The sequence below is a fragment of the Delftia sp. RIT313 genome (genome assembly GCF_000632165.1).
Classification (GTDB): Bacteria; Pseudomonadota; Gammaproteobacteria; order Burkholderiales; family Burkholderiaceae_C; genus Comamonas; species Comamonas acidovorans.
This window is the reverse complement of sequence record NZ_JFYT01000031.1, coordinates 56,571-110,732: the sequence shown is the minus strand read 5'-3', so window position 1 is coordinate 110,732 and position 54,162 is coordinate 56,571. Positions and strand designations below refer to the sequence as shown.

The 54,162-nt window shown below is 65.8% G+C and carries 48 protein-coding genes and 4 tRNA genes (1 of these 52 cut by a window edge); 29 read left to right on the top strand and 23 right to left on the bottom strand.

The window, feature by feature from the left end; translation table 11 throughout:
* The 3 genes from BW39_RS06090 to BW39_RS06080 form a co-directional block, all read right to left on the bottom strand.
* Positions 1-1,395: diguanylate cyclase domain-containing protein (locus BW39_RS06090; RefSeq protein WP_043820526.1), on the bottom strand; the 1,395-nt coding region annotated here is incomplete at its 3' end.
* 332 nt (positions 1,396-1,727) lie between these two features.
* On the bottom strand, positions 1,728-2,726 hold the full coding sequence (locus BW39_RS06085) for a CoA transferase (protein WP_043820524.1): 999 nt from the start codon (positions 2,724-2,726) through the stop codon (positions 1,728-1,730).
* A 193-nt stretch (positions 2,727-2,919) separates the two neighbouring features.
* Complete coding sequence (locus tag BW39_RS06080; RefSeq protein WP_012205827.1) at positions 2,920-4,116, bottom strand: amino acid aminotransferase; 1,197 nt, start codon at positions 4,114-4,116, stop codon at positions 2,920-2,922.
* Positions 4,117-4,244: 128 nt separating this feature from the next.
* On the opposite strand from BW39_RS06080, the gene uvrB reads away from it, so the two are divergent.
* From uvrB to BW39_RS05995, 17 genes are all read left to right on the top strand, one after another.
* Complete coding sequence (gene uvrB, locus BW39_RS06075; RefSeq protein WP_043782068.1) at positions 4,245-6,332, top strand: excinuclease ABC subunit UvrB; 2,088 nt, start codon at positions 4,245-4,247, stop codon at positions 6,330-6,332.
* Positions 6,333-6,557: 225 nt separating this feature from the next.
* Positions 6,558-7,094: a Fe-S cluster assembly transcriptional regulator IscR gene (gene iscR / locus BW39_RS06070; protein WP_012205825.1), complete on the top strand. Its 537-nt coding sequence runs from the start codon at positions 6,558-6,560 to the stop codon at positions 7,092-7,094.
* Between the two features lie 135 nt (positions 7,095-7,229).
* Positions 7,230-8,450, top strand: coding sequence for an IscS subfamily cysteine desulfurase (locus BW39_RS06065; protein WP_012205824.1), 1,221 nt, complete (start codon positions 7,230-7,232; stop codon positions 8,448-8,450).
* Positions 8,451-8,493: 43 nt separating this feature from the next.
* Positions 8,494-8,892 (top strand): Fe-S cluster assembly scaffold IscU, encoded by a 399-nt coding sequence (iscU, locus tag BW39_RS06060; protein WP_012205823.1) that lies wholly within the window; start codon positions 8,494-8,496, stop codon positions 8,890-8,892.
* Between the two features lies 1 nt (position 8,893).
* Positions 8,894-9,217 (top strand): iron-sulfur cluster assembly protein IscA, encoded by a 324-nt coding sequence (iscA, locus tag BW39_RS06055; protein WP_012205822.1) that lies wholly within the window; start codon positions 8,894-8,896, stop codon positions 9,215-9,217.
* Between the two features lie 117 nt (positions 9,218-9,334).
* The gene (gene hscB / locus BW39_RS06050) at positions 9,335-9,853 is read left to right on the top strand and encodes a Fe-S protein assembly co-chaperone HscB (RefSeq protein WP_012205821.1); all 519 of its coding nucleotides are present in this window, start codon (positions 9,335-9,337) and stop codon (positions 9,851-9,853) included.
* Between the two features lie 84 nt (positions 9,854-9,937).
* Positions 9,938-11,806, top strand: a complete 1,869-nt coding sequence (hscA, locus tag BW39_RS06045) for a Fe-S protein assembly chaperone HscA (protein ID WP_043820523.1) — start codon at positions 9,938-9,940, stop codon at positions 11,804-11,806.
* A gap of 25 nt (positions 11,807-11,831) precedes the next feature.
* Positions 11,832-12,170, top strand: a complete 339-nt coding sequence (gene fdx / locus BW39_RS06040) for an ISC system 2Fe-2S type ferredoxin (protein ID WP_013802212.1) — start codon at positions 11,832-11,834, stop codon at positions 12,168-12,170.
* Between the two features lie 10 nt (positions 12,171-12,180).
* Positions 12,181-12,897, top strand: coding sequence for a DNA polymerase III subunit epsilon (dnaQ, locus tag BW39_RS06035; RefSeq protein ID WP_034394212.1), 717 nt, complete (start codon positions 12,181-12,183; stop codon positions 12,895-12,897).
* 42 nt (positions 12,898-12,939) lie between these two features.
* Positions 12,940-13,014: transfer RNA gene (locus BW39_RS06030), tRNA-Val, on the top strand.
* Between the two features lie 37 nt (positions 13,015-13,051).
* Positions 13,052-13,126: transfer RNA gene (locus BW39_RS06025), tRNA-Val, on the top strand.
* Between the two features lie 37 nt (positions 13,127-13,163).
* Positions 13,164-13,238, top strand: a tRNA-Val gene (locus BW39_RS06020).
* Between the two features lie 37 nt (positions 13,239-13,275).
* Positions 13,276-13,350 (top strand) — tRNA-Val (locus tag BW39_RS06015).
* 159 nt (positions 13,351-13,509) lie between these two features.
* The gene (locus BW39_RS06010; protein ID WP_043820521.1) at positions 13,510-14,610 is read left to right on the top strand and encodes an NAD(P)/FAD-dependent oxidoreductase; all 1,101 of its coding nucleotides are present in this window, start codon (positions 13,510-13,512) and stop codon (positions 14,608-14,610) included.
* Between the two features lie 202 nt (positions 14,611-14,812).
* Positions 14,813-15,124 carry a DUF883 domain-containing protein gene (locus BW39_RS06005; protein WP_012205816.1) on the top strand — a complete coding sequence of 104 codons (312 nt, stop codon included), beginning with the start codon at positions 14,813-14,815 and terminating at the stop codon, positions 15,122-15,124.
* An 8-nt stretch (positions 15,125-15,132) separates the two neighbouring features.
* Positions 15,133-15,552, top strand: coding sequence for a phage holin family protein (locus tag BW39_RS06000; protein ID WP_012205815.1), 420 nt, complete (start codon positions 15,133-15,135; stop codon positions 15,550-15,552).
* 2 nt (positions 15,553-15,554) lie between these two features.
* Entirely contained in the window at positions 15,555-15,926 is a 372-nt protein-coding gene (locus tag BW39_RS05995; RefSeq protein ID WP_043820518.1) for a hypothetical protein, read from the top strand.
* A 153-nt stretch (positions 15,927-16,079) separates the two neighbouring features.
* On the opposite strand, the gene BW39_RS05990 is transcribed toward BW39_RS05995, so the two are convergent.
* A complete protein-coding gene (locus tag BW39_RS05990; protein ID WP_043820515.1) occupies positions 16,080-17,126 on the bottom strand; it encodes a quinone-dependent dihydroorotate dehydrogenase in 1,047 nt (348 codons plus the stop codon).
* A 34-nt stretch (positions 17,127-17,160) separates the two neighbouring features.
* Between BW39_RS05990 and rpiA the strand changes: the two genes are divergently transcribed.
* Positions 17,161-17,853: a ribose-5-phosphate isomerase RpiA gene (gene rpiA, locus BW39_RS05985; RefSeq protein ID WP_013802217.1), complete on the top strand. Its 693-nt coding sequence runs from the start codon at positions 17,161-17,163 to the stop codon at positions 17,851-17,853.
* 21 nt (positions 17,854-17,874) lie between these two features.
* Here rpiA and BW39_RS05980 read toward each other — a convergent pair whose 3' ends face one another.
* From BW39_RS05980 to BW39_RS05955, 6 genes are all read right to left on the bottom strand, one after another.
* The gene (locus BW39_RS05980; protein WP_235264157.1) at positions 17,875-18,249 is read right to left on the bottom strand and encodes a hypothetical protein; all 375 of its coding nucleotides are present in this window, start codon (positions 18,247-18,249) and stop codon (positions 17,875-17,877) included.
* A gap of 40 nt (positions 18,250-18,289) precedes the next feature.
* Positions 18,290-18,994, bottom strand: a complete 705-nt coding sequence (locus BW39_RS05975) for a glutaredoxin family protein (RefSeq protein ID WP_043820512.1) — start codon at positions 18,992-18,994, stop codon at positions 18,290-18,292.
* Positions 18,995-19,201: 207 nt separating this feature from the next.
* On the bottom strand, positions 19,202-21,250 hold the full coding sequence (locus BW39_RS05970) for a M3 family metallopeptidase (RefSeq protein ID WP_043820510.1): 2,049 nt from the start codon (positions 21,248-21,250) through the stop codon (positions 19,202-19,204).
* 75 nt (positions 21,251-21,325) lie between these two features.
* The gene (gene folD, locus BW39_RS05965) at positions 21,326-22,180 is read right to left on the bottom strand and encodes a bifunctional methylenetetrahydrofolate dehydrogenase/methenyltetrahydrofolate cyclohydrolase FolD (protein ID WP_043820508.1); all 855 of its coding nucleotides are present in this window, start codon (positions 22,178-22,180) and stop codon (positions 21,326-21,328) included.
* Positions 22,181-22,264: 84 nt separating this feature from the next.
* Entirely contained in the window at positions 22,265-22,915 is a 651-nt protein-coding gene (locus BW39_RS05960) for a response regulator transcription factor (RefSeq protein WP_012205807.1), read from the bottom strand.
* Positions 22,912-25,485 (bottom strand): PAS domain-containing sensor histidine kinase, encoded by a 2,574-nt coding sequence (locus BW39_RS05955; RefSeq protein ID WP_012205806.1) that lies wholly within the window; start codon positions 25,483-25,485, stop codon positions 22,912-22,914. The genes BW39_RS05960 and BW39_RS05955 overlap by 4 nt, the downstream gene beginning before the upstream one ends.
* Before the next feature lie 320 nt (positions 25,486-25,805).
* Here BW39_RS05955 and aceE point away from each other — a divergent pair, with 320 nt between their 5' ends.
* Genes aceE through lpdA form a run of 3 tightly spaced genes read left to right on the top strand, consistent with a single transcriptional unit; the run spans position 25,806 to position 32,085 of the window.
* Positions 25,806-28,523 (top strand): pyruvate dehydrogenase (acetyl-transferring), homodimeric type, encoded by a 2,718-nt coding sequence (gene aceE / locus BW39_RS05950; protein ID WP_043820506.1) that lies wholly within the window; start codon positions 25,806-25,808, stop codon positions 28,521-28,523.
* A 19-nt stretch (positions 28,524-28,542) separates the two neighbouring features.
* Positions 28,543-30,225: a dihydrolipoyllysine-residue acetyltransferase gene (gene aceF, locus BW39_RS05945; RefSeq protein WP_043820505.1), complete on the top strand. Its 1,683-nt coding sequence runs from the start codon at positions 28,543-28,545 to the stop codon at positions 30,223-30,225.
* 15 nt (positions 30,226-30,240) lie between these two features.
* Positions 30,241-32,085 carry a dihydrolipoyl dehydrogenase gene (gene lpdA / locus BW39_RS05940; protein ID WP_043820503.1) on the top strand — a complete coding sequence of 615 codons (1,845 nt, stop codon included), beginning with the start codon at positions 30,241-30,243 and terminating at the stop codon, positions 32,083-32,085.
* Positions 32,086-32,226: 141 nt separating this feature from the next.
* On the opposite strand, the gene BW39_RS05935 is transcribed toward lpdA, so the two are convergent.
* A complete protein-coding gene (locus BW39_RS05935) occupies positions 32,227-33,156 on the bottom strand; it encodes a LysR family transcriptional regulator (RefSeq protein ID WP_043820500.1) in 930 nt (309 codons plus the stop codon).
* A gap of 65 nt (positions 33,157-33,221) precedes the next feature.
* Between BW39_RS05935 and BW39_RS05930 the strand changes: the two genes are divergently transcribed.
* Positions 33,222-33,839 (top strand): LysE family translocator, encoded by a 618-nt coding sequence (locus BW39_RS05930; protein WP_013802226.1) that lies wholly within the window; start codon positions 33,222-33,224, stop codon positions 33,837-33,839.
* A 188-nt stretch (positions 33,840-34,027) separates the two neighbouring features.
* Here BW39_RS05930 and BW39_RS05925 read toward each other — a convergent pair whose 3' ends face one another.
* Entirely contained in the window at positions 34,028-34,738 is a 711-nt protein-coding gene (locus BW39_RS05925) for a hypothetical protein (protein WP_043820499.1), read from the bottom strand.
* Positions 34,739-34,871: 133 nt separating this feature from the next.
* Between BW39_RS05925 and BW39_RS05920 the strand changes: the two genes are divergently transcribed.
* A complete protein-coding gene (locus BW39_RS05920; RefSeq protein WP_200871501.1) occupies positions 34,872-36,137 on the top strand; it encodes an MFS transporter in 1,266 nt (421 codons plus the stop codon).
* Here the strand turns inward: BW39_RS05920 and BW39_RS05915 are convergent, their stop codons facing one another.
* The gene (locus tag BW39_RS05915) at positions 36,138-37,163 is read right to left on the bottom strand and encodes an FUSC family protein (protein ID WP_013802229.1); all 1,026 of its coding nucleotides are present in this window, start codon (positions 37,161-37,163) and stop codon (positions 36,138-36,140) included.
* 193 nt (positions 37,164-37,356) lie between these two features.
* Complete coding sequence (locus BW39_RS05910) at positions 37,357-37,845, bottom strand: EVE domain-containing protein (protein ID WP_043820496.1); 489 nt, start codon at positions 37,843-37,845, stop codon at positions 37,357-37,359.
* A 129-nt stretch (positions 37,846-37,974) separates the two neighbouring features.
* Here BW39_RS05910 and yghU point away from each other — a divergent pair, with 129 nt between their 5' ends.
* Positions 37,975-38,814, top strand: coding sequence for a glutathione-dependent disulfide-bond oxidoreductase (gene yghU / locus BW39_RS05905; RefSeq protein ID WP_013802231.1), 840 nt, complete (start codon positions 37,975-37,977; stop codon positions 38,812-38,814).
* A gap of 7 nt (positions 38,815-38,821) precedes the next feature.
* On the opposite strand, the gene BW39_RS05900 is transcribed toward yghU, so the two are convergent.
* The 3 genes from BW39_RS05900 to BW39_RS05890 form a co-directional block, all read right to left on the bottom strand.
* Positions 38,822-39,454 (bottom strand): hypothetical protein, encoded by a 633-nt coding sequence (locus BW39_RS05900; protein ID WP_235264156.1) that lies wholly within the window; start codon positions 39,452-39,454, stop codon positions 38,822-38,824.
* Between the two features lie 130 nt (positions 39,455-39,584).
* A complete protein-coding gene (locus BW39_RS05895; RefSeq protein WP_012205794.1) occupies positions 39,585-39,842 on the bottom strand; it encodes a GlsB/YeaQ/YmgE family stress response membrane protein in 258 nt (85 codons plus the stop codon).
* Positions 39,843-40,004: 162 nt separating this feature from the next.
* Entirely contained in the window at positions 40,005-40,640 is a 636-nt protein-coding gene (locus BW39_RS05890; protein ID WP_012205793.1) for a C40 family peptidase, read from the bottom strand.
* A gap of 195 nt (positions 40,641-40,835) precedes the next feature.
* On the opposite strand from BW39_RS05890, the gene BW39_RS05885 reads away from it, so the two are divergent.
* From BW39_RS05885 to BW39_RS05865, 5 genes are all read left to right on the top strand, one after another.
* Positions 40,836-41,438: an isochorismatase family protein gene (locus BW39_RS05885; RefSeq protein ID WP_012205792.1), complete on the top strand. Its 603-nt coding sequence runs from the start codon at positions 40,836-40,838 to the stop codon at positions 41,436-41,438.
* Between the two features lie 189 nt (positions 41,439-41,627).
* Positions 41,628-42,299, top strand: a complete 672-nt coding sequence (locus tag BW39_RS05880) for an outer membrane protein (RefSeq protein ID WP_043820491.1) — start codon at positions 41,628-41,630, stop codon at positions 42,297-42,299.
* A 115-nt stretch (positions 42,300-42,414) separates the two neighbouring features.
* Positions 42,415-44,301 carry a propionate--CoA ligase gene (locus tag BW39_RS05875; RefSeq protein WP_043820489.1) on the top strand — a complete coding sequence of 629 codons (1,887 nt, stop codon included), beginning with the start codon at positions 42,415-42,417 and terminating at the stop codon, positions 44,299-44,301.
* A gap of 168 nt (positions 44,302-44,469) precedes the next feature.
* Positions 44,470-45,858: a phosphomannomutase/phosphoglucomutase gene (locus BW39_RS05870; protein WP_043820487.1), complete on the top strand. Its 1,389-nt coding sequence runs from the start codon at positions 44,470-44,472 to the stop codon at positions 45,856-45,858.
* A 15-nt stretch (positions 45,859-45,873) separates the two neighbouring features.
* Complete coding sequence (locus BW39_RS05865) at positions 45,874-47,199, top strand: 3-deoxy-D-manno-octulosonic acid transferase (protein ID WP_043820484.1); 1,326 nt, start codon at positions 45,874-45,876, stop codon at positions 47,197-47,199.
* Positions 47,200-47,236: 37 nt separating this feature from the next.
* Here BW39_RS05865 and BW39_RS05860 read toward each other — a convergent pair whose 3' ends face one another.
* From BW39_RS05860 to BW39_RS05835, 6 genes are all read right to left on the bottom strand, one after another.
* The gene (locus BW39_RS05860) at positions 47,237-48,661 is read right to left on the bottom strand and encodes a sensor histidine kinase (RefSeq protein ID WP_043820482.1); all 1,425 of its coding nucleotides are present in this window, start codon (positions 48,659-48,661) and stop codon (positions 47,237-47,239) included.
* 2 nt (positions 48,662-48,663) lie between these two features.
* A complete protein-coding gene (locus BW39_RS05855; protein WP_013802240.1) occupies positions 48,664-49,341 on the bottom strand; it encodes a response regulator in 678 nt (225 codons plus the stop codon).
* 370 nt (positions 49,342-49,711) lie between these two features.
* A complete protein-coding gene (locus BW39_RS05850) occupies positions 49,712-51,187 on the bottom strand; it encodes a TolC family outer membrane protein (RefSeq protein WP_043820479.1) in 1,476 nt (491 codons plus the stop codon).
* 90 nt (positions 51,188-51,277) lie between these two features.
* Positions 51,278-51,625 carry a rhodanese-like domain-containing protein gene (locus tag BW39_RS05845; protein WP_012205782.1) on the bottom strand — a complete coding sequence of 116 codons (348 nt, stop codon included), beginning with the start codon at positions 51,623-51,625 and terminating at the stop codon, positions 51,278-51,280.
* Positions 51,626-51,702: 77 nt separating this feature from the next.
* The gene (locus tag BW39_RS05840; protein ID WP_012205781.1) at positions 51,703-52,413 is read right to left on the bottom strand and encodes a protein-L-isoaspartate O-methyltransferase family protein; all 711 of its coding nucleotides are present in this window, start codon (positions 52,411-52,413) and stop codon (positions 51,703-51,705) included.
* A gap of 43 nt (positions 52,414-52,456) precedes the next feature.
* Positions 52,457-54,162 carry the 3' portion of an efflux RND transporter permease subunit gene (locus tag BW39_RS05835; protein ID WP_043820477.1) on the bottom strand. Its footprint extends 1,522 nt past the window's final position, so 1,706 of the gene's 3,228 nt are visible here — the last part of the coding sequence; its start codon lies off the right edge, out of view; its stop codon occupies positions 52,457-52,459.

Genomic DNA, 54,162 nt, shown 5'->3' with positions numbered 1-54,162 from the left:
GTTCTCCAGAAGAACGCCGAATTCATCTCCGCCCAGCCGCGCGAGGGTGTCGGTCTCGCGCAGGTTGTGCAGCAGCAGGCGGCTGACCTCGCACAGCATCTCGTCGCCCGCCGGGTGGCCACAGGTCTCGTTGATGAGCTTGAACTGGTCCAGGTCCATGTACAGCACGGCCGAGGGCCGCAGCCTGTGCTGGCCCTGGTTGAGCAGGCGCTGCAGCCGGCGCTCGAACTCGACGCGGTTCTCCAGCCCGGTCAGCCCGTCGTGGCTGGCATGCCATGACAGTTGGTCCAGATACTGCTGCTCGCGCGAGACATCCCTGAGCACGATCACCGCACCGGCCGGGCGCTCCCCGCCGCCGCTGATGGCCGACCCCATGAGCTTGACCGGCACGATGCTGCGGTCATGGCGCCGCAGCCAGCGCGTGTGCTCCTCGCGCAGTTGCTGGCCCGACAGCAAATGGGCCAGCAGGCTTTCCGCGGTCTGGGTAGTGTCAATGCTGTTGAAATGCAGGCCCTTGGCCAGGTGCTGGCCCTTGAGCTGTTGTTCGCTGCTGCCCAGCAGGCCCAGCGCGGCGGGGTTGGCATAGTCCACCACGCCCTGGGCGTCCGTGGTGATCACGGCGTCGCCCAGCGAGGCCAGCGTGGTCTGGGCCCTTTCCTTTTCCGTCAGCAGGTCGTTTTGCACCTGCTGGCGCTGCTGCAGCATGCGCCGCGTATGCCAGAGCGCCACCAGGATCAGCGCCACACCCAGCACCAGATGGATGCCCTGCAGCCACATCACCATCTGCCGTGAACTGCGGCCCAGCGAGGCGCTGAACTGCTGGGTGGCCGGTGTGACGCCGGCGTTGATCTGCTCGATCTCGCGCTTCCAGGTGATGGCGTCCTCGGCGCTGACGCTGCCCACGGCGTGGCGCTGCTCTATCTCCTGGGCCAGCCTGTCGAGTTGCTGCAGGTACTGATCGCCTTGTTTCCAGTAGCGATAAGGCTCTTCCAGAAGCTCGACATGGCGGAAGGTCTGCATGAGCCAGATCAGCGCCTCGGCATCGTCAGGGTGGTTGCCTCCCAGAAGAATGCCGGCACGCGCATCCTTGACCCTGGCTGGTACATCGTCCAGCGCCATGCGCGCCTGCCAGTCGCCCGCGGGAATGGCCATGGCCTGCTCGAAGCGCGCCATGTCGCGCGCCGAGCCGCTGTCCACATAGCGGCTCAGGGCGTAGATGGCGTCCTTCTGTGCCTTGGACCACAGGCTTTCTCCGGCCACGAAGGCGCGCACGGCAGACACAAGGTAGAGGCTGCCGCTGGCCATGACCACCAGCACCACGACCACCAGCACCAGGGGCCAGATGCGCTGCACCAGCTGCAGTACCGGCACATGGGCTGGGGGCTGGCTTTGCATGGGTGGAGCAGGGGAGGGTTGGCCGTGTGGGCGGCTCAGGCGCTGGCGCCAATGCGCCGCAGAACTGGCGCCGTATGGCTGGGTGGCTGACGCGTCCCGGATATCCGGGCGGTTGATGGATGTTCTCGAACCATGGGGCTGCCTCCAGATAAGCCGATTATGGGTGTTTCCAGATGTGTTCGGGTTGTCCGGTTGTATGCGCAACTCCGATTTAAGAGGAGCGGGCTATTACGGTAAAGAGGGTCATTGGCCGCAGCATGCCCGCATGCGGCGGCCAGCCATGACCTGCGCGGCTTGTAGGCTGCGGGCAGGTGGTGCTTTTAGGTGTCCGCCTACAAGCGAGGTGGTGCCTGGGGTGGGCCGGGAAGAGGGTGCAGGGGCAGATCGTGCTGCGCGGCCAGGTCTGCCAGCTCGGCGCAGGACAAGGGGGCCAGGAAGGCTTGGAGGGCTGCATGCATGGCGGGGCTGCGCATGCTGGCGATGCTGCCATCGCCATTCACCGACGCCACGGCGCACAGGCGGGCCGCGAAATGCGGCTCCAGGGCCGCCACGGCCACCGATCCATCGGCGCAGGCATAGACGCGATAGCCTGCGTGCGCGCCGCCCACATCGCCATCGGGCCGGGTCAGGCCCCAATGCCAGGGCAAAGCCAGCCACTGCGCGGCCTGGGCCAGGCCTGTTTCCTGGAGACTGCCGTGGCCGCTGCGCTGGCGCAGCAGCCAGGCCTTGAGCACGGCTTCGCTGGCCATCAGCGCACCGGCCATGTCGGCAAACAGGCTGGGTGGCATGGCGCCGCCCTGTACCAGCCCCGCCTCGGCCTGGTAGGTCAGGTCATGGCCCGGCACATCGGCCAGGGCTCCCGCGCTGCCGACGATGCGCACCAGCGACAGCTGCGGATGGCGCTGCTGCAGCGACGGCCAGTCCAGCCCCAGCTTGGCCAGTGCGGCGGGGCGGAACGAGGTGAGCAGGATGTCGGCCGCATCCAGCGCATCGTGCAGCGCCGCCTGTCCTTCCTCGCTCTTGAGCTGTGCCTGCCAGACCGCAACGCCCTGGTGCATGTCGGCATAGGCTTGCGGGCTGTAGTGCGCCATCGGGTCTGCACCGGCCACACCGGCTGTACCGGCCGCACCGGTCGCAGCTGGCTGTGCAGACGGAGGCTCCAGCTTGCTGCACTGCGCGCCCATGGCGGCACAGCGCATCAGGGCGGCGGGGCCGGGCAGATTCAGGGCCAGACTCAGGATGCGCACGCCCGACAAAGGCAGCCCGTTGGTGGGGGAAGATGAGAGGGGCGCGTGTAGCGCAATGGGTTCAGGAGGCGCGTGATCGGGCATGGGAATGGAGCGTCTCGTTGTGCATTCGGTGTTTCAACTGCACGCATGATCGCACCCATGCCTCCCAGGGCCTGGCGCATACCGGACGGTGAGGATGCAAAAGCCGCCCGGAAAAAGAAAATGCCGCCAGGGCAATGCACCGTTGGCGGCATGTCTGCAAACCCGGCGCATGGCCGGGCAGCCGGGGTGGGGGTCAGACCACCTTGGCGATCGACTGGCAGACGTAGTCGATGTTCTTGCTGTTCAGCGCGGCCACGCACATGCGGCCCGTATCCGTGCCGTAGACGCCGAACTCGGTGCGCAGGCGCACCATCTGGTCCTTGCTCAGGCCGGAGTAGCTGAACATGCCGATCTGGGTGGTGATGAAGCCCATGTCCTGCTGGACACCGGCAGCCTTCAGGCCATCAACCAGCTTCTGGCGCATGGCCTTGATGCGCACGCGCATCTCGCCCAGTTCCTTTTCCCACAGGGCGCGCAGCTCGGGGTTGTTCAGCACGGCGGCCACCACGGCGCCACCATGGGTGGGCGGGTTGGAGTAGTTGGTGCGGATGACGATCTTGAGCTGGCTCAGCACGCGGGCCGCTTCTTCCTTGTCGTTGGCCACCACCGACAGCGCGCCCACGCGCTCGCCGTACAGGCTGAAGCTCTTGGAGAACGAGGTCGAGACGAAGATGTTCAGGCCGGCGGCCACGAACTTGCCGATCACGGCGCCGTCTTCGGCAATGCCGTGGCCAAAGCCCTGGTAGGCCATGTCGAGGAAGGCCACCAGACCCTTGGCCTTGACGGCGGCGATCACCTGGTCCCACTGCTCGGCCGTGATGTCATAGCCGGTCGGGTTGTGGCAGCAGGCGTGCAGCACCACGATGGTGCCGGCGGCGGCCGCGTTCAGGTCGGCCAGCATGCCTTCGAAGTTCACCTTGCGGTTGACTGCGTCGTAGTAGGCATAGGTGCCCACTTCGAAGCCTGCATTGGTGAAGATGGCCTTGTGGTTTTCCCAGCTCGGGTCGGAGATCAGCACCTTGGCGGCGGGGCTGATCTTCTTGAGGAAGTCGGCGCCGATCTTCAGGCCGCCGGTGCCGCCGATGGCCTGCACCGTGGACACGCGGCCGGACTTGACGACGTCGGACTCGGCGCCGAACACCAGGCCCTTGACTGCGGCATCATAGGCAGCGATGCCGTCGATGGGCAGGTAGCCGCGGGCCGTGGGCTTGTCCATCATCGCCTTCTCGGCGGCCTGCACGCATTCGAGCAGGGGCAACTTGCCGTTGTCGTCGAAGTACACGCCCACGCCCAGATTCACCTTGCTGGGGTTGGTGTCGGCAGCGAACTGCTCGTTCAGACCCAGGATGGGGTCGCGGGGGGCCATTTCGACGGCGGTAAACAGAGACATGAAGCGTCCTTGGGATGTCTTGGGAGGTGGAAAAAACGCGGCTAGCCCCAAGCTACGGTAGGCTTTCGGGTTAACCCATGAATTCTAGCGATCTCGCCGGCCGATACTCACTTTTGCGAACCCACGTCATGCACGAAGTCTCTGATTCCTCTCCAGCACCTGAGGCCTCCGGCCAGTTCGTGCATTTCGCGGACTCCCCCTTCGAGCTGTTCCAGCCCTATCCGCCGGCCGGCGATCAGCCTGCCGCCATTGAAAAGCTGGTCGAAGGCATCCAGGACGGCGAATCCTTCCAGACCCTGCTGGGCGTGACGGGCTCGGGCAAGACCTTCACCATGGCCAACGTGATCGCCCGCCTGGGTCGCCCGGCCATTGTCTTCGCGCCCAACAAGACGCTGGCAGCGCAGCTGTACAGCGAATTCCGCGAGTTCTTTCCCAAGAACTCCGTCGAATACTTCGTCAGCTACTACGACTACTACCAGCCCGAGGCCTATGTGCCCCAGCGCGACCTGTTCATCGAAAAGGACAGCGCCATCAACGAGCACATCGAGCAGATGCGGCTGTCGTGCACCAAAAGCCTGATGGAGCGGCGCGACGTGGTCATCGTCGCCACGGTATCGGCCATCTACGGCATTGGGGAGCCCGAAAGCTACCACCGCATGATCATGACGCTGCGCACCGGCGACCGCATCAACCAGCGCGACGTCATCGCGCAACTGATCCGCATGCAGTACCAGCGCAATGACCAGGACTTCAGCCGGGGCAAGTTCCGCGTGCGCGGCGACACCATCGACGTCTTCCCCGCCGAGCATTCCGAGCTGGCCATACGCATCGAACTTTTCGATGACGAGGTCGAAAGCCTGCAACTGTTCGACCCGCTGACGGGCCGCGTGCGCCAGAGCATTCCGCGCTTCACCGTCTACCCCAGCAGCCACTACGTCACGCCGCGCGACAAGGTGCTGGCCGCTGTGGAAACCATCAAGCTGGAGCTGGCCGAGCGGCTCAAGCAACTGGTGGGTGACGGCAAGCTGGTCGAGGCCCAGCGCCTGGAGCAGCGCACACGCTTCGATCTGGAGATGCTCACCGAGGTCGGCCACTGCAAGGGCATCGAGAACTACACCCGCCACCTCTCAGGCGCCGCACCCGGCGAGCCGCCCAGCACCCTGACCGACTACCTGCCCGGCGACGCCCTCATGTTCCTGGACGAGAGTCACCAGATGATCGGCCAGCTCAACGCCATGTACAGCGGCGACCGCTCGCGCAAGACCACGCTGGTGGAATACGGCTTTCGGTTGCCTTCGGCGCTGGACAACCGGCCGCTCAAATTTGAGGAATTCGAGCAGCGCATGCGCCAGGTCATCTTTGTCTCCGCCACGCCGGCAGACTACGAGAAGACCCACTCGGGCCAGGTCGTGGACCAGGTCGTTCGCCCCACAGGCCTCATCGATCCTGAAATCGAAGTACGCCCGGCCACCAATCAGGTGGACGACGTGCTGCAGGAAATCCGCCTGCGCGTCGAACGCACGGAGCGTGTTCTCATCACCACGCTGACCAAGCGCATGGCCGAGCAACTAACCGACTACCTGAGTGAAAACGGCGTCAAGGTGCGCTATCTGCACTCCGACGTGGAAACGGTGGAGCGTGTGGAGATCATTCGTGATCTGCGCCTGGGTGTCTTTGACGTGCTCGTGGGCATCAACCTGCTGCGCGAGGGACTCGACATCCCCGAAGTCTCGCTGGTCGCCATCCTCGATGCCGACAAGGAAGGCTTTCTTCGCGCCGAACGCAGTCTCATCCAGACCATCGGCCGCGCCGCGCGCAACCTGCATGGCAAGGCCATCCTGTATGCGGACCGGGTCACGGAGTCCATGAAGAAGGCCATTGGCGAGACCGAGCGCCGCCGTGCCAAGCAAATAAGCTTCAACGAGGAAAACGGAATCGAACCCAAGCAGATTGTCAAGCGGGTGAAAGACCTGATTGATGGTGTCTACAGCGAAAAAAGTGGCAAGGAAGCGGAACGCCTGCAGGCCAATCAGCTCGAAAGAGCGCGTGTCGAGGACATGTCCGAAAAAGATGTGGCCAAGGAAATCAAGCGTCTGGAGAAGCAGATGCTCGAACATGCGCGCAGCCTGGAGTTCGAACAGGCTGCGCGGGTGCGCGATCAGCTGGCGCTGCTCAAGGAGCAACTGTTCGGGGGCTCATCCGTGCAGGTTTCCTGAGGCGGCGCCTGGTCTGAAGCCCGTTAGCTCCTGTTACCCGACAAAATTGATGGGGAATGTGGTACACTAAGGGTCAACACTCAACAACAACAAAAACTTCGATGAAAAGAAGGGCTCTGAACCTTTTGAACAGGACGGAGTAAGGGCGGAGACTGTGCCCAACTCCAGTCAAATCGCTGGAGCGGGTGTTTCTGTAACGTACAAGCCTGACTGAAGGAGCTCGTAATGCGTCTCACCACCAAAGGCCGTTTTGCGGTCACTGCCATGATCGATCTGGCCCTGCGCCAGAACAATGGCCCTGTCACGCTGGCAGCCATCAGCCAGCGGCAACAGATTTCCCTGTCGTATCTGGAACAGCTGTTCGGCAAGCTGCGCCGCCATGAACTCGTCGAGTCCACCCGTGGACCCGGCGGCGGCTACACGCTCGCCCGCAAGGCTGGCGACATTACCGTGGCCGACATCATCGTCTCCGTGGACGAACCCATTGATGCCACCCAGTGTGGCGGCAAGGAAAATTGCCTGGGCGAAGCCGGCCGCTGCATGACGCATGAGCTGTGGGCCGCACTGAACCAGCGCATGGTGGAGTTCCTCGATTCCGTGACGCTGCAAAAGCTTGTGGACGAACAACTGGCCAAGGGCATCCAGATCGAGGACAAGCCCGTGGTGCGTCGCGCGATTTCCACGGCTCCCGTGGTCAAGCCCATCCGTGTGAATGCCCCGAACTCGGTATTCGCGCTGGGCAACGCCTTCGCCAAGTCCTGATCGACTTTTGACACCCTGAGGGCAGGGCACCGCCGCGCATGGCTGTGTGGCGCGGTGTTGTCCGCCTGGATGGATTCACCGGAGTTCATCGCCTTCCCGTTTTTTTGCCAGCCTGAACCTTGATAAGAGCCAGTCATGGACATGACCCCGCATTTCCCCATCTATCTCGACTATGGCGCGACCACCCCCGTGGACCCTCGCGTGGTGGACGCCATGATTCCTTGGCTGCGTGAGCATTTCGGCAACGCCGCATCGCGCAGTCATGCCTGGGGTTGGGAAGCCGAGGAGGCCATCGAGAAGGCCCGCGGCCAGGTCGCAGACCTGATCGGCGCGGATCCCCGTGAGATTGTCTGGACCAGCGGTGCCACCGAGTCCATCAACCTGGCCATCAAGGGCGCGGCGCATTTCTACCAGGGCAAGGGCAAGCACCTGATCACGCTCAAGACCGAGCACAAGGCCGTGCTCGACACCATGCGTGAACTCGAGCGCCAGGGCTTTGAGGTGACCTACATGGACGTCCAGCCTGATGGCCTGCTCGACATCGAGGCATTCAAGGCCGCGCTGCGCCCCGACACCATTTTGGTCAGCGTGCTCTTCGTGAACAACGAAATCGGCGTCATCCAAGACATTCCCACCATCGGCGCGCTGTGCCGTGAAAAGGGCATCCTGTTTCATGTGGATGCCGCGCAGGCAACGGGCCGCGTGGAGATCGACATGTCCAAGCTGCCGGTGGACCTGATGAGCATGACCGCGCACAAGACCTATGGCCCCAAGGGCGTGGGTGCCCTGTATGTGCGCCGCAAGCCACGTGTGCGTCTGGAAGCTCAGATCCACGGTGGTGGCCATGAGCGCGGCATGCGCTCGGGCACGCTGCCTACGCACCAGATCGTCGGCATGGGCGAGGCCTTCCGCATTGCCAAGGAAGAAATGGCTGAAAGCAACGCCAAGGCCTACGCGCTGCAGCAGCGTCTGCTCAACGGCTTGAAGGATCTGGAGCAGGTCTTCATCAACGGCAGCATGGAGCACCGTGTGCCGCAGAACCTGAACATGAGCTTCAACTTCGTCGAAGGCGAGTCGCTCATCATGGGCATCAAGGGTCTGGCGGTGTCCTCGGGATCGGCCTGCACGTCGGCCAGCCTGGAGCCCAGCTATGTGCTGCGTGCACTTGGCCGCAGCGACGAACTGGCGCACAGCAGCCTGCGCATGACGATCGGCCGCTTCACGACCGAAGAGGAAATCGACTACGCGATCAGCACCATCCGCACCAATGTGGTCAAGCTGCGCGAACTCAGCCCGCTGTGGGAGATGTTCAAGGACGGCATCGATCTCAGCACCATCCAATGGGCGGCTCACTGAGCATTGGCCGGCACGCGAATCAAGTATTGAAGAGGTAGACATCATGGCTTATTCCGACAAAGTGGTAGACCACTACGAAAATCCCCGCAACGTGGGCTCGTTCGACAAGAACGACGAATCGGTAGGCACCGGCATGGTCGGCGCTCCTGCCTGCGGCGACGTGATGAAGCTGCAGATCAAGGTCAACCCCGAAACCGGCGTCATCGAGGACGCGCGTTTCAAGACCTATGGCTGCGGTTCCGCGATTGCCTCGTCTTCGCTGGTGACCGAGTGGGTCAAGGGCAAGACGCTGGATGAGGCGGCTGCGCTGAAGAACAGCCAGATCGCCGAAGAGCTGGCTCTGCCTCCCGTCAAGGTGCACTGCTCCATCCTGGCCGAAGATGCCATCAAGGCAGCAGTCGATGACTACCGTGCCAAGCGCACTGCGGTGGTGGCCGCCTGATATGGCGATCTCGCTGACCGATTCTGCGGCACGCCACGTGAGCCGCTACCTGTCGCGCCGCGGCAAGGGTATCGGCGTGCGCCTCGGGGTCAAGACCACGGGCTGCTCTGGCCTGGCCTACAAGCTGGAGTATGTGGACGAGCAATTGCCCGAGGACGTGATCTTCGAGGACCACGGCATCAAGGTGCTGGTCGATCCCAAGAGCCTGGCCTATATCGACGGCACGGAGCTGGATTTCGTGCGTGAGGGCTTGAACGAAGGCTTCAAGTTCCACAACCCCAACGAGCGTGATCGCTGCGGTTGCGGCGAGAGCTTTCGCATCTGACCGGTATCTGCCGGGTGGCCGGGCCTTTGTGGCCTGGCGGCATGCCCGGCAGGCCCTGATTTCTTCTACTCCCTCAAGAGGCCGCCTTCGCTTCGGTGCTGGCGGCTTTTTATCGACATGAACCTGCAATCGGACGATTTCGAGCTGTTTGCGCTGCCGCGCCAATTTGCGCAGGAGCGTAGCACCATTGACGCGCGCTGGAAGGAGTTGCAGCGCGAGGCCCACCCTGACCGCTTTGCTTCGCAGGGAGCCGCCGCGCAGCGCGTGGCCATGCAATGGTCGGTGCGCATCAACGAGGCCTACCAGCGGTTGAAAGAACCACTCAGGCGCGCAGCGTATCTCTGCGAATTGCTGGGTGCACCCGTGCGTGCTGAGGACAACACGTCCATGCCCACCGCCTTTCTGATGCAGCAAATGGAGTGGCGCGAGGCGTTGGAAGAGGCGCAGGACGAGGCCGCCCTGGATGCGCTGGACGACGAGGTGCTGCAGGCGAGAAAGAGCATGCTGGCTGAATGCGGTCGTCAGCTGGACGAACTGCACGATGCGCAGGCGGCTGTGCAGCAGGTCAGAGCCCTCATGTTTGTTGCGCGATTTGCGCAGGACATAGAGCGTCGCCGCGATCAACTGGGACAATAACCCGCGATCCGCACCTCCCACGAGAGACCCTCATTCACAAGGCAGGCCGGCCGGCCCGGACCTGCAATTTCCCCGAGTATTTTCATGGCGCTTTTGCAGATTTCCGAACCCGGTCAGTCTCCCGATCCCCACCAGCGGCGCATTGCCGTGGGCATCGACCTGGGCACCACGCATTCGCTGGTCGCCGCTGTCCGCAATGGCGTGGCCGAATGCCTGCCGGATGACCAGGGCCGAGTGCTGCTGCCTTCTGTCGTGCGCTATCTGCCCCAGGGCCGTCGTGAGATCGGCCACGCCGCCCAGGCTGCACTGTCTACCGATGCGGGCAACACCATTGCCTCGGCCAAGCGCTTCATGGGCCGCACGCTGGCTGACATCGATTCGCCGGAAAAGCTGCCTTACCGCTTTGCGGAGCAGGAGGCCGGCCGTGGCGTGATCGGGATCGAGACCGTCGATGGCACCAAGACAGCCGTGGAGGTCAGTGCCGAGATCCTGGCCACGCTGCGTTTCCGTGCCGAAGACACCTTCAATGACGACATCCATGGCGCCGTCATCACCGTGCCCGCCTACTTTGACGATGCACAACGCCAGGCCACCAAGGATGCGGCAAAGCTCGCCGGCATCAACCTGCTGCGCCTGATCAACGAGCCCACGGCTGCAGCCATTGCCTACGGCCTGGACAACGGCTCCGAAGGCGTCTACGCCGTCTACGACCTGGGTGGCGGCACTTTCGATATTTCTATCCTGCGCCTGTCCCAGGGTGTGTTCGAAGTCGTCTCCACTGGCGGCGATTCGGCCCTGGGGGGTGACGACTACGATGCGGCTTTGGCCGAGTGGGTGGCCCAGCAGACCGGCGTGGTTCCCCAGACGGCCGAGGACAAGGCCCGCTGGCGCATGGCGGCACGCCTTTGCAAGCAGGCATTGACGGAGGCACAGGTCGCAACGCTCACGGCCGAGCTGTCTACCGGCGCTGTGCATTTCGATGTAAAGCGCAGCGATTTCGATGCGAGCACGGCCCATCTGACGGCACGTTCGCTGGCGGCCGTGCGCCGCGCGCTCAAGGACGCAGGGCTGGCGCGCGACGAAGTGCAGGGCGTGGTGCTGGTCGGCGGTTCCACCCGCATGCCCCAGGTGCGCGAGGCCGTGGCCGAGTTCTTTGGGCGCGATCCTCTCATCAATCTCAACCCCGACGAAGTCGTCGCGCTGGGGGCCGCCATCCAGGCCAACCAGCTCGCTGGCAACAGCTCCAGCGGCGACATGCTGCTGCTCGACGTGATTCCTCTGTCCTTGGGCGTGGAGACCATGGGCGGCCTTGTCGAGCGAATCATCAGCCGCAACGAGACCATTCCCACAGCCCGTGCCCAGGACTTCACCACCTACAAGGATGGTCAGACGGCCCTGGCCGTCCATGTGGTGCAGGGCGAGCGCGACCTGGTGGCGGACTGCCGCAGCCTGGCGCGTTTCGAGCTGCGCGGCATCCCGCCCATGGCGGCCGGCGCAGCCCGCATCCGTGTGACCTTCACCGTGGATGCCGACGGCCTGCTGTCGGTAGGCGCCAAGGAGCAGACCAGCGGCGTCGAGGCCCATATCCATGTCAAGCCGTCGTACGGTCTGTCGGACGACGAGGTTGCCCGCATGCTGCAGGACGGCTTTGCCACGGCCCAGCAGGACATGCAGGCCCGCGCACTGGTGGAGGCGCGTGTCGACGCCGATCGCATGCTGATGGCCACCGAAAGCGCTCTGCAGGCCGATGGCGATGTGCTCGCCGCGGACCAGCGCGCAGCCATCGATGCGCTGATCGACGCCCTGCGCGCCAGCGTGGGTTCAGAGGATGCCGCCGTCATCGAGGCCGCGACACAAGCGCTGGCCAAGGGCACGGAGTCCTTCGCCGCCGAGCGCATGAACCGCAGCATCCAGCAGGCCCTGGCCGGCAAGAGCGTGCAATCCCTTTCCTGATTTCTGATCCGACAGCAGATCCGTCATGCCCGTTATCAAAATACTTCCCCACGCCGAATACTGTCCCCAGGGTGCCGAAATCGAGGCGCCCGCCGGAACCTCGATCTGCGAGGCCCTGCTGGACAACAACATCAAGATCGAACATGCCTGCGACATGAGCTGCGCATGCACCACCTGCCATGTGGTGGTCAAGGCGGGCTACAACTCGCTGAACGAGGCCGAGGAAGAGGAGGAAGACCTGCTGGACCGCGCCTGGGGCCTGCAGCCGCAGTCCCGCCTGTCCTGCCAGGCCATCCTGGCACGCGAGGACGTGACCATCGAAATTCCCAAGTACTCGCTCAATCACGCCAAGGAAAACCACTGAGGGCCAGCACATGTCGCGTCAAATCATTCTCGACACTGAAACCACTGGCCTGTCAGCCGACAACGGTGACCGGCTCATCGAGCTGGGCTGCGTGGAGATGGTCAACCGCAAGCTGACCGGCAACAACCTGCATCTGTATTTCAATGCGGGGCGCGACAGCCATCCGGACGCGCTGCGCGTGCACGGCATCACCACCGAATTCCTCAAGGACAAGCCGCGCTTCGAGCACAAGGTCGAGGAGATCTGGGAGTACCTGCAGGGCGCCGAGCTCATCATCCACAACGCGCCCTTTGACCTGGGTTTCCTGAACAAGGAGCTGGAGCTCGCCAACCGCCCGCCGATCCGCCAGTGCGTGAGCGGGGTCATCGACACCCTGGTCATGGCCAAGGAGATGTTCCCTGGCAAGCGCAACTCGCTCGATTCGCTGTGCGATCGCCTGGAGGTGGACAACTCCGGGCGCACGCTGCACGGCGCCTTGCTGGATGCTGAGCTGCTGGCCGATGTCTACATCAACCTCACGCGGGGCCAGGAAGCCCTGTTGATGGCGGAAGAGCCTGTCCAGTCCGAGGGTGGGCTGGTCGTGGCGCAGGTGGATCTGGCCAGCTTCAAGCTGCGCGTGGTGCACGCCAATGATCAGGAGCTGGCCGCACACGAGGATGTGATGGTGCAGATGGACAAATCGAGCGGCGGCAAGACAATTTGGCGCGGCTTCGAAAATCAGTCCTAGAAGTTATGACATAATCTAAGTCTTGTCGCAGTAACGACATATGGGTGATTAGCTCAGCGGTAGAGCACTGCCTTCACACGGCAGGGGTCACATGTTCGATCCATGTATCACCCACCATTTTTTCCAAAGAAGTTGGCCTAGCAGCCAGCTTCGCGGGTGATTAGCTCAGCGGTAGAGCACTGCCTTCACACGGCAGGGGTCACATGTTCGATCCATGTATCACCCACCATTTTTTCCAAAGAAGTTGGCCTAGCAGCCGGCTTCGCGGGTGATTAGCTCAGCGGTAGAGCACTGCCTTCACACGGCAGGGGTCACATGTTCGATCCATGTATCACCCACCATTTTTTCCAAAGAAGTTGGCCTAGCAGCTGGCTTCGCGGGTGATTAGCTCAGCGGTAGAGCACTGCCTTCACACGGCAGGGGTCACATGTTCGATCCATGTATCACCCACCAATCAAGCCCTCCTGAAATCTGTTCAGGAGGGCTTTTTCATTTCCGCTCGGTGCATGGTTTTCAGGCCCTGGAAATTCCAATGCGTCCAGATGATCTGTGGCGCATTTGTGTCTGACGTCGTCTGATAATCGGCTGCTGGACGGCGAAAGGGCAGACAAGATGAGCGAACAGGTCGATTGCGTGGTGGTGGGTGCGGGCGTGGTGGGGCTGGCGGTGGCCAGGGCGCTGGCGTTGCAGGGCAGGGAGGTCATGGTGCTGGAGGCGGCTGAAGCCATTGGCACGGGCACCAGCTCGCGCAACAGCGAGGTCATCCACGCCGGCATCTACTATCCCGAAGGTTCGTTGAAAGCCCGTTTGTGCGTCGAAGGCCGGCAGCGTCTCTACGCCTACTGCGGTGAACGCGGCATTGCCCATCAGCGATGCGGCAAGCTCATCGTGGCAACGGATGAGGCGCAGCGCGGACAGCTCCAGACCATTGCACGCAAGGCCGAAGCCAATGGCGTCCACGACCTGCGTTGGCTTGAAGGCGCCGAGGCACGTGCCATGGAGCCCGCGCTGCACTGTGCGGCGGCACTGCACTCCCCCAGCACCGGCATCATCGACAGCCACGCACTGATGCTGGCCCTGCAGGGCGATCTCGAAAACGCAGGCGGCATGGTGGTCTGCCATGCCGAGGTGCAGGAGGCAGCCATCCGTCCAGGCGGCGTGTGGCTGCGCACGGCCGATGGTACGGAACTGACGGCCCGCACCCTGGTCAATGCGGCAGGTCTTCATGCGCCATTGCTGGCGGCCCGTTTGCAGGGGTTTCCGCAGCAGTTTGTTCCGCAGGCCTTCTATGCCAAGGGCAACTATTTCACGCTGTCCGGGCGGGCACCGTTCTCGCGCCTGATCTATCCCGTGCCCGAGGCGGCGGGCCTGGGCGTGCATCTCACGCTGGACATGGGTGGCCAGGCCAAGTTCGGCCCCGATGTGCAGTGGGTCGAGAGCCCAGGCGATCTGCAGGTCGATCCCGTGCGCGCCGATGCCTTCTACGCAGAGATCCGCCGGTATTGGCCGGGTCTGGCCGATGGCGCGCTGGTGCCCGGCTACGCCGGCATCCGCCCCAAGATCAGCGGCCCCGGCGAGGCCGCCGCAGACTTCGTGATTCAGGGGCCTCAGACCCACGGCGTTGCGGGCGTGGTGCAGCTGCTGGGCATCGAGTCACCGGGATTGACCAGCTGCCTGGCCATTGGCGCGCACGTGGTGCAATTGCTGGCCTGAGGATCTGCCGGTTCACGACACACGGCCACGGCAGGCCTTGTCTGACAAGGCTCAGGCCCCCTCGCTTCCCGGAAGCCCGGGAACAATTGGATAAGATGCTTGCATGTAACAAGGGCCGTGCCCATGTTGCGTGACAGGTATCGGGCGACATGATTGCCTGCTCCCCGCTGTATTTGTTTTCACCTCAATAGAAAGGCTCATCATGACGAAATCGATCACTGACACCGTCTCCACCGCACAAGCCGATCTTGAAAAACTGGTCGGTGACCTGCGTGGTCTGCTGTCCGCCAAGGAGCTGGATGCCGTGCCGGAAATCCATATGCTGCGCCAGCGTATCGATGATGGCATGTCCAATGTGCGTGAGTCCGCGGTGCGTGCGGCGCAGGAAGCGGCCCGCCAGGCCAAGGATGCCGCCTACGCTGCCGATCGCTACGCCCACGATGAGCCGTGGCGCGTCGCAGGCGCTGCCCTTGCCATGGGCGCCTTGCTGGGCTTCCTGCTGGGTCGTCGCTGATCAACGGCATGCCTGACCAGAAAAGGATGCCTGTGAATTGGATTTCCCTTCTGGGTTTGGATGCCTGGGTTGCGCGCTGGCGCGCTTCCGTGATCGAGCTGGCCATTGCCGCAGAAGACCGCACGGACCTCGCGCGGCTTGAATGGGCCGAGCACAAGCGCAGCATGCAGACGGTGGTCGTGCTGCTGATTGCGCTTGCTGGACTCAGCGTCGTGGTCATGCTCACGCTGTCGGTGGCCTTGCTCGTGCAGTTCTGGGACACCGAGCACCGCGTGCTGGTGGGCTGGCTGGTGGGCGGTGGCTGGCTGGCGGTCTGGGCCATTGCCCTGTGGCAATTGCTTGCTGCTGTGCGCCGCCTGGCCCGCCCCTTCATCCTTACCCGCAACGAGCTGAGCCAGGACTGGCAGGCGCTGAAGAAGAGGCTGTAGCCATGGTCGATGCTTCCAACGCTTCCCCGTCCCGCAACGCTGTCACGCCACCCGCGCCCACGGGGCCCAATGCGGAGCTCTGGGTCACATCCACCGTTGAGCAGCAGCAGGTGATGCAACGCATTGCCCAGCAACGTGAGCGCCTCAAGGCGCGCTCTGCGGCCGTGGCCCAGGCCCGGGCATTGAGCCGCTCTGCCACGCATGTGCAGCCCGATGCACCGCTGGTGGAGCGTGCCATCACCTTTGCGCGCCTGCATCCCGTGGCCGTGGCCGTGGCGGCCGGTGCCGCACTGATGGTGGGCCCGCGCAAGCTGCTGCGATTCGGCACCACCGTCATGCCCTTGATCCTGCGCTGGCAGCAGCGCAGGGGTTGAGGGCCGAGAAGCCTGCTTCTCTCCCAAAGAAAACGCCCGGCATGCCGGGCGTTTTCGCGTTCAGCGTTCAGTGCGCCAGCACTGGCTGGGTGGTGTCTTGGCTCAGCTGCCTTGGCTCGAAATGGCCAGCCAGCCACCTGTCTGGCACGGGCCTCAACGCAGCTGGGCTATGGCGCGTGCGGTCTCGGGCACCAGGGCAGGGCCTCGGTAGATCAGGCCGCTGTAGATCTGGACCACGTCGGCGCCTGCGCGGATTTTGCTGACGGCATCTTCGCCGCTGAGAATGCCGCCCACGCCGATGATGGGGTAGCGGCTGCCCAGGGCGGAACGCAGTTGGCGGATGACCTGGTTGCTGGCCTCCAGCACCGGCGCACCGGACAGGCCGCCCGTTTCCTGCGCGTGGGGCAGGCCCTTGACGGCTTCCCGGCTGATCGTGGTGTTGGTGGCGATCACACCATCCATGCCATGGCGCTGCAGTGTGGCGGCGATGACGCCGACCTGCTCTTCATCCAGGTCGGGTGCGATCTTCACGAACACTGGCACCCGCTTGCCATGCTGCGTGGCCAGTTGCTCGCGGCGTTCGGCAATCGCACCCAGCAGGGCGTCCAGCGCTTCGTCGCTTTGCAGGGCGCGCAGGTTCTTGGTGTTGGGCGAGCTGATGTTCACCGTCACGTAGTCGGCATGCGGGTACACGCCGTCCAGCGCCTTGAGATAGTCGCTGGTGGCGTCTTCGATGGGAGTGGTGGCGTTCTTGCCGATGTTCAGCCCCAGCAGCATGGGTTTGCCCTGGGCGCGGGCCTGCGAGCGCTTGACGTTGCTCAGGAAGGCATCCAGGCCTTCGTTGTTGAAGCCCAGGCGGTTGATCAACGCATTGCGTTCGGGAATGCGGAACATGCGCGGCTTGGGGTTGCCCGGTTGCGGGCGGGGCGTCACGGTGCCCACCTCGACGAAGCCGAAGCCCATGGCGGCCAGCGCGTCGATGCAGCGTGCATTCTTGTCCAGACCCGCTGCCATGCCCACGCGGTTGGGGAACTTGAGGCCGGCAAGCTCGACGGGGTCATTCACCATGGGCTGTGCCCACGCCTGCTGCAGGAGCGTGTTCTGCCCCTTTGCCATCAGGTTCATCGTGAGATCGTGGGCGGATTCGGGGTCCATGCCGAAGAGAAAGGGACGGGTCAGGGCGTAGGGGATCAGAGACATGGGGATAATCAAAGGATTACCTGGATTTTCCCTCATGACGACATCTGCTGCCTCTTTTTCCCAAGATGAACTCAAAGCCCTGGTCGGGCAAGCCGCTCTGGCCTATGTGGTGCCCGGCGAAATCGTCGGCGTTGGCACCGGCTCCACGGTCAACAAGTTCATCGATGCACTGGCCACCATCAAGGACCAGATCCCGGGCGCCGTGTCCAGTTCCGTGGCCAGCACCGAGCGCCTGAAGGCGCTGGGCATCAAGGTGCTGGATGCCAACGAAGTCGCCAGCCTGTCGGTCTACATCGACGGAGCTGACGAGATCGACGGCCGCGGCTACATGGTCAAGGGCGGCGGCGCCGCGCTGACGCGCGAGAAGATCGTCGCTGCGCTGGCCGAGCGCTTTGTGTGCATTGCCGATGCCTCCAAGCGCGTCGAGGTACTCGGAGACTTTCCGCTGCCTGTGGAGGTGATTCCCATGGCAGCTGCCCAGATTGCGAACCGTTTCAAGGCCATGGGTGGCCGCGCCGAGATCCGCATGAAGGACGGCGTACCCCTGGTGACGGACAACGGCCAGCACATTCTTGATGTGCGCGGCCTGAAGATCGCAGAGCCTCTGGCCTTCGAGTCCGACGTCAACCAATGGCCTGGCGTGGTGACCGTGGGAGTGTTTGCGCACCAGAAGGCATCGGTCTGCCTGCTGGGCACGCCCGAGGGCGTGCAGACGCTCAACTATTGAGCGAAGGCCTTCCGGCCTCGGCTAGCCGAGGCTCTCGAACGCCACGGCGCCTGTGATCCACGCGAGCAGGGCCAATGCACCCAGGCACAGCGCGCGCAACGAAGCTTGCGCGCGCTGTTTTTTGTGGCGCTGCATGAGCAGGGCGATGGCCGCCAGCCCCGTGTAGATGGCAAGGAACGCAGCCGTCGCCATGTAGTAGGCCAGACGGTTGAGGCCATTGCCCAGGCCTCCGTCATGCATGAACCACAGCGTGATCAGGCAGGGCACCAGCGCCAGGCTGGCCAGCCTGAAAGGCTCGCGCCATGAAGGCCTTGCAACCAGGGTCCACGCGATGAGCGCGGGCAGGCCGACAAGCGTGGCAAGCCTTCCCATGGTCCAGACCACATCGGACAGCATGGAATCCACTGTCGGGCTCCTGATTGCGGCAGGCGCTTGCCTAGAAGCTCAGGCCTGCGGGGTTGTCGTTGGTGCGTGCACCAGGCGTTGGGGCGGGCATGGGGGTGCGCCGGCTGCCCGGGTCCTCGGCAGCGGCGGGGGCTGCTGCGGGGGCCGATGCCGCCGCCGATGCAGCGGGCGTAGGCGGGGTCAATGGCTGTGCCGATGGCCGCTTGTACTGGGCAGGCAGTTGCGAGGTCGCAGGATAGCCAGCGGCATCCAGGTATTGGGTCCATTCGCTGGACGAGAAGCCGCTCAGGAACTGCTTGCCAACGGTGGCAAACGGCAGGCTGTTCTGGCCGCTGAGCTTTTGCAGGGCAGCGGCGTCCGCCTCGGTCTGCACCAGGCGTTCGGCATAGGGAATGCCTCTGGATTGGAGCAACTGGCGCGCGCTGTCGCAGGGCGCGCAGTCGGATGAGGTGTACAGCGTCACCGGAAAGCGGCCTGCGATCTGGCGCAGCGCATAGGGCAGGTTGGCATTGCTGTCAGCGGTGCCCGCGACTGACGGGGCGGCAGGGGCGGCAGGCGCTGCCTGCTGCTGGGCGCTTTGGGCCGGGCGGTCCGAGAAAGTGACTTTTCCATCGGGGCCGACGATGCGGTACACCTGCTGCGCACCGGCCGGCAGTGCGGCGGCAAGGCAGGCGAGGGCGAGGCATGGCATCAGGTGGCGCAGGGCGCCGCGGCCAAGGCTGGTAGAAGACTGCATGGACGATCTCGGTTTCGGAAGAAGGGTTTCGTGCCGGGGGCCACCACTCGTCGGATGGATGCCCGCACAGGAGTGCCTGCAAGCATAGCGTGCCATTCATCCTGGGCCATCTTCTGGAGCCACAGGATGTGGCTGCGCGCATCCGATGGGGTGACCGGGCCAGGAAAAAGCGCCCCGTCGGGGCGCTGCAGACCTGGGACCGGGCTCTCAGGCCTGGGCCATGCCCTGGTGGCGCAACAGCGCATCCAGCTGGGGTTCGCGGCCACGGAAGGCCTTGAACGACTCCATGGCCGGGCGTGCCCCTCCGGCCTCCAGAATCGCCTCACGGTAGCGGCGGCCTGTCTCGGGGTTGGGGGTTCCATCGGCCAGCATGGTTTCCTCGAAGGCCGCATAGGCATCTGCCGAGAGGACTTCAGCCCACTTGTAGCTGTAGTAGCCGGCTGCATAGCCGCCTGCAAAGATGTGGCTGAAGGTGTGGGCCGAGCGGCTGTAAGGGGTCGACGGCAGCACGGCCACCTCGGCGCGCACGCGGGCCAGCAGCGGCATGATGTCTGCCTTCGGATCGTGCTCGGTATGCAGCAGCATGTCGAACAGCGAGAACTCGATCTGGCGCAGCGTCTGCATGCCCGACTGGAAGTTCTTGGCTGCGATCATCTTGTCGTACAGGGCGCGCGGCAGCGGCTCGCCGCTGTCCACGTGGGCGGTCATGTGCTTGAGCACTTCCCATTCCCAGCAGAAGTTCTCCATGAACTGGCTTGGCAGCTCCACGGCATCCCATTCCACGCCCGCGATGCCTGAGACGTCGCGCTCGTTGACCTGGGTCAGCATGTGGTGCAGGCCGTGGCCGGTTTCGTGGAACAGCGTGATCACGTCATCGTGCGTGAGCAGGGCCGGCTTTCCATCGACGCCGGTGGCAAAGTTGCAGACCAGGTGAGCGACCGGCGTCTGCAGCCTGTGGTTGTCAGGGCGCAGCCAGCGGGTACGAACATCGTCCATCCAGGCGCCGCCACGCTTGCCCGATCGCGCCGGCTGGTCCAGGTAGAACTGGCCGACCAGCTCGGGGCCTTGCGGCGTGCTGCGCTCGATGCGGTAGAACTCGACGGCGGGATTCCAGACCGGCGCCGCGTCGCGGCGGATGGCCACGTCGAACAGCGTCTCGACGATCTTGAACAGGCCGGCCAGCACCTTGGGCGCAGGGAAGTACTGCTTGACCTCCTGCTCGCTGAAGGCATAGCGCGCCTCCTTGAGCTTTTCGGAGACATAGGCCCAGTCCCAGGGCTGGGGATCGGCGAGGCCCAGTTCATCGCGTGCGAAGGCGCGCAGGTCGGCGACATCCTTCTCGGCATAGGGGCGGGCCCGGTGCGCGAGATCCCGCAGAAAGTCGATCACCTGCTGTGGCGAATGCGCCATCTTGGGAACCAGCGAAATCTCGCCGAAATTGCGGTAACCCAGCAACTGCGCCTCTTCCTTGCGCAGGGCCAGGATCTCCGAGATGTTGGCCGTGTTGTCGAAGCGGATGGCATCGCCCTCGGCCTGGTCGGAGGCGCGTGTCACATAGGCGCGGTAGAGCTTCTCGCGCAGCGCACTGCTGGCCGCGAACTGCATCACGGGCAGATAGCAGGGCATCTTCAGCGTGAGCTTGAAGCCTTGCTTGCCTTCGGCTTCAGCGGCGGAGCGGGCTGCCTGGCGCACATCCTGCGGCACGCCGTCAAGCTCTTCGGCCGTGGCGTAGTAGGCGAATGCATCGGTGGCGTCGAGCGCGTTCTCGCTGAACTTCTGCGTCAGTTCGGCCGAGCGTTCCTGGATCTTGGCAAAGCGCAGCTTTTCCTCGCCCCGCAGCTCTGCGCCGGAGAGCACGAAGTTGCGCATGGCATGGTCCCAGGCCGCACGCTGCTCGACATTGAGCGTGGCGGGGTCAATGGCCTTGTACTTGGCATACAGGCGCTCGTCTGCACCCAGGCGCGTCCAGAATTCGGTGACCTTGGGCAGGGACTCGTTGTAGGCGGCGCGCAGCTCGGGTGTATCGGCCACGCTGTTGAGGTGGCTGACGGCGCCCCAGGCCGTTCCCAGCTTCTCGGTGGCGACATCGAGCACGGCCGAGATCGAATCCCAGCGCGCCGGAAAGTCGGGTGCCGTGACGGTCTCCAGGGCCTCTGCGGCCCCGGTCAGCAGGATATCGATGGCCGGGCCGACATCGGCAGGGCGTATGCGATCGAACAGGGGCAGGTCGGAGGATTCGAGGAGGGGATTGCTCATGCGTGTCAGATGCCGTCGGGTGCATTGAAATCAAGCGGCTCCCCAGGGAGCCGCCCGATGCTTGTCAGCTCCTGGTCAGCCGGCGGCGCGCTCGGCCGCCTCCATGGTGTTGACCAGCAGCATGGTAATCGTCATGGGGCCGACACCGCCGGGTACGGGCGTGATGAAGCCGGCCACTTCCTTGACGCCGTCAAAGTCCACGTCGCCGCAGAGCTTGCCTTCGTCGTTGCGATTCATGCCCACGTCGATGACCACGGCGCCAGGCTTGCACATGTCTGCAGTCAGCACGTTGCGCTTGCCCACGGCGGCGACCACGATGTCGGCCTGGCGCGTCATGGCGGCGAGATCGGCCGTGCCGCTGTGGCAGATGGTGACGGTGGCATTGGCGGCCAGCAGCATCATGGCCATGGGCTTGCCGACGATGTTGGAGCGGCCGATGACCACAGCGTGCTTGCCGCGCAGGTCCTTCATGCCGATGGATTCCAGCATCTTCATGCAGCCGTAGGGGGTGCATGCCTTGAAGCCGACTTCGCCCACCATCAGCGCGCCTGCACTGGCCACGTGAAAGCCATCCACGTCCTTGAGCGGCGAAATGGTCTCGATGACCTTGTGGTCGTCGATGTGTGCGGGCAGCGGCAGCTGGACCAGGATGCCGTGGATGCTGGGGTCGTTGTTCAGCGCCTCGACGCGGGCCAGCAGTTCGGCCTCGGTCATCGAGGCATCGTACTTCTCCAGCACCGAATGAAAGCCCGCGTCCTCGCAGGCCTTGACCTTGTTGCGCACATAGACTTGGGAGGCAGGGTTGTCGCCGACCAGGACCACGGCCAGGCCGGGCGTGGTGCCGAGGGCCTTCAGGGCGGTGGCGCGCTGGGCGACTTCGGCACGCAGTTGGCGGGAGAGGGCGTTGCCGTCGATGAGTTGGGCTGTCATTGCAGTGAATACCAATAAAAATGCTGCTAGGGCTTGTTGATCAAGCGCTAGCAGCTCTTTGAAAAAAAGCGGTGGTGTCTTGGCTTATCCGGCGACGGCTGCCTTGGCCGCTGCAGCGGTCTGGCCCTGGCCCAGGGCGATCTTGAGCAGATCGGCCACGGTGTTGGCGTTGAGCTTTTCCATGATGTTGGCGCGGTGAGCCTCCACCGTCTTGATGCTGATGCCAAGATCGTCGGCGATCTGCTTGTTCAGCCGGCCGGCGACGATGCGCTCCAGCACCTGGGCTTCGCGGCTGGTCAGCTTGGCCAGCAGCGCATCGCGGCTGGCGGCCTGCTGGTGGCCGGCAAAGGCTTCGCGGGCATGGTCCAGCATGCGCTCGACCAGGTTCAGCAGTTCCTCTTCGTTGAACGGCTTCTGGATGAAGTCCAGTGCGCCCTTCTTCATGGTGTTCACCGCCATGGGCACGTCGCCGTGGCCGGTGATGAAGACGATGGGAAGGGGGGACTTGCGTTCGATCAGGCGGTCCTGCAGTTCCAGGCCCGTCATGCCGCCCATGCGGATGTCGACGATGAGGCAGGCGATCTCGCGTGGGTCGTAGCGCGAGAGGAAGGTCTCGGCCGAGTCGAAGCAGCGCACACGATAGTCCTTGCCCTCCAACAACCATTGCAACGAATCACGAACCGCTTCGTCGTCATCAACTACGTACACAGTGCCTTTTTTCGGGATCAAGCTCATGCAATCGTCCTTGTTGTGGGTTCAATGGTCGCTGCCGGCGTTGTCGCGTCGCCCGGCGGGGCCAGCGGCAGCCAGAATGAAAACCGGCAGCCGACAACCTCGGAACCATTGTAGAGGTTCTCGGCACGCATCCGGCCCTGGTGGGACTCGACAATGCTGCGGCACAGATTCAGCCCCATGCCCATGCCTTCGCTCTTGGTGGTGAAGAAGGCCTCGAAGAGGCGTTCCAGCACCTCCGGCGGCAGGCCCTTGCCGGTGTCCTGCACGTTGAATTCGATGACGCGCTGGTCCTCGATGGTGCGCGGCACCACGCGCAGCTCCACATTGCGCTGGTGGCTGGGGCGGCCCGACTGCTCGATGGATTCGGCGCCGTTCTTCATGAGGTTGACCAGCACCTGCTCGATGAGGATGGTGTCGGCCATGATGGCCGGCATGCGCTCGGCCACGTGGTAGGTCAGCTGCACATTGCGGCGGCGCAGCTCGATCCCGGCCAGCTCCACGGCCTCGCTGACCATGTCGGTGACCTGGGCCAGTGTGCGGTTGGGCTCGCTGCGCTTGACGAAGGAGCGTATGCGCAAAATGATCTGCCCCGCGCGCTGCGCCTGGTGGGCGGTTTTCTCCAGCGCGAACTTCATCTGCTCTTCGGTCAGCGTGCCCTTTTCAAGCCGGGTGAGCATGCCGCTGCAGTAGTTGCTGATGGCGGTCAGCGGCTGGTTGAGCTCATGGGCGACGCTGGACGCCATCTCGCCCATGGTGATCAGGCGGCTGACGGACTGGGCGTGCTCGGCCTGGCGATCGGCCTGCTCCTCGGCCAGGCGGCGCGGCGTGATGTCGGTGGCGATCACCATCTGGGCCAGGCGGCCGTCCACCCAACTCAGGTAACGCGATCGCACTTCCAGCCACTTGCCCAGTTCGGGCAGGTAGATCTCGGCGTTTTCGCTGCGTGCGCTGGTCAGCGAGTCGGTGGGCAGGCCCATGAGGCCGTCCTCGTCGTCCATGCCTTGCGGCTGCGAGCGCACGGGCAGCACGCCGGCCTGGGCGACGAGCTGCAGGTGGCCATCGGTCTGCGAGCCGAACCACTGCCGGTACAGCTTGTTGGCGAACAGCAGCTCGGCGCTGCCCAGCGGGGCGACGGACACCGAGGCGTCCAGCGCCTCCAGCACGATGGTGAAGCGCTCGTAGGAGGCAGACAGTTGCTCGCGGATGCGGTTGGGCTCGGTGATGTCGGTCATGGACGACATCCAGCCCGTGTGCTGGCCATGGGCGTCGATCAGCGGCGAGACATACAGGCGCGCATCGAACTGCGTGCCGTTCTTGCGCTGCACGCGCACCTGGAAGCCTCCGACGATGGTCTTGCCCGAAAGCTCTTCGCGCAGCTTGGAGTGCAGGTTGTCGTAGTCGTTGTCGGGCCAGTAGGAGTAGGGCGGCATCTGGCCGACCAGCTCTGATTCGCTCCAGCCCGTCATCTGGCAGAAGGCGGCATTCACATAGGTGATGCGGCCTTGCAGGTCCAGCGCGCGCATGCCGGTGAGCACGGAGTTTTCCATGGCGCGGCGGAAGTTGGTCTCCGCGACCAGGGCCTCCTGGGCGCGCTGGCGGCGGCGCGTGTGGCGCCAGGTGGCCAGCAGCAGCCATGCCGTCATCGCACTGAGCGTGCCCACCAGCCAGAACAGGCCGCTGCCGACCACGCCCAGCGAGGTGCGATAGGCCTGGGCACGCAGCACCAGGCTGTTGCCCACGGGGGCGACGGGTGCCTCGTCCTCGTTGGCAACGGTGCGCCAGCGCAGCAGTTCGGTGGCGGTCTGCTTGCGCGGTGTCAGCGGCGTGCCGGCCAGCACCTGGCCCCGGCTGTCGAGCATGGTCATGGCGTAGCGGGCCATGATTTCGGTGGGCGTTCCATAGCGCAGCAGGCTGTCGATGGAGTACTCGCCCAGCAGCTCGCCGATGTAGCGGCCGTCCTGTGCCAGCGGCACATGCAGTTGCAGCAGCGGCGCGGCTTCCCCCTTGTGGGCCAGTCCCTGCACGTAGATGGGTTGCTGCATCTCGCGCGCGAGCTGGTAGGCCTCCAGCGCGTCTCCGGCGCGCAGCACTTCACGCGGGATGCGCAGCTGCTCGCTGCTCACTGTGGGGGCGGACTGGCTGGCCAGGATGCGCCGCTGTGCATCGATCCAGGTGATGGACTGCAGTTCGGGGTATTGGCTGATGAGTGCTTCGGCGCGGCTGGCAAAGTCGGACTCGCCCAGGTCGTGGTTGCCGATGTCGCGCGCCATGCGCATCAGTTGCTCCTGGCGCTCGAGCAGGCGCAGGCGCACGCGTTGCTGGGCATATTCCACGTCGCGGTGCAGCGCTTCCTTCTCGCGGTCGATCTCCTCCATGCGCAGGTACCAGAAGGAGGCCACGATGGCCGCCATGAACATCAGTACGGCCGCGAGGGGGGCGAGCGCCGCGAAGCGGTCCTGGCGCGTGGGGGAAAGACTGCGCCACCAGCTGCGCCACCAGCGCACTGGCGCGGCCACGCCTGCCATGGGGGCAGGGCTGTGCGTGCCGTGCTCGGAAGGGGAGGATTGCATGCGCCCAGTGTAGGGGAGAGTCTGACTGTTTTTAAGGAGTATTGGAGTCGCCGCCGAGGCGCTTCGGCGACGTTCTTTGGGGTCTTCACTGTATGTGCGTTTGCAGCAAAATTTCAAATTATGAAATCAAAAAGCACCATTTGAAATTCGAAAAAAGTATGCGACACTCGCCGAGCATTGAGGCAGTGAATCGGTATTTTCAAGTTCGCCAGACAGGGTCTGTGCCGCGCAAGGCGTGGTGAACTACCCGCCTGCGTTGGCGCGCTGCGCCGCTCACTGGTTCGACCCCAAGACGCTACCTTCTGCAAGGAGACATTCCCATGACAGCTCAGACTGACCCGCAAGGCAATGCAGGCGTTCCCGCCGGCCTGGACCAACAAGAATCGCGCGAATGGATGGACGCCCTGTCGGCCGTCATCGACCGTGAAGGCGCCGAATACGCGCACAAGCTGATCGAGGACCTGCTCGAACACGCACGCCAGAACAGCGTGGACATGCCTTTCTCGGCCAACACCGGCTATGTGAACACCATCGAGACCTCGCAGGAAGCCCGCTGTCCCGGCAACCTGGAAATCGAAGGCCGTCTGCGCGCCTACATGCGCTGGAACGCCATGGCCATGGTGGTCAAGGCCAACCGCCTGCACCCGCCCGAAGGCGGTGACCTGGGCGGCCACATCGGCTCCTTCGCTTCGCTGGCCAATATGTTCGCGGCCGGCTTCAACCATTTCTGGCACGCCGAAAACGAGAACCACGGCGGCGACTGCCTGTACATCCAGGGCCACGTCTCGCCCGGCATCTACGCCCGCGCCTACCTGGAAGGCCGCATCTCCGAAGAGCAGCTGCTGAACTTCCGCCAGGAAGTGGACGGCAAGGGCCTGTCCAGCTACCCGCACCCCAAGCTGATGCCCGAGTTCTGGCAGTTCCCCACGGTGTCCATGGGCCTGGGCCCGCTGATGGCCATCTACCAGGCGCGCTTCCTCAAGTACCTGCATGCCCGTGGCATCGCCGACACCGAAAGCCGCAAGGTCTGGGTGTTCTGCGGCGACGGCGAAATGGACGAGGTCGAGTCGCTGGGCGCGATCTCGCTGGCCGCGCGCGAAAAGCTGGACAACCTGATCTTCGTGATCAACTGCAACCTGCAGCGCCTGGACGGCCCGGTGCGCGGCAACGGCAAGATCATCCAGGAACTCGAGGGCGAGTTCCGTGGCTCCGGCTGGAACGTCATCAAGCTGCTGTGGGGCAAGGGCTGGGACGAGCTGCTGGCCAAGGACAAGGACGGCGTGCTCAAGAAGATCATGGCCGAGTGCAATGACGGCGACTACCAGTCGTTCAAGGCCAATGACGGCGCCTACGTGCGCAAGAACTTCTTCGGCCGCGATCCGCGCGCGCTGAAGATGGTCGAGCACATGAGCGACGACGAGATCTGGAACCTGCGCCGTGGCGGCCACGATTCGCAGAAGGTCTATGCGGCCTTCCATGCTGCCAATTCGCACAAGGGCCAGCCCACCGTGCTGCTGGTCAAGACCGTCAAGGGCTTCGGCATGGGCAAGATCGGTGAAGGCAAGAACACCGTTCACCAGACCAAGAAGCTGGGCGACGAGGACATCAAGGCCTTCCGCGACCGTTTCAACATTCCCATTCCCGACAGCCAGATCGCCGACCTGCCTTTCTACAAGCCGGCCGACGACACTCCGGAAATGCGCTACCTGCACGAGCGCCGCAAGGCCCTGGGCGGCTACCTGCCGCACCGCCGCGTGAAGGCCAGCGAGCAATTCACGGCGCCTGCGCTGGATACCTTCAAGGCCATCCTCGAACCCACGCCCGAAGGCCGTGAGATCTCGACCACCCAGGCCTATGTGCGCTTCCTCACGCAGCTGCTGCGCGACAAGGAAATCGGCCCGCGCGTCGTGCCCATCCTGGTGGACGAGGCACGTACTTTCGGCATGGAAGGCCTGTTCCGCCAGATCGGCATCTACAACCCCGCTGGACAGCAGTACACCCCGGTCGACAAGGACCAGGTGATGTACTACCGCGAGGACAAGGCCGGCCAGATCCTGCAGGAAGGCATCAACGAAGCCGGCGGCATGAGCAGCTGGATCGCGGCAGCCACGAGCTACAGCACGAGCAACCGGATCATGATCCCGTTCTACGTGTACTACTCGATGTTCGGCTTCCAGCGCATCGGTGACCTGGCCTGGGCGGCCGGCGACATGCAGGCGCGCGGTTTCCTGCTGGGCGGCACTTCGGGCCGCACCACGCTGAACGGCGAAGGCCTGCAGCACGAAGACGGCCACAGCCACATCCTGGCCAACACCATTCCCAATTGCGTGAGCTACGACCCGACCTTCGCCCACGAAGTCGCCGTGATCATGCAGGACGGCCTGCGCCGCATGGTGCAGAACCAGGAAAACGTCTTCTACTACATCACGCTGCTCAACGAGAACTACGCCATGCCCGGCCTCACGCCCGGCACCGAGCAGCAGATCATCAAGGGCATGTACCTGTGCAAACCCGGCCAGAAGGTGCCGGAAAGCGGCCTGCGCGTGCAACTGCTCGGTTCGGGCACCATCCTGCGCGAATCCTTCTTCGCCCAGGAACTGCTGCTGGCCGATTGGGGCATTGCCGCCGACGTGTGGAGCTGCCCGAGCTTCAACGAGCTCACCCGCGACGGCCAGGACGCCGACCGCTGGAACCTGCTGCATCCGCTGGACACCCAGAAGGTGCCCTTCGTCACGCAGCAGCTGCAGTCGCACAATGGCCCGGTGATCGCATCCACCGACTACATGAAGGCCTACGCCGAGCAGATCCGCCCCTACATGCCCAAGGGCCGCACCTACAAGGTGCTGGGCACCGACGGCTTCGGCCGCTCGGACTTCCGCCGCAAGCTGCGCGAGCACTTCGAAGTGGATCGCCACTACATCGTGGTTGCCGCACTGCGCGCGCTGGCCGAAGAAGGCAAGATCAACGCCACCACCGTGGCCGAAGCGATCGCCAAGTACGGCATCAAGGCCGACAAGATCAACCCGCTGCACGCTTGAGTAAGAACGGGAGACACATATGGCATTGGTAGAAATTCAAGTCCCCGATATCGGTGATTTCGACGAAGTTGCTGTGATCGAAGTGCTGGTCAAGGCCGGCGATCAGATCAAGGCCGAGCAATCGCTGATCACCGTGGAGTCCGACAAGGCCTCCATGGAGATCCCCTCCAGCCACGCTGGCGTGCTCAAGGAGCTGCGCGTCAACATGGGCGACAAGGTCAAGCAGGGCAGCATCATTGCCGTGGTCGAGTCGGCGGAAGCCGCTGCCCCGGCCCCTGCAGCCGCCGCACCGGCCCCCGCCGCTGCAGCCCCGGCCCCGGTGGCTGCGCCTGTACCGGCCGCTGCTCCCGCTGCCGCGCCTGCGGCCTCGGGCGCCGCCACGCAGATCGACATCAAGATTCCCGACATTGGCGACTTCAAGGACGTGGCCGTGATCGAGATGCTGGTCAAGGTCGGCGACACCGTGACGGCCGAGCAATCGCTGTTCACCGTCGAGTCCGACAAGGCCTCGATGGAAATCCCGTCGCCAGCGGCCGGCACCATCACGGCGCTGGCGCTCAAGATCGGTGACACGGTCAACGTGGGCGACGTGGTCGGCCAGATGAGCGTGCAGGGCGCTGCCGCGCCTGCAGCCCAGGCTGCGGCCCCGGCACCTGCTGCTGCAGCCCCTGCCCCGGCCACTGCTGCCCCGGCCGCTGCTCCGGTCGCTGCAGCATCGGCTCCCGCCGCTGCACCTGCGCACAACCCCACCGTGGCGCCCACGGGCAAGCTGCCCCATGCATCGCCCTCGGTACGCAAGTTCGCCCGCGAACTCGGCGTTCCGCTGGACGAGGTCAAGGGCTCGGGCAACAAGGGCCGCATCACGGCCGACGACATCCAGGCTTTCACCAAGTCCGTCATGGCGGGTGCCGTGCAGACCAAGGCCCAGGCCGCGACCGCTCCCAAGGGTGGCTCCGGCGGCGGCGCAGGTCTGGACCTGCTGCCCTGGCCCAAGGTGGACTTCGCCAAGTTCGGCCCGGTCGAGCGCAAAGACCTGTCGCGCATCAAGAAGATCAGCGGCGCCAACCTGTCGCGCAACTGGGTCATGATCCCGCACGTCACCAACAATGACGAGGCCGACATCACCGACCTGGAAGCCTTCCGTGTCTCCACCAACAAGGAGAACGAGAAGAGCGGCGTCAAGGTGACCATGCTGGCCTTCGTGATCAAGGCGGTGGTTGCGGCCCTCAAGAAGTTCCCCGAGTTCAATGCCTCGCTGGACGGCGACACCCTGGTCTACAAGCAGTACTTCCACGTCGGCTTTGCGGCCGACACGCCCAACGGCCTGGTGGTCCCCGTGCTGCGCGATGCCGACAAGAAGGGCATCCTGCAGATCAGCCAGGAAATGGGCGAGCTGGCCAAGAAGGCCCGCGACGGCAAGCTCGGCGCTGCCGACATGCAGGGCGGCTGCTTCTCGATCTCGTCGCTGGGCGGCATCGGTGGCACGAACTTCACCCCCATCATCAACGCCCCTGAAGTGGCCATTCTCGGCCTGTCCAAGGGCCAGATGAAGCCGGTGTGGGATGGCAAGCAATTCGTGCCGCGCCTGACGCTGCCGCTGTCGCTGTCCTATGACCACCGTGTCATCGACGGTGCCTCGGCCGCGCGCTTCAATGCCTTCCTGGGCCAAGTGCTGGCGGACTACCGCCGCATCCTGCTGTAAACGGAGGCCCGACACATGGCAATCATCGACATCAAGGTGCCCGACATCGGCGACTTCGCCGAAGTGGGCGTGATCGAACTGCTGGTCCAGCCCGGTGACACCGTGGCCAAGGACCAGTCCCTGATCACCGTGGAGTCCGACAAGGCCTCCATGGAGATCCCCTCCAGCCATGCCGGCGTGGTCAAGGAGCTCAAGGTCAAGATCGGCGACAAGATCGCCGAAGGCGGCCTGATCCTGACGCTGGAGGCCGCTGGCGAGGCGGCCGCCGCACCCCAGGCGGCAGCACCGGCCCCTGCAGCGGCGGCTCCAGCGCCTGCCGCTGCAGCGCCCGCAGCATCGGCTCCCGCTCCGGCCGCAGCCAGCTACGCCGGTGGCGCGGCCGATTACGACTGCGACGTGGTCGTGCTCGGCGGCGGTCCTGGCGGCTACTCGGCAGCCTTCCGTGCGGCCGATCTGGGCCTGAATGTGGTCATCGTCGAGCGCTACAAGAGCCTGGGCGGCGTCTGCCTGAACGTGGGCTGCATCCCGTCCAAGGCGCTGCTGCACGTGGCCGCCGTGGTGGACGAGGTCAAGCATCTGGAGGTGGCCGGCGTCAAGTTCGGCGCGCCCGAGGTCAACATCGACCAGCTGCGCGGGCACAAGGACAAGGTCATCGGCAAGCTGACCGGCGGCCTGGGCCAGATGGCCAAGATGCGCAAGGTCACCGTGGTGCGCGGCTACGGCAATTTCGTCGGCGCCAACCACCTGGAAGTGGAAGAGACCACGGGCGATGGCCAGGAAAAGACCGGCAGCAAGAAGATCGTGCAGTTCAAGCGCGCCATCATTGCCGCCGGCAGCCAGGCCGTGCACCTGCCCTTCATGCCCAAGGACCCGCGCGTGGTGGACTCCACCGGCGCGCTGGACCTGGCCAGCGTGCCCAAGCGCATGCTGATTCTGGGCGGCGGCATCATCGGCCTGGAAATGGGCACCGTCTACTCCACGCTGGGCGCACGCCTGGACGTGGTGGAGATGATGGACGGCCTCATGCAGGGCGCCGACCGCGACCTGGTCAAGGTCTGGCAGAAGATGAACGCGCCGCGCTTCGACAACATCATGGTCAACACCAAGACCGTGGGTGCCGAAGCCACGCCCGAAGGCATCAAGGTCAGCTTTGCGCCTGCCAAGGACGGCGTCACCGTGCCCGAGCCCCAGGTCTACGACCTGGTGCTGCAGGCCGTGGGCCGCACGCCCAACGGCAAGAAGATCGCTGCCGAGAAGGCCGGCGTGGCCGTCACGGACCGCGGCTTCATCGAAGTCGATATCCAGATGCGCACCAATGTGCCCCACATCTTCGCCATCGGCGACGTGGTGGGCCAGCCCATGCTGGCGCACAAGGCCGTGCACGAGGCCCATGTGGCCGCCGAAGTCATCGCCGGTGAACTGCAGGGCAACAAGGAGCTGGCTGCCAGCGCCTTCAACGCCCGCGTGATCCCCAGCGTGGCCTATACCGATCCGGAAGTGGCGTGGGTGGGCCTGACCGAGGACCAGGCCAAGGCCCAGGGCATCAAGGTCAAGAAGGGTGTGTTCCCCTGGACGGCTTCGGGCCGCGCCATTGCCAATGGCCGCGACGAAGGCGTCACCAAGCTGCTGTTCGACGACAGCCCCGAGGCGCACGGCCATGGCCGAATCCTGGGTGGCGGCATCGTCGGCACACACGCGGGCGACATGATCGGCGAGATTGCGCTGGCCATCGAAATGGGTGCCGACGCCGTGGACATCGGCAAGACCATCCATCCCCACCCCACGCTGGGCGAAAGCCTGGGCATGGCGGCCGAGGTGGCGCACGGCTCCTGCACGGACCTGCCGCCGCAGCGCAAGTAAGCGCAAGGCCTGGCGTTCAGGCCTGGCAAGAACAGAAAGGCAGCTTCGGCTGCCTTTCTGCTTTGGGAGACGCAGACAAGGACACAGACATCAGCCCAGACACCGGTCCAGACACAGGCACGGCAAAGGGGACAGAGCTGTTCAGGCCTGGGCGCGCAGCCACTGCAGCAATTGGTCGTGCACACCATCTGGCGTGGGCGGAGCGGGGGACAGCAGGCAGTAGCGCGAACCGTCCTCGACAAAGCCCATGGGCGCTGCCAGCACGCCGTTGGCGATGTCGTCGCGCACCAGTTGCCAGGGTCCGATGGCCAGTCCCATGCCTGCCACGGCGGCCTGCAGGCTGAAATAGAAATGGTCGAACTGCAGCTGGGATCCCGACGGCGGGGGCTGGCCGCTGTGCTCTGCCCAGGTAGACCAGGCCCCCGGGCGGGTGCGACTTTGCAGCAAGGGTGCCTCCGGGCGCAGCCCGGTGGCATGCCCCTCGTCGGAGCGCGTGCACCACTGCGCCAGCCGTTCGGGCCGGCAGACCGGGCCTATGCGCTCGGCAAACAGGGTCTCCGCATGACAGCCCGCTGGCGGAGAGAAGTCATCGCGCCGTATGGCCAGATCGATGCCGTCCGCGAAAGAGAAAGGCCCGCCGCCCGCCATCAGGTGCAGCTGCAACTCCGGGTGTTGTTCCTGGAACTGGGGCCAGCGCGGGATCAGCCAGCGCATGAGCAAGGTGGGCTCGCAGGACAGCACCCAGCGGCGCGCCTGCTGCGCGCGCGAGCGCAACTCCTGCGTGGCCTGGCGCATGCGCTCCAGGCCTTCGTGCACGGCCTGGGCCAGGTGGCGGCCCGCCTCGGTCAGGAAGACGCGGCGACTGCGGCGGTCAAACAGGGTCACGCCCAGATCGTCCTCCAGCAGGCGCACGGCCCGGCTGATGGCGCCATGGGTCAGGTGCAACTCTTCTGCCGCCTTGCTGAAGTTCTCCCGCCGGGCGGCCGCTTCGAAGCAGCGCAAGGCCTGCAGCGACGGCAGCCGCTTGCTCGGGATATGTGAATTGAGTTCACCAACTGTGTCAGAAAACATCGTTATGTATTTTCATGGAAGGCCAATACTATCCGGCGCGTTGCATTGAATCGAATGGATAACCGATGACCGAATGGATAGCTGTAGTCACCATCACCTTGCTGGCCGTCATCAGCCCAGGGGCGGATTTCGCCATGGTCACACGCAACAGCCTGCTGCGCTCGCGCCGCGCGGGCCTGCTCACGGCGCTGGGCATTGGCCTGGGGGTGCTGGTCCATGTCGGCTATACCTTGCTCGGGGTCGGACTGCTCATGCAGCAGTCCACCTGGTTGTTCGACGTGGTCAAGCTGCTGGGTGCAGCCTATCTGATCTATCTGGGCGTGACCATGCTGCGCAGCCGCCCGGAGGGCGATTTGCCCAGCCAGCCCGTGGCCGCGCTCTCCGACATGGCGGCACTGCGCACGGGCTTTCTGACGAATGCGCTCAATCCCAAGACCACGGTGTTCGTGGTCAGCCTGTTCCTGCAGATCGTGGGACAGGACACGCCGCTGGCCACGCAGCTGGCATATGGCGGATTCATCTCGCTGGCCCATGTGGCGTGGTTCTGCATCGTGGCGCTGTGCTTTTCCGCCCAGCGGGTGCGTGCGCGGTTGCTGGCCGTGCGGCATTGGATAGACAGGGCCTTTGGCGGCATGTTGGTGGGGTTTGGTTTGCTGCTGGCAACGGCCAAGCTGCGGCTGTGATGTGGTGATGGTCTGACAGGAATTGGTGGGGGAGGACGGGCAAGCAGGCGGCTGCTGCCCGGCATGCGAGGCCTGCGAGGTGCCATCTGGTACCTCGCAGGCTTGGCTGTTTCTGGCGAGTGTCAGGTTCGCCCGGCAAGCTGGCCGGCGTCCCAGTGGCTTGCGGTCCGACCCGGCGCGGCAGGTGTTCATGGTGGGGGCGTGCCATCGTCTCCATGGTGAACGCCGGCGCCAAGGCCTGCTCCCATGCCCAGGCCGCCCATGCCTGCGGCGCCCATTCCTGCGCCGGCACCGCCGCCACCACCGCCACCACCGCCCTTGCTTGAAGCGCCGGATTCCGCGCCACCTTTGCGCGCCCCGCCCGCCGTGCCGCCCGGACGCGTGGGGCCCTGGTTGGGAACGCGCAGGCTGTCAGGGATCGGCTCCAGATCCAGCGCTTCGCGGATGAAGGCGCGCAGCGAAGTGACGAGTGCCGCAGTCTCGACAGGCTGGCCTGCCACCATGTCCTGGGCCGCTTGGGCGGCCATGCGCACCTGGTCTTGCGTCCCGAGCAAGATGACATCGGACAGCGCGGCTTCGACCGCATCGCGAATGCGCCGTTGGCGCTCGCTGCCAAAAGCCGGTGGTGCATCGGTGTCGTCGGCGGCGGGCCTGCGCAGATCGCGCAGGGGCAGGGGGTTCACATGCAGCGTGCCCGTGAAGGAGCCGCCCAGCGTCTTGTAGGCGGCGATAAGCGACTTCAGGCGTTCATTGATCTGGCGGTTCTCACGCTCGCGCCGCTTTTGCACGGTCTGCATGAACAGCAGGCGAATGCCCATCATCAGACAGGTGACCAGCAGCAGGCCCAACACCGTGGACAGCAGCGAAGACCAGGAGCTGAAATCTAGTGATGAGCGCATGCGCAAGGCCTCGGGAGTTGATCCAGGCCTTCAGTGTGCCTCCATACAGACGGGTCGGCGGGTAAGAAGAGTGCTGTTTGCAGGCGCCGCTTGGCCTATGCTTTCGATACTTCACACATCAGCTACAGGGCGCATGGCATACGCCCCCGGGAGACAGCATCCAGTGAAAACAACGAAGCAGGGGGTGCATCCCTCATGGATCGTCGTGGCGGCCGGCGTCAGCGCGGCTCTGCATGTAGGCAAGCTGCCGCCGGCTGTGCCGGTGCTGCAGCAGCAATTGGGCCTGTCCCTGCTGCAGGCCGGCTTTCTGCTTTCCACCGTGCAGGTGGCCGGCATGGTGCTGGGCCTGGTGGTGGGTCTGGGTGCAGACCGCTGGGGGCTGCGGCGCAGCATGCTGGCAGGCCTGCTGCTGATGGCGGGTGCCAGCGCCCTGGGCGCCACCGCTACGGGGTTTGCAGCGCTGCTGGCCTTGCGTGCCGTGGAGGGACTGGGCTTTTTGCTGGTGGCCATGCCGGGGCCGGGTCTGATCCGGCGCTGCGTGGCGCCAAGCGATCTGAGCGCGCGCATGGGCTGGTGGGGCACCTATATGCCGTTGGGCAGTGCCATCGGCTTGCTGCTGGGGCCGTGGGTGATGGCCTGGGCATCCTGGCCCGCATGGTGGTTGCTGTTGGGGCTGATTTCGGCACTCGCATGGGTCGCCGTCTGGTGTGGTGTGCCGGCAGACAGGCCGGTGCCCCTTGGCGCGTCGGTGGCGGGCGGTGGTTGGCGTCCTCGCCTGGCGTTGACCCTGCGCAGCCCCGGACCCTGGTGCGTGGCTGTGGCCTTTGCCGTGTATTCAGGGCAGTGGATGGCCGTCATCGGCTTTCTCCCCACGGTCTATGCCGAGGCTGGCCTGGGCGCCGCATTGTCGGGCACGCTGACGGCCGTGGTGGCGCTGGCCAACATGGTGGGCAATGTGGCCTCGGGCCGTTTGCTCCAAGGCGGCTGGAGCGCCACGCGCGCCTTGCGCCTGGGCTTTGGCTGCATGGCGGCGTGTGCGCTGCTGGCCTATCTGCAATGGCAGGGGCAACCGCTGGCGCCGTTGTGGCTGCGCTTTGTGGCGGTGGTGTTGTTTTCGGCGGCGGGCGGGCTGATTCCGGGCACGCTGTTTTCCATGGCAGTGCGGCTGGCTCCCGATGAGTCCACGGTATCGACCACGGTGGGTTTCATGCAGCAATGGTCCAGCGTGGGGCAGTTTGCAGGCCCGCCCCTGGTGGCTGCCGTGGCCGTGCAGGCGGGCGGATGGCAGTGGACCTGGGTGGTTACGGCGGCCATGTGCGCCATCGGCTGGTGGCTGGCCGGCGCGATCGGGCGCATCAGCGGTGCGGGTGCAGCGCCGCGCGGGCGCGCTGCAGTCTGATCACGCGTCGCGCGAGCCTATCAACGCCTTCAGGGCCTCTTCCATCTGCTGCGCATGGTCCAGCGCGGGCAGCCAGGCCTGGGGCACCGGCTGGGCGGGTGCCTGGGGTGCGGAGGCGGCCAGTTCGGCCAGGGCGTCATCGGGCTGCAGGGCCACCACGTTGCCGTTGGCGGACAGCTGGCGGCAGGCATCGACGAGCCATTCGCAGTGCAGGACGATGGCGCGCGGCATGAGGCCACTGTCATGCGACATGCCGCGCACCAGGCTTTCGCCCAGCAGCAGTGCGCTGGCATACAGGCGCACGGCGTGGCGGTCATAGCGCCCGGTGATGGTCTGCAGCCCCGCGCCACCCAGGCGGCCGCGCAGGGACCAGCGGCTGGCGCTTTGCGCCTCCACCATGGCTGCGCGCAGTGCGCTCAGCGCATCGCTGCTGCGCGTGAGCTGGCCCAGCGCGACGGTGGCATCGGGCGTGTCGTGGGTGGCGGTAGCACGCAGGGTGGCTTCCAGCCCCTCGGCCAGCTGGCCCAGCAAGGCGCTTGCCGAGCGCGACACGGCGCGCAGCGGATTGGCCGTGAAGATCACCTGACTGAACATCAGGCCGACACCGGCGCCCACCAGTACGTCAACCAGCCGGGTCTCGCCCGCGGCGCTCGGCCCCATGCTCAGCACCAGCACGACGGAGACGCCCGCCTGTATCGGGACGACCGGCGGTTGCCCGAGCATGGCGGCCAGAGACAGGGCGACCAGCGAGGCCAGACTAAGCCGCAGCAGCGGAATGGTGTCGGGCAGCAGCCAGGCCAGTTCGCCGACGATGATGCCGATGGCGCAGCCCAGCACCAGACCCCAGGTCTGCTTGAGGTGGCTGGGCAGTCCGGGCGCCAGGCAGACCAGGGCGGTGACGGCGGCAAAGACGGGTTTGGGGTGGCCGAGCAGGTAGTGGGACAGCTCCCAGGCCAGCATCGCACCCAGGGAGGCGGCGATGGCGTCGCGCAGCGCCAGACGCAGGCGACCGGGCGCAGCGGCCATGCCGCTCTTGGGAGTTCCAGGGGGTGTTTTTGCTTTTGCTTTTCGCCAACGCACGAAGATTCTCCCTCCAGCATGCGAAATCCAGGTTCGCAAATGCCCAAAAGCATAGCGGCCGGTGCATGTCCGGCGTGCAGGAGAGAAGCTTCTTGCTTGTAAGAAAGCAGCCCGCGGCGGGGCGGGGCGGGTCGGCAGCTCAGGCGGGTTGGAGCAGGCCTTCGATGAAGGCCCATTCATCAGGCGTGACCGGCGTGATCGACAGGCGGTTGCCCTTTTGCAGTACACGCATGCCGGCAAGCTCGGGATGCTCGCGCAACTCGGCGATCTGCAGCGTGCGTGTCTTGCGCAGCGCCTGCACGTCCAGCGTGAGCCAGCGTGGCTTGTCGGGCGAGGACTTGGGGTCGTAGTAGGGACTGCGCGGGTCGAACTGCGAGGCATCGACGCGCAGGTTGCCTGCAATGCGGGCGATGCCGTAGATGCCGGGCTCGGCGCAACTGGAGTGCCAATACAGCACCCCATCGCCCACCTGCATGGCATCGCGCATGAAGTTGCGCGCCTGGTAGTTGCGCACACCGTCCCAGGCGATGGTGGCCTGCGGTGCGGCCAGCGCGTGGTCTATGGAGAATTCGTCGGGCTCGTTCTTCATGAGCCAGAACTGGCGGGCGGAGGGGGGGGCGGCAGTCATGCCGCGATTGTGGCAAATCCCCGGGCGCCGTGGCGTCGTTCCACGCACGCCGGCAAGAGCGCGCCGGTGACGGGACAATTACTTTCAGCCGGGCACCTCTCTCCAGCCCGCGAACCACAGGAATCCTGCATGACCGACAGCTCCACCTATGTCCCGCCCGCCGTATGGCAGCCAGCGCCTTCGGGCGGCACCTTTGCCAACATCAACCGCCCGGTCGCCGGTCCCACCCATGACAAGGCATTGCCGGTGGGGCAGCAGCCTCTGCAGCTGTATTCGCTGGCTACGCCCAACGGCGTGAAGGTCACCATCATGCTGGAGGAGCTGCTGGCGCTGGGCCATGCCGGCGCGGAGTACGACGCGTGGCTGATCCGCATCGGCGAAGGCGACCAGTTCTCCAGCGGCTTTGTCGAGGTCAATCCCAACTCCAAGATCCCGGCGCTGGTGGACCGCAGCGTCGAGCCGCCGGTGCGCGTGTTCGAGTCAGGCTCCATCCTGCTGTACCTGGCCGAGAAGTTTGGTGCGCTGCTGCCTGCCGAGCCCGCTGCGCGCACCGAGACGCTGAACTGGCTGTTCTGGCAGATGGGGTCGGCACCTTACCTTGGCGGCGGTTTCGGGCATTTCTATGCCTATGCGCCCGAGAAGTTCGAGTACCCCATCAACCGCTTCACCATGGAGACCAAGCGCCAGCTCGATGTGCTTGATCGCCAGCTGGCCCTGCACCCGTTCATTGCAGGGGCGAACTACAGCATTGCCGATATCGCCATCTGGCCCTGGTATGGGGCCCTGGTGCTCAACGAGGTGTATGGCGCGGCCGAGTTCCTCTCAGCCCATGAATACACGCATGTCATGCGCTGGGCCAGGGAGATTGCCCAAAGGCCGGCCGTGCTGCGGGGCCGCCGCGTGAATCGTACCTGGGGAGATGAAGCCACCCAGGTGCCCGAGCGCCACCAGGCGTCGGACCTGGGCTGATAGCCGTCTACTGGGAGCGGCCCCAGGGGCCGCGATCGGGCTGGCGCCAGAAGCGCGGGCGCTTGCCGGAAGGCTCGGGGGCGGGCTCGGCCTCGCGCCCGTCCTTGTCGGTCCTGTCGGCCTTGCCAGCCTTGTCGGCCTTTTCCAATTGCTGACCTGTCTGCTCGACCTTGCGCGCCGTGCGATCCAGCCGTGAGGGAATGTCGAGTTCTGCGTGCTCGACCACACGAATGCAGTCCTGGATATGCCGCTCGCCCAGGTAGCGCAGCGTGGCATAGCCCAGCGCTGCTGCTGCGGCCTGGCCTGCCAGCGGCACGTACTTGGCGGCCTGCGTGGCCGTCATGCGCATGCCGGCCGCGCGCGCCAGGCGCACCACCATGTCGCGCGTGATCAGCTTGCCGATCAGCACTGAGCCCACCATGGCCACGGCCTTTTGCACCTGCTCGCGCTTGCCGGGTTCCAGCTTGTCCAACTGTTCGGGTGTGAGGCCGAATTCGCGGTTGATGCGTGGCAGCAGCCGCGCCAGCAGTGCCGCATCCACCAGCCAGTCCAGGCCCGGAATGGGCAGGCTGCTGGCTGCTGCGCCGACCAGTGCACGCCGGTGCAGCAACTTGCGCGCGCTCTCGGCCGCTTGCGCCACATCTTGGCGCGGTGGTGGAGGGGGAGGGGTTTTGTCCGAAGTGCGAAAGATCATGCGTGCCAGTGAGGACGGGGCAGATGTCGATCAGGAAAATGCGCCAGCCGGCGGATGCGGCTGGCGCGCAGGGTGGTCAGCGTGCGCTCTTGCTGCGAACCAGGCTGTAGATGAAGAGGATGACGATGGCGCCCACGATGGAGGCGATCCAGCCGGCGGGTTGCCCGGCCTCGTACCAGCCCATGGCGACACCGACGTAGCTGGCAAGAAACGATCCTGCCACGCCGAGCAGGATGGTCATGATCCAGCCAAGGCTGTCATCGCCGGGTTTGAGTGCCCGCGCCAGCAAGCCAACGACCAGGCCAACGATGAGGGTACCAATCAAGGACATCATGCTTTTCTCCGAACTGAAGCTTCCATGCCGCGACTCTAGGGCCCGGCACCGGGTGGCCCTGTCGGACAGCATCTCAACCTGGGACGAAGCCAGAGCAGGGCCCTTAAAAACAAAACGCCTGCATGTGCAGGCGTTTGTGGATTGGCGCAAAAGACGCTGCGATCACTGCAGCTGGCTTGCCTGCATCTGCAGGGCCAGAGCGGCCTTGCTGGCGTCAAGGCCCAGGCCGTCGGCGTCCTGCACACGGCGGGCGCCATCGAAGCGGCGGGCCCAGTACGCGCTTTGCATGCTTTCCACGCGAACCTGCGCACCGGTGCGCGGTGCATGGATGAAGTTGCCGTCGCCGACATAGATGCCGACATGGCTGAAGGTGCGGCGCATGGTGTTGAAGAACACCAGATCACCGGGCTTGAGTTCGTTCTTGTCGATTTTCTCCGTGGCCTGTGCCTGCTGGTCAGCGCGGCGCGGCAGGACCTTGCCCAGGGTTTCGGAGTAGATGGCGCGGACGAAACCGCTGCAGTCGAAGCCGGTCTCGGCACTGTTGCCGCCGCGGCGGTAGGGAACGCCGATGAAGCCCATGGCGGTCACGACCAGATCGGAGGTCTTTTCGGCGACGCTTTGTCGTGCTTCCTTGACGAAGTCGGAAGTGCGTTCCGCCATGTGGTGGCGGGCTTCGCGCAGCTGCGAGATGAGGCTGCGGTTGACCAGCAGCTGGTTCATATCGTCGTCACGCATTTCGGGCGGAGCCGCGTGTGCCGTGACGCTGACAAACAGGAGTGCAATAAGCCATCTGGACATGGGGCGCGAGATTACCACGCAAAAACGTAGGACAAATTCGATAAGACCCCCGAAAGCCTGGGTTTTTGAGTTACCTCAGGAATCCGGGCTGCGCGGCAGGGAGCGCACGCAAGCTGCGACAATGGAAAGCTTTCCCTTTTGTCCTCTATAAGAAGGGCGGCCCGCGTCGCCCCATATTCCCAAGAAAGATCCGCCATGCTGCTTGAAGCCACCGACTCCCAGCTCGTACTCGTCGATTACCAGGAGCGCCTGATGCCGGCCATCTTCGAGGGACCGGCAGTTCTGGCCAATGCCGTGAAGCTGGCGCGCCTGGCGCAGCTGGTGGACGTGCCGGTCTTCGGCACCGAGCAGAACCCCTCGCGCCTGGGCGCCAACGACGCCGAACTGCGCGCGCTGTGCGACCGGACCCTGTCCAAGATGCATTTCAGCGCCGTGGCCGAGGGCCTGGGCGAGTGGCTGCGTCCTCCTGCACGGCCCCAGGGCGGCAATGCACGCAGCCTGCCCAAGCACCTGCAAAAGCCCCAGCAGCAGGCGCCCGAGCGCAGCATGGTGGTGATCGCCGGCTGTGAAGCCCATGTCTGCCTGCTGCAGACGGCGCTGGAGCTGCTGGAAGATGAGTTCGATGTCTGGGTCGTCACCGACGCCTGCAGCTCGCGCACCGAGCGCAACCGCGATGCCGCCTTCGACCGCCTGGCCGGCGCGGGTGCCGAGCTGGTGACCACGGAGATGGTGGCCTTCGAGTGGCTGCGCAGCTGCGAGCATCCGGCCTTCAAGGATCTGCTTGCCCTGGTCAAGTAAGGCACGGGTTCCTGGGTCCGCCGTCTTGGGGCGCTCTTTGGAGCGCCTTTTTTCATGGTGGCCTGTCTGTTCTTGGGAGGCGGGCTGTCGCTGCACCGCGTAGTTCTACGGAGCTGCGTGCGTAGCCGGCCGAATAGGCGCGGGCAGGGCGTTTTTCTACAGTGGCGGCATTCCCCCAAGAGAGACTGTATGAAGCACGTTCTGACCTTCACCGCCCTGATCCTGACCGCCTCGGGCAGCGTTTTGGCTGCCGACCATTTCTATGGCGCCGTTCGCATCAATTCTGCCAACTACAAGGCCCACGACATGGACTCCAGCGCCCGCCCCGGGCTGGGGCAGTTCGTGCCTGGTGATGAAAGCCGCCGCGCTACAGGCGGCTCTCTGGCCCTGGGCTATCAGCTCCCGTCGGACTGGCGCCTGGAAGCCGAATACACCCTGCCCAGGAGCAACGAATTCACCAGCGGCTCCACGCGTTTTCCCACGAGCTTCAATCACCACAGCATCCGTTCTCAGCGCCTGATGATCAATGCGTACAAGGATTTCCCCCTGAACGCGCAGTTCTCCGTGTACGGCACGGCGGGCCTGGGCCTGGCCCACCTGCAGTCCAGCGGCTGGCAAGGCAATCCGAATCGCCAGTACTTCAGCGATTCCCAGAACAATCTGGCCTATGCGCTGGGCTTTGGCGTCAGCTACTCGCCGATTCGAAAGGTCAGCATCGACCTGGGCTATCGCTATGTGGGCCTGGGCAAGACCCACAGCGGCGCCAACAACTTCACCAATGTCCGTGGCCTGCAGGATGAGCAGATGCGCGCCAAGCTGAGTTCCAGCGAGATCTCGGTCGGCCTGCGCTACAGCTTCTGAGTTTGAAGGGGCCTGTCTGCCCGAGCAGCGCAGAGTTGTCAGCTTTTGGCAAGCGCATTATGAATAATTATGAATTCAGAAGCCGCCAATCCATGACAACGACAGGAGACAGACAATGGCCCCGCGTTTCGACGATTTCCACCGCCGCTCCATTGAGGAGCGCGATGCCTTCTGGGCCGAGCAGGCCCGCCGCATCGACTGGCATGTGCCGCCCCAGCGCATCTGCGACTACGACAATCCGCCGTTTGCAAGGTGGTTTGTCGGGGGGCAGACCAATCTCTGCCACAACGCCGTGGACCGGCACCTGGCCGAGCGCGCCGACCAGAACGCGCTGATCGCCATCTCCACCGAGACCGGCACGGAAAAGGTCTACACCTACCGCGAACTGCATGCCGAGGTGCAGCGCATGGCCGCCGTGCTGCAGTCGCTGGGCGTGCAAAAGGGCGACCGCGTCCAGATCTACATGCCCATGATTGCCGAGGCGGCCTTTGCCATGCTGGCCTGCGCGCGGCTGGGTGCCATCCATTCGGTGGTGTTCGGCGGCTTTGCCTCGGCGGCGCTGGCCTCGCGCATCGACGATGCCGAGCCCAAGGTCATCGTCAGTGCCGACGCGGGCTCGCGCGGCGGGCGCGTCGTGGCCTACAAGCCCTTGCTGGACGAGGCCCTGCAACTGGCCAGCCACAAGCCAGCGGCCGTGCTCATCGTGGACCGTGGCCTGGCGCCTGCGCCCATGCGCGCCGGCCGTGACCACGACTGGACCAGCCTGCGTGCGCTGCACGCCGACGCCCAGGTCGCCTGCACCTGGGTGGAATCCACCGACCCCAGCTACACGCTCTACACCAGCGGCACCACGGGGCGCCCCAAGGGCGTGCAGCGCGATACGGGCGGCTACACGGTGGCGCTGGCCGCCAGCATGCCGCTGATCTTCGGGGCCGAGGCAGGGCAGACTTTTTTCTGCACCAGCGACATCGGCTGGGTCGTGGGCCACAGCTACATCATCTATGCGCCGCTGATCGCAGGCATGGCCACCGTGCTCTACGAGGGCCTGCCCATACGCCCCGACGCAGGCATCTGGTGGAGCATCGTGGAGAAGTACCGGGTCACCCACATGTTCTCGGCGCCCACGGCCATCCGCGTGCTCAAGAAGCACGATGCCGAGTACCTGCACCGCCACGATATCTCCAGCCTCAAGGCGCTGTGGCTGGCCGGCGAGCCGCTGGACGAGCCCACGGCGCAGTGGATCAGCCAGGCCCTGGGCAAGCCCATCATCGACAACTACTGGCAGACCGAGACCGGCTGGCCCATCCTCACGCTGTGCAACGGCGTGGAGCAGCAGACCACGCGCTTCGGCAGTCCCGGCAAGGCCGTCTATGGCTATGACGTGAAACTGATCGACGAGGCCACGGGTGAGGAACTGCTCGGCGCCGGGCAAAAGGGCGTGCTGGCCATCGAGGGACCGCTGCCGCCGGGCTGCATGCAGACCGTCTGGCGTGACGATCAGCGCTTCGTCAATACCTACTGGAAGAGCATTCCGGGCCGCATGGTCTACAGCACATTCGACTGGGGCATTCGCGACGAGGACGGCTACTTCTTCATCCTGGGCCGCACGGACGACGTGATCAACGTGGCCGGCCACCGTCTGGGCACGCGCGAGATCGAGGAATGCATCTCCGCCCACCCCCAGGTGGCCGAAGTCGCCGTGGTCGGCGTGGCCGATACGCTCAAGGGCCAGGTGGCGCTGGCCTTTGCCGTGCCCCGGACGGCGCTGGAGGGCGAGGCCGAGCGCTCGGCGCTGCAGGCCGATGTGATGAAGCTGGTCGATGCACGCCTGGGCGCCGTGGCCCGGCCCTCGCGCGTGGTCTTCGTCAGTGCGCTGCCCAAGACGCGCAGCGGCAAGCTGCTGCGCCGCGCCATGCAGGCCGTGGCCGAGGGGCGCGACCCGGGCGACCTCAGCACCATGGAAGACCCGGCTGCGCTGGCCCAGGTGCAGCAGCAGCTGTGAGGCAGGGCGCGCGCCGCAACCGCTTGCAGCCGGGGTGATGTGCGCCGGCGCCCCTGCGCCTGCCGCGCCTACAAGCCTGCCGCGCCTACAATTGCGGCTTGGGCCGCAGCCGGGCCAGGTTCCGGGCTGCGGCGCCCTGTTTTCAACCGACGAGAAAGCGTTTTCGACGTGCAGGTCGCATCTTCCATCTTCAAAGCCTATGACATCCGCGGCATCGTGCCGTCCACGCTCAACGAGGAGGTCGCGCTCGGCGTGGGCCGCGCCTTCGGCATGGCGGCCCTGGCGGCCGGCGAGACCGTGGTGGCCGTGGGACGCGATGGCCGCCTGTCGGGACCCTCGCTGTCCGCGGCGTTGATCGCCGGCCTGACCGAGGTCGGCATCGAGGTGATCGACATCGGCCTGGCCACCACCCCCATGCTGTACTACGCGGCCAGCACACTGGCGCGCTCGGGCATCCAGGTCACGGGCAGCCACAACCCCAAGGACTACAACGGCTTCAAGATGGTGCTGGCCGGCCGCGCCATCTACGGCGAGGAAATCCAGGCCCTGCGCCGCCGTGTCGAAAGCGATGACTGGACGATCACGGGCACCGGCAGCGTGCGCCGCGCCGATGTGCAGGCCGACTACCAGGCGCGCATCGTGGGCGACGTGAAGCTGGCGCGCCCCATCAAGATCGTGGTGGACTGCGGCAACGGCGTGGCCGGTGCCTCGGCGCCCGGCATCTTCCGCGCCCTGGGCTGCGAGGTGATCGAGCTGTTCTCCGAAGTGGACGGTGAATTCCCCAACCACCATCCCGACCCCAGCAAGCCTGAGAACCTGCGCGACGTGATCGAGGCGCTGCGCACCTCGGACGCCGAACTGGGCCTGGCCTTCGACGGTGACGGCGACCGCCTGGGCATCGTCACCAAGGACGGCCAGAACATCTTTCCCGACCGCCAGATGATGCTGTTTGCCAAGGACGTGCTCTCGCGCGTGCCGGGCGGCAGCATCGTCTACGACGTGAAATGCACGCAGCGCCTGGCGCCCGCCATCCGCGAGGCAGGGGGCGAGCCCGTGATGTTCAAGACCGGGCACTCCCTGGTCAAGGCCCGCATGAAGGAACTGGACGCGCCGCTGGGCGGCGAGATGAGCGGCCACATCTTCTTCAAGGAGCGCTGGTATGGCTTCGATGACGGCACCTACGCGGGCTGCCGCCTGCTGGAGATCGTCAGCCGCGAGACCGACCCCAGCGCCTTGCTCAACGCGCTGCCCACCAGCTTTTCCACCCCTGAACTGAATGTGGCCTGCGCCGAAGGCGAGCCCCATCGCCTGGCCGCCGAACTGCAGGCCCTGGCCGCCGAGACCTTTGCCGCACCGGCCCAGGTCAGCACCATCGACGGCCTGCGCGTGGACTGGGCCGACGGCTTCGGCCTGATCCGCGCCAGCAACACCACGCCCGTGCTGGTGCTGCGCTTCGAGGGCCAGACCCAGGAGGCGCTGTCGCGCATCGAGGCGCAGATGCTGGCGCTGCTGGAGCGCGTCAAGCCCGGCGCGCAAGTTGGCGGCGCCGCGCACTGATTTGCGCGCCAGGCGATGACTTCACGCTCTCCCACGTCCTGGGCGCGCGCGCTGTACAGCGCCGTGACCTGGGCGGCGCAGCCGCTGCTGCGCCGCAAGCTGCTGCGCCGCGCCGAGGCCGAACCCGTCTATGCCGAGCACATTCCCGAGCGTTTTGGCCGCTACCAGCCGGCCACGCTGGGGCAGGACGGACGCGGCCGGTGGATCTGGATCCATGCCGTATCGCTGGGTGAGACGCGCGCTGCCGCCATCTTGCTGACCGCGCTGCGCGAGCGCCTGCCCGGCATGCGCCTGCTGCTGACCCATGGCACGGCCACGGGCCGCACCGAAGGCCGCCGGCTGCTGCAGTCCGGCGACCTGCAGGTCTGGCAGCCCTGGGATACCCCAGCGGCCGTGCGCCGCTTCGTGCAGCAATTCCGGCCCGCAGTCGGCGTGCTCATGGAGACCGAAGTGTGGCCCAACCTGGTTGCCATCTGCCGCGAAGAAGGCGTGCCGCTGGCGTTGGCCAACGCACGGCTCAGCGACAAATCACTGGGCCAGGCGCTGCGCGTGGCGCCGCTGGCGCGGCCCACCTATGCCGCCCTGGCCGCCGCCTGGGCGCAGACCGAGGACGATGCCCGGCGCCTGCGCCTGCTGGGTGCGCCCGTGCGCGGCGTGCTCGGCAACCTGAAATTCGATGCGCGTCCGGACGCCGCGCTGCTGGAGCGCGCCCGGCAGTGGAAGTCCGGCCTGTCCCGCCCTGTGGTGCTGCTGGCCAGCAGCCGCGAGGGCGAGGAGGCCATGCTGCTGTCCGCCCTGCGCACGCTGGGGCCGGCAGGCCGGGCCGTGCAATGGCTGGTCGTGCCGCGCCATCCGCAGCGCTTTGACGAAGTGGCGGCGCTGCTGGCTGGCGGCGGCCTGCATGTCTCGCGCCGCAGCCAGTGGGTGGGTGGCCCGCCCTGCGGGGCTGCGGCGGATGACATCGACATCTGGCTGGGTGATTCGCTGGGCGAGATGGCCCTGTACTACGGCCTGGCCGACGCCACGCTCATGGGCGGCAGCTTTGCGCCGCTGGGCGGCCAGAACCTCATCGAGGCCCTGGCCTGCGACTGCCCCGTGGTGCTGGGGCCGCATACCTTCAACTTCAGCGAAGCCTCGGACCTGGCCTGCGAAGCCGGCGCCGCGCTGCGGGCGCCCGACCTGGAGCACGGGCTGCGCCTGGCCGTGGACCTGGCCGGGGACCGCCAGTCCCACGCCCATGCCGTGGCCCAGGCGCGCGGCTTCCTGGACCAGCACCGCGGGGCCGCACAGGCCACGGCGCAGGCGGTGGCCGGGCTGTTGCAGTCCCAACCGTTGCGCTGAGCCCTAGGTTTTCAGCTGGCGGTATCCGCAGGCTGAATCAGCCGGCGTCCTGCAGAACGGGCAGGCTCACACTCGCCAGCAGCCCTCCATCCTCCGCACTGAGCAGCTCGATGCTGCCGCCGTGCCGCTCGGTCACGGTCCTGGCGATGGCCAGGCCCAGGCCGCTGCCGCTCTGGCTCTGGTCGGGTACGCGGAAGAAGCGGTCGAAGACGCGCTGGCGCCAGGCCTCGGCGATGCCCGGGCCACGGTCGCGCACCTGGAGCACGGCCTGGTCGCCCTGGCGCTGCAGGCGCACGCTGATGGTGGCGTGCGCGGGGCTGTATTTGATGGCGTTGTCCACGAGGTTGTCGATCAGCGAGACCAGGCCTTCGCGTTCGCCCATCACGCTCAGTGGCTCGCTGGCTTCCAGGGCCAGTTCCACCGGGCGGCGGCAGGCCAGGGCGTCGAGTGCGGCGAGCCGGTCTTCCAGCAGCAGGTCCAGGCGCAGCGGCTGCATGGCCATGCCGGGCGCTTCGGTCTCGCTGCGCATGAGCTGCAGCAGCTGGGCCACCATGCGGCTGGCGCGCTGGTTGCTGCGCAGCAGGCTGTCCATGAGTTCCTGCTGACGCGGTTCGCTGCCAAGGCGCAGCAGGGCCTCGACGTTGACGTGCATGGCTGCGAGCGGCGTGCGCAGTTCGTGGGCTGCATCGGCAATCAGGTTGCGCTCGCGCTCGCTGCTGGAGCGCACGCGGGCCAGCAGGGCGTTGATGTCCTGCACCAGCGGCCGCAGCTCGGCGTGTGGCGGCGCATAGGTGAGCGCGCTGAGGTCGTCGGGGCCGCGTGTGGCCAGCTCGTCGCCCACGCGGCGCAGCGGGCGCAGCGCCGCGCGTACCGACCACCAGGCAGGAAAGGCCAGGAAGGGCAGGCTGATCAGCAGCGGCAGCAGGTAGTAGCTGCGGGTGTTGAGGGTGATCAGCAGTTCCTTGAAGGACGGCAGCATCAGCGTGACTTCGGTCTGGCCCGAGGCCGAGCGCAGCGTGCTCATGCGCCAGGTCTGCCCTTCGAAATCTATGTCCTCGACCGTGTCCAGCACGCGGTTGCGCAGCGTGGGTGCCGGCGTGGGCGAGCGGTACAGGAGCTGGCCGCGCTGCCAGACCAGCAGCGTGGGCGTGAAGCGGATGTCGTCGTCTCCGTCGCCGTACTCATGGCGCAGGGCCGTGTCCAGCGCGGCCAGGCTGTGCTGCTGGCGGTCCGGAAGGTCGGCCAGGTCCTCGGCCACTGCCATGACAAGTTCGTAGACAGGCTTGCTGACCAGCAATTCATTGTGGAAGTGGGCCATGTAGATGGCTGCCACCAGCAACGCGGTCCAGATCGCGGTGAGCACGCCCATCTGGGCCAGCAGCATCCGCCGGCCCAGGGTGGGCTGCAGCCAGCGGCGCCATCTCGGGCTGGCCTGTTGCCCCTGCAGGGTGTGCGATGTCATGGTCAGGACAGGGGGGCCATCGGCTGCGAGTCGATGACATAGCCAATGCCGCGCACCGTGCGTATGAAGCCCGGCCCGATCTTGCGGCGCAGGTTGGAGACATGCACTTCCAGGGCATTGCTGCCGTTGGCGCTGCCGCCCGGAATGACTTCCTCCTCGATGCCGCTGCGCGTGACCACGCGGTCCATGCGCCGCAGCAGCAGGGCCAGCAGGTCGAATTCGCAGCGGGACAGCTCGACGTTCTGGCCGGCAACGCTGACACGGCGCGTGGGCTCGTGCAGCGACAGGCCGCGCAGATGCAGCGTTCCGTCGCCCTGCCCATAGCTGCGGCGTGCCAGGGCGCGCACGCGTGACACCAGTTCGGCCAGGGCAAAGGGCTTGACCAGATAGTCATCGGCGCCGCTGTCCAGGCCGTGCAGCCGGTCGTGCAGGCTGTCGCGTGCGCTCAGGATCAGCACGGGCAGGCGGCGCCATTCGCGGCGCAGGCGCGTGAGCAGGCTGATGCCGTCGCCATCGGGCAGGCCCAGGTCCAGCAACACCATCTCGAAGCTTTGCTGCTCCAGCGTGCGCAGCGCATCGGACAGGCGGCGCACCCAGACCACGTCCATGGCGTGATCGCCCAATGCGATGCGCACGCCATTGCCCAGATCCAGATCGTCCTCCACCAGCAGCAGTCTCATCGTGTGTTTCCTGTGCCGCTCCCATGCCGTGGACCGGCGCCTGCGGGAGGGCTGCCGCGAGTATCGGTCAAGGCGGGGCTCAGGCGCTTCAGCATCCCTTCAGGAAACCCGGGGCAGGTCTTCAGGCTGGTTTGCCACAGTGGCCCGCTCGACAACTCCCACGAAGGCAAGGCGCGCATGCCAAGACTCTCCCGCTGTTCCTTGCTGAGTCGTCTGGCGGCGCTGTGCGCGCTGGCTGCCTGGATGCTGGTCGTGGCGGGTTTGCGTGCCTCGGCTTTGCCAGAGCACAGGACTGCTGCGCCAGGCGCGCGGCCCGCGGCGGCCGGGCATCAGCCCGGGGCAATGCCGGCCGTGCGGGCGCTTCAGGGATTCAAGGGGCTGGCGCGCGGAGCGACAGCGCATCGATGGCGCGCAGGTCGTCGTCGCTGAGCGTGCCGGCGGCCTGGCGCAGCTTGAGCTGGCCCAGCAGCACCTGGTAGCGCGCCAGGGCCAGGTCGCGCTGGGTCTGGTAGAGCTGGCTTTGCGCGTTGAGCACGTCGATGTTGATGCGCACGCCGACCTCGTAGCCGAGCTTGTTGGCGTCCAGCGCGCTCTGGCTGGACGCCAGCGCGGCCTCCAGCGCCTTGACCTGGGCCTGGCCCGACTGCACGCCGAAGAAGGCCGTGCGCGTGCTCTGCTCCACGTTGCGCTGGGCGTCGTCCAGCTGTGCCCGCGCCTTGTCTTCCAGCGCCAGGGTTTCCTTGATGCGGTTTTGCACGGCAAAGCCGGCGAACAGGGGCAGGTTCATGACCACGCCCACGCTGGCGGCATTGGTGCGGTAGCTGGTGCCGATCTGCGGTGTGACCGAGCCATTGGGATAGCGGTTGACCACGTAGCCGGCCTGCAGGTCCACGGTAGGCTTGTGACCGGCCTCGGCTTTCTTCGTTTCCAGCTGCGCGATGTCCAGCGCCAGGCGGGCCTGGCGCAGCTGGGGCTGGCCTTGCAGTGCGGTGTCCACCCAGGACTGGGCATCGGCGGGCATCAGGGCCGGCAACTGCAGCGGCTGGGCCAGGGGGCGGGGCACGGTGCCCACGGCGCCAACGATCTGGTCCAGCACCAGACGCTTGACGCGCAGATCGTTCTCGGCGGCGATTTCCTGCGCGCCGGCCAGGTCGAACCGGGCCTGGGCTTCCCGCGAGTCGGTGATGGTGGCCGTGCCGACCTCGAAGTTGCGCTTGGCAAATTCCAGCTGCTGTGCAATGGCCGCCTTCTGTGCCTTGACCACGGCCAGGCTGTCCTGGGCGCCGAGGACATCGAAGTAGGCCTGGGCCACGCGAACCAGCAGGTTCTGCTCGCCGCTGTCCAACTGGGCGCGCGCCACGTCCACGCCGCGCTGGCCCTGGTCGTAGGCGATCTTGTTGGCCGGGCGGTACAGCGGCTGCTGGGCGCTGAGCTGCAGGTTCTGCTGGGGCGAGCGAAAGCTCCCCGGCAGCACGCTGACTTCCACATGCGAGGTGTTGGCACCGGCCTGCAGGCCCACGCTGGGCAACAGGCCCGAGCGTGCCTGCTCGGCGCGGCTGGCGGCGGCCTGGGCGTCGGCCTGCTGGGCCTGCCACTGGGCGTCGTAGCCGCGGGCCTTGGCCACCAGTTCGGACAGGTTCTGGCCCGAGGCCGCAGAGGCTGTCAGAGAGGGCAGGGCAGACTGCGGGGCCGCAGGGGCGGGCGCAAGGACGGCTGGGGCAGGAGCTTGCGCCAGGGCCGAGCCCATGCCGGCCGCGCACAGCAGCAAGGCCATGTGGCGCAGGGGCCAGGCGTATGGGCGGGTCAGGGCGGAAGCGACAGGGGCAAGGGGCCGAAGCAGGGGCATAGAGGTCCTCGAATCAAAACACAGTCGTCACGAAGCACCGGGGACGGCGGGTGTGCCGCCGTGTCCCGGGTTTCTTTTGCGTGTTGCCGCTCAGTAGCGCGGCACGCCTGGGTCGCGCTCGCGCGACCAGGCATCGATGCCTCCGCTGATATTGGCCACGGTCTCGAAGCCGTTGTTCATCAGGAAGGCAGCGACATGCATGCTGCGTGCGCCGTGATGGCACAGGCAGGCTGTGGGGTGATCCGGATCGAGTTCCTGCAGGCGCGAGGGAATCTCGCCCATGGGGATGCAGCGCAGCTCGAAGCCCTCGGGGCGTACGCTGGCCTGGGCCACTTCCCAGGGCTCGCGCACGTCCAGCACCAGGGGCAGGGCATCGGAGCCGCTGGAGTGCTGGTTCAGCCAATCGTTGAGTTGCGCGGGAGGCACTTGGGGAAGCATCGGAAAGATCCTTGCGGAATGGAGTGGAGTTGCCGCAGCGGCCGAAATCCTCTGGACCCCGGCCGCCGTGGCGGATTTCAGAACGTGAAGCGCGAAGGCTCTTCGAAGTTGGCCAGGCGTGCGGTCACCACGTCCCAGGGCTGGCTGGTTTCGAACTGGTGGCCGTTCTTTTGCACCAGCGTGAAACGCATCATGGGCAGTTGGCCGACGATGGCTGCCAGGCGGCCGCCGTCGTTGAGCTGGGCCAGCAGGGCCTGCGGCACCTGGGCGACCGAGCCGCTGAGCACGATGGCGTCGAACTGGCCCAGAGCGGCCGCTGCCGTGGCGCCATCGGCCAACTTGACCTCGGCATTGGTGATGCCGGCGCCCAGCAGGTTCTCGCGGGCCATCTCGGCCAGCTCGGGCACGATCTCCAGTGTCACGACTTCCTTGGCCTGGGCGGCCAGCAGGGCGGCCATGTAGCCCGAGCCGGCGCCGATTTCCAGCACGCGGTCGGTGGGCTTGATCTTCAGGTCCTGCAGCATGCGGGACTCGATGCGCGGGGCCAGCATGCACCAGCCCTTGGCGGCGGCTTCCTCGGCCGGGGCGACCAGGGGGATTTCCAGGTCCATGAAGGCCAGGCCGGCATGCTCGGGCGGCACGAAATTCTCGCGGTGCACCTTGCCCAGCAGCGCCAGCACTTCTTCATCAAGCACGTTCCAGGGGCGGATCTGTTGCTCGATCATGTTGTAGCGCGCGTGCGCTTGGGCGCTGTGGTGTTCGGGCAGGCTGTTCAGGGGCAGGCTCATGGGGTATCTCCGGAGAAAGACTTGTCAGGACAAACCTTTGATTCTACGAGTCTCGCGGCGGGGTGGGGGCGCTGGCGGCGCCTTGGCCGGGTGCCGCGTCGTGCCGGTTGCCGTTCCACAGGCGCCGCAGCCACTGGGAGAAGTCGTCAAGGTAGCAATAGACCACGGGCACGACCACCAGGGTCAGCAGCGACGAGGTGACCACGCCGCCGATCACCGACTGGCCCATGGGCGCGCGCTGCTCGGAGCCTTCGCTGAGTGCGAAGGCCAGCGGCACCATGCCGAAGATCATGGCCAGCGTGGTCATCAGAATGGGGCGCAGCCGCACGCGCGCCGCCAGCAGCAGGGCCTGCTCGCGCGGCAGGCCGTCGCGGATCTGGCCGGTGTCCGGGTCGCTGTGCGGGCCGCGCGCGCGGATGGCGAAGTCCACCAGCAAGATGGCGTTCTTGGTGACCAGTCCCATGAGCATGACCACGCCGATGATGGAGAACATGGACAGGGCCGAGCCGAACATCATCAGCGCCAGCACCACGCCGATCAGCGTCAGCGGCAGCGAGGTCATCAGCGCCAGCGGCTGCAGGAAGCTCTTGAACTGGCTGGCCAGGATCATGTAGATGAAGATGATGGCCAGCGCCAGGGCGGACACCGCATAGCCGAACGATTCGTACATGCTCTTGGTGGCGCCGCTGAACTGCGTGCGGTAGCCGGGTGGCAGGGCGATGTCGGCCAGGGCATTGCGGATGTCGGCCGAGACCTCGCCGCTGGAGCGCAGGTAAACGTTGCCGCTGAAGGCGACCTCGCGCGTCATGTCGCGGCGGTTGATCTGGCTGGGGCCGGTGCCGGGCGTGACGGTGGCCACCTGGTTCAGCCGCACGATGCGCATGCTGCCATCGCCCGAGGTGGAGGGCAGGGCGAAGGGCAGGCGCTCCAGGTCCTGGGGCGTGCTGCGCGACTCGGGCGCCAGGCGCACCTTGACGTCATAGGTCTGGTCGTCGCTGGCGCGCCAGTTGCCCACGGTCTGGCCCGCCACCCAGGTGCGCAGAGCGGCGGCCATGGAGCCTACCGACAGGCCCAGGTCGGCGGCCGCATCGCGCCGCACGGTGATGTCGATCACGGGCTTGTCGGGCTTGAGGCTGCTGTCCAGGTCCACCAGTCCGGGAATGCCGCGCAGGCGCTCCATCACCACGCGGTTCAGGCGCTCCAGCTCGCCCAGGTCCGGGCCCTGCAGCGAGAATTCGACCTGTTTTTGCCCGCCCACGGGTTCGCGCTGGCCCACATGGGTGACGGTGATGCCGGGCACGCTTTGCAGCTGCTCGCGCAGCACGCCCGACAGTTCATCGCCGCTGCGCTGGCGCAGGTGGCGGTCCAGCAAGCGGATGTAGATGCTGGCGTATATCTTGCCCTGGGCCGTGCCGGTGTTGATGGTGGCCAGCGTGTAGCGGACCTCGGGCAGGGCGCGGATGATGGCATCGACCTGGCGGGCCTTGGCCTCCGTGGCCTCGATGGACGAGCCCACGGGCGTGTTGAAGCTCACCGTGGTTTCCGAGAAATCGGCCTTGGGCACGAATTCCGTGCCCAGCAGCGGCACCAGGAAGATGCTGGCCACGAAGATGGCCAGCGCCGCCGCCAGCGTGGTGATCTTGTGACGCAGCGCCCAGCCCAGCACGTCCTGGTAGAAGTGGGACAGCGAGTCGGTAGCGCGCTCGAACCAGGCCGTGACCCGTCCCAGCGTGCGGTCGTAGAGGCTGT

Bases quoted from the DNA above. Each gene is read 5' to 3' on its own strand.
- BW39_RS06085 (WP_043820524.1), bottom strand. From the start codon at position 2,726: ATGCCCGATCACGCGCCTCCTGAACCCATTGCGCTACACGCGCCCCTC.
- BW39_RS05980 (WP_235264157.1), bottom strand. From the start codon at position 18,249: ATGCTGTCCGATGTGGTCTGGACCATGGGAAGGCTTGCCACGCTTGTC.
- BW39_RS05975 (WP_043820512.1), bottom strand. From the start codon at position 18,994: ATGCAGTCTTCTACCAGCCTTGGCCGCGGCGCCCTGCGCCACCTGATG.
- BW39_RS06080 (WP_012205827.1), bottom strand. From the start codon at position 4,116: ATGTCTCTGTTTACCGCCGTCGAAATGGCCCCCCGCGACCCCATCCTG.
- aceE (WP_043820506.1), top strand. From the start codon at position 25,806: ATGACAGCTCAGACTGACCCGCAAGGCAATGCAGGCGTTCCCGCCGGC.
- iscR (WP_012205825.1), top strand. From the start codon at position 6,558: ATGCGTCTCACCACCAAAGGCCGTTTTGCGGTCACTGCCATGATCGAT.
- BW39_RS05890 (WP_012205793.1), bottom strand. From the start codon at position 40,640: ATGTCCAGATGGCTTATTGCACTCCTGTTTGTCAGCGTCACGGCACAC.
- BW39_RS05920 (WP_200871501.1), top strand. From the start codon at position 34,872: ATGGCATACGCCCCCGGGAGACAGCATCCAGTGAAAACAACGAAGCAG.
- BW39_RS05875 (WP_043820489.1), top strand. From the start codon at position 42,415: ATGGCCCCGCGTTTCGACGATTTCCACCGCCGCTCCATTGAGGAGCGC.
- BW39_RS05930 (WP_013802226.1), top strand. From the start codon at position 33,222: ATGACCGAATGGATAGCTGTAGTCACCATCACCTTGCTGGCCGTCATC.
- BW39_RS05935 (WP_043820500.1), bottom strand. From the start codon at position 33,156: ATGTTTTCTGACACAGTTGGTGAACTCAATTCACATATCCCGAGCAAG.
- BW39_RS05990 (WP_043820515.1), bottom strand. From the start codon at position 17,126: ATGTCTCTGATCCCCTACGCCCTGACCCGTCCCTTTCTCTTCGGCATG.
- BW39_RS05960 (WP_012205807.1), bottom strand. From the start codon at position 22,915: ATGAGCTTGATCCCGAAAAAAGGCACTGTGTACGTAGTTGATGACGAC.
- hscB (WP_012205821.1), top strand. From the start codon at position 9,335: ATGAACCTGCAATCGGACGATTTCGAGCTGTTTGCGCTGCCGCGCCAA.
- iscA (WP_012205822.1), top strand. From the start codon at position 8,894: ATGGCGATCTCGCTGACCGATTCTGCGGCACGCCACGTGAGCCGCTAC.
- BW39_RS05915 (WP_013802229.1), bottom strand. From the start codon at position 37,163: ATGGCCGCTGCGCCCGGTCGCCTGCGTCTGGCGCTGCGCGACGCCATC.
- dnaQ (WP_034394212.1), top strand. From the start codon at position 12,181: ATGTCGCGTCAAATCATTCTCGACACTGAAACCACTGGCCTGTCAGCC.
- yghU (WP_013802231.1), top strand. From the start codon at position 37,975: ATGACCGACAGCTCCACCTATGTCCCGCCCGCCGTATGGCAGCCAGCG.
- BW39_RS05855 (WP_013802240.1), bottom strand. From the start codon at position 49,341: ATGAGACTGCTGCTGGTGGAGGACGATCTGGATCTGGGCAATGGCGTG.
- uvrB (WP_043782068.1), top strand. From the start codon at position 4,245: ATGCACGAAGTCTCTGATTCCTCTCCAGCACCTGAGGCCTCCGGCCAG.
- BW39_RS05860 (WP_043820482.1), bottom strand. From the start codon at position 48,661: ATGACATCGCACACCCTGCAGGGGCAACAGGCCAGCCCGAGATGGCGC.
- BW39_RS05845 (WP_012205782.1), bottom strand. From the start codon at position 51,625: ATGCTTCCCCAAGTGCCTCCCGCGCAACTCAACGATTGGCTGAACCAG.
- BW39_RS06000 (WP_012205815.1), top strand. From the start codon at position 15,133: ATGCCTGACCAGAAAAGGATGCCTGTGAATTGGATTTCCCTTCTGGGT.
- hscA (WP_043820523.1), top strand. From the start codon at position 9,938: ATGGCGCTTTTGCAGATTTCCGAACCCGGTCAGTCTCCCGATCCCCAC.
- folD (WP_043820508.1), bottom strand. From the start codon at position 22,180: ATGACAGCCCAACTCATCGACGGCAACGCCCTCTCCCGCCAACTGCGT.
- iscU (WP_012205823.1), top strand. From the start codon at position 8,494: ATGGCTTATTCCGACAAAGTGGTAGACCACTACGAAAATCCCCGCAAC.
- BW39_RS05955 (WP_012205806.1), bottom strand. From the start codon at position 25,485: ATGCAATCCTCCCCTTCCGAGCACGGCACGCACAGCCCTGCCCCCATG.
- BW39_RS05995 (WP_043820518.1), top strand. From the start codon at position 15,555: ATGGTCGATGCTTCCAACGCTTCCCCGTCCCGCAACGCTGTCACGCCA.
- BW39_RS06010 (WP_043820521.1), top strand. From the start codon at position 13,510: ATGAGCGAACAGGTCGATTGCGTGGTGGTGGGTGCGGGCGTGGTGGGG.
- BW39_RS05910 (WP_043820496.1), bottom strand. From the start codon at position 37,845: ATGACTGCCGCCCCCCCCTCCGCCCGCCAGTTCTGGCTCATGAAGAAC.
- BW39_RS05850 (WP_043820479.1), bottom strand. From the start codon at position 51,187: ATGCCCCTGCTTCGGCCCCTTGCCCCTGTCGCTTCCGCCCTGACCCGC.
- aceF (WP_043820505.1), top strand. From the start codon at position 28,543: ATGGCATTGGTAGAAATTCAAGTCCCCGATATCGGTGATTTCGACGAA.
- BW39_RS05925 (WP_043820499.1), bottom strand. From the start codon at position 34,738: ATGCGCTCATCACTAGATTTCAGCTCCTGGTCTTCGCTGCTGTCCACG.
- rpiA (WP_013802217.1), top strand. From the start codon at position 17,161: ATGACGACATCTGCTGCCTCTTTTTCCCAAGATGAACTCAAAGCCCTG.
- BW39_RS06065 (WP_012205824.1), top strand. From the start codon at position 7,230: ATGGACATGACCCCGCATTTCCCCATCTATCTCGACTATGGCGCGACC.
- BW39_RS05840 (WP_012205781.1), bottom strand. From the start codon at position 52,413: ATGAGCCTGCCCCTGAACAGCCTGCCCGAACACCACAGCGCCCAAGCG.
- BW39_RS06005 (WP_012205816.1), top strand. From the start codon at position 14,813: ATGACGAAATCGATCACTGACACCGTCTCCACCGCACAAGCCGATCTT.
- BW39_RS05865 (WP_043820484.1), top strand. From the start codon at position 45,874: ATGACTTCACGCTCTCCCACGTCCTGGGCGCGCGCGCTGTACAGCGCC.
- fdx (WP_013802212.1), top strand. From the start codon at position 11,832: ATGCCCGTTATCAAAATACTTCCCCACGCCGAATACTGTCCCCAGGGT.
- BW39_RS05895 (WP_012205794.1), bottom strand. From the start codon at position 39,842: ATGATGTCCTTGATTGGTACCCTCATCGTTGGCCTGGTCGTTGGCTTG.
- BW39_RS05885 (WP_012205792.1), top strand. From the start codon at position 40,836: ATGCTGCTTGAAGCCACCGACTCCCAGCTCGTACTCGTCGATTACCAG.
- lpdA (WP_043820503.1), top strand. From the start codon at position 30,241: ATGGCAATCATCGACATCAAGGTGCCCGACATCGGCGACTTCGCCGAA.
- BW39_RS05880 (WP_043820491.1), top strand. From the start codon at position 41,628: ATGAAGCACGTTCTGACCTTCACCGCCCTGATCCTGACCGCCTCGGGC.
- BW39_RS05970 (WP_043820510.1), bottom strand. From the start codon at position 21,250: ATGAGCAATCCCCTCCTCGAATCCTCCGACCTGCCCCTGTTCGATCGC.